General features: G+C 62.9%; 56 protein-coding genes and 2 pseudogenes (1 of these 58 running past the window's edge). 31 read left to right on the top strand and 27 right to left on the bottom strand.

Going from position 1 to position 56408, the window contains the following annotated elements:
- The 5 genes in view from kdsB to JHD59_RS09910 are tightly spaced (at most 13 nt apart) and all read right to left on the bottom strand, a layout consistent with a single transcriptional unit that may run on beyond the window.
- Nucleotides 1-203, bottom strand: partial view of a 3-deoxy-manno-octulosonate cytidylyltransferase gene (kdsB, locus tag JHD59_RS09930; protein ID WP_199154103.1) — the 5' end (the start) only. It extends 556 nt beyond the left edge of the window; 203 of the gene's 759 nt are visible here — the first part of the coding sequence; its start codon is at nucleotides 201-203; the stop codon falls past the left edge of the window.
- A complete protein-coding gene (locus tag JHD59_RS09925; protein ID WP_071109009.1) occupies nucleotides 200-382 on the bottom strand; it encodes a Trm112 family protein in 183 nt (60 codons plus the stop codon). The genes kdsB and JHD59_RS09925 overlap by 4 nt, the downstream gene beginning before the upstream one ends.
- Nucleotides 372-1391 (bottom strand): tetraacyldisaccharide 4'-kinase, encoded by a 1020-nt coding sequence (lpxK, locus tag JHD59_RS09920; protein ID WP_199154102.1) that lies wholly within the window; start codon nucleotides 1389-1391, stop codon nucleotides 372-374. Before lpxK ends, JHD59_RS09925 begins: the two co-directional genes overlap by 11 nt.
- A 13-nt stretch (nucleotides 1392-1404) precedes the next feature.
- A complete protein-coding gene (locus tag JHD59_RS09915) occupies nucleotides 1405-1821 on the bottom strand; it encodes a biopolymer transporter ExbD (RefSeq protein WP_103318650.1) in 417 nt (138 codons plus the stop codon).
- A gap of 2 nt (nucleotides 1822-1823) precedes the next feature.
- Nucleotides 1824-2438: a MotA/TolQ/ExbB proton channel family protein gene (locus JHD59_RS09910; protein WP_103318652.1), complete on the bottom strand. Its 615-nt coding sequence runs from the start codon at nucleotides 2436-2438 to the stop codon at nucleotides 1824-1826.
- Between the two features lie 277 nt (nucleotides 2439-2715).
- Between JHD59_RS09910 and JHD59_RS09905 the strand changes: the two genes are divergently transcribed.
- Nucleotides 2716-3174 (top strand): DUF4442 domain-containing protein, encoded by a 459-nt coding sequence (locus tag JHD59_RS09905; RefSeq protein WP_199154101.1) that lies wholly within the window; start codon nucleotides 2716-2718, stop codon nucleotides 3172-3174.
- 66 nt (nucleotides 3175-3240) lie between these two features.
- Here JHD59_RS09905 and JHD59_RS09900 read toward each other — a convergent pair whose 3' ends face one another.
- Nucleotides 3241-3537, bottom strand: coding sequence for a helix-turn-helix transcriptional regulator (locus tag JHD59_RS09900; protein WP_043620752.1), 297 nt, complete (start codon nucleotides 3535-3537; stop codon nucleotides 3241-3243).
- Nucleotides 3538-3649: 112 nt separating this feature from the next.
- Here JHD59_RS09900 and gpmI point away from each other — a divergent pair, with 112 nt between their 5' ends.
- The 10 genes and pseudogenes from gpmI to JHD59_RS09850 form a co-directional block, all read left to right on the top strand.
- Nucleotides 3650-5173, top strand: a complete 1524-nt coding sequence (gene gpmI, locus JHD59_RS09895; protein WP_199154100.1) for a 2,3-bisphosphoglycerate-independent phosphoglycerate mutase — start codon at nucleotides 3650-3652, stop codon at nucleotides 5171-5173.
- A 71-nt stretch (nucleotides 5174-5244) separates the two neighbouring features.
- Nucleotides 5245-6582 carry a murein hydrolase activator EnvC gene (locus JHD59_RS09890; RefSeq protein ID WP_103318657.1) on the top strand — a complete coding sequence of 446 codons (1338 nt, stop codon included), beginning with the start codon at nucleotides 5245-5247 and terminating at the stop codon, nucleotides 6580-6582.
- A 43-nt stretch (nucleotides 6583-6625) separates the two neighbouring features.
- Nucleotides 6626-8053, top strand: coding sequence for a S41 family peptidase (locus JHD59_RS09885; RefSeq protein WP_199154099.1), 1428 nt, complete (start codon nucleotides 6626-6628; stop codon nucleotides 8051-8053).
- 255 nt (nucleotides 8054-8308) lie between these two features.
- Nucleotides 8309-9616 (top strand): amino-acid N-acetyltransferase, encoded by a 1308-nt coding sequence (gene argA, locus JHD59_RS09880; RefSeq protein WP_199154098.1) that lies wholly within the window; start codon nucleotides 8309-8311, stop codon nucleotides 9614-9616.
- A 96-nt stretch (nucleotides 9617-9712) separates the two neighbouring features.
- On the top strand, nucleotides 9713-9985 hold the full coding sequence (locus tag JHD59_RS09875) for an oxidative damage protection protein (RefSeq protein ID WP_103318663.1): 273 nt from the start codon (nucleotides 9713-9715) through the stop codon (nucleotides 9983-9985).
- A gap of 71 nt (nucleotides 9986-10056) precedes the next feature.
- Nucleotides 10057-12132, top strand: a complete 2076-nt coding sequence (gene ppk1 / locus JHD59_RS09870; protein WP_199154097.1) for a polyphosphate kinase 1 — start codon at nucleotides 10057-10059, stop codon at nucleotides 12130-12132.
- 3 nt (nucleotides 12133-12135) lie between these two features.
- Nucleotides 12136-12615 (top strand): DUF456 domain-containing protein, encoded by a 480-nt coding sequence (locus JHD59_RS09865; RefSeq protein WP_199154096.1) that lies wholly within the window; start codon nucleotides 12136-12138, stop codon nucleotides 12613-12615.
- 118 nt (nucleotides 12616-12733) lie between these two features.
- Entirely contained in the window at nucleotides 12734-14401 is a 1668-nt protein-coding gene (gene ettA / locus JHD59_RS09860; RefSeq protein WP_199154095.1) for an energy-dependent translational throttle protein EttA, read from the top strand.
- A gap of 123 nt (nucleotides 14402-14524) precedes the next feature.
- Nucleotides 14525-15319, top strand: a pseudogene (locus tag JHD59_RS09855) (IS110 family transposase); the annotation flags it as partial.
- A gap of 256 nt (nucleotides 15320-15575) precedes the next feature.
- Nucleotides 15576-15821 (top strand): annotated as a pseudogene (locus JHD59_RS09850) (IS110 family transposase); the annotation flags it as partial.
- Between the two features lie 281 nt (nucleotides 15822-16102).
- On the opposite strand, the gene JHD59_RS09845 reads toward JHD59_RS09850, so the two are convergent.
- Nucleotides 16103-16834, bottom strand: a complete 732-nt coding sequence (locus JHD59_RS09845; RefSeq protein ID WP_199154094.1) for an ABC transporter substrate-binding protein — start codon at nucleotides 16832-16834, stop codon at nucleotides 16103-16105.
- 87 nt (nucleotides 16835-16921) lie between these two features.
- Between JHD59_RS09845 and JHD59_RS09840 the strand changes: the two genes are divergently transcribed.
- The 3 genes from JHD59_RS09840 to JHD59_RS09830 all read left to right on the top strand — a co-directional run bounded on the left by JHD59_RS09840 (nucleotide 16922) and on the right by JHD59_RS09830 (nucleotide 19955).
- Nucleotides 16922-17578, top strand: coding sequence for a peptidoglycan DD-metalloendopeptidase family protein (locus JHD59_RS09840; protein ID WP_368671566.1), 657 nt, complete (start codon nucleotides 16922-16924; stop codon nucleotides 17576-17578).
- 51 nt (nucleotides 17579-17629) lie between these two features.
- Nucleotides 17630-18820 carry a DUF1615 domain-containing protein gene (locus JHD59_RS09835; protein ID WP_199154092.1) on the top strand — a complete coding sequence of 397 codons (1191 nt, stop codon included), beginning with the start codon at nucleotides 17630-17632 and terminating at the stop codon, nucleotides 18818-18820.
- A 106-nt stretch (nucleotides 18821-18926) separates the two neighbouring features.
- Nucleotides 18927-19955: a DUF475 domain-containing protein gene (locus JHD59_RS09830; RefSeq protein ID WP_199154091.1), complete on the top strand. Its 1029-nt coding sequence runs from the start codon at nucleotides 18927-18929 to the stop codon at nucleotides 19953-19955.
- A 74-nt stretch (nucleotides 19956-20029) separates the two neighbouring features.
- On the opposite strand, the gene JHD59_RS09825 is transcribed toward JHD59_RS09830, so the two are convergent.
- From JHD59_RS09825 to JHD59_RS09795, 7 genes are all read right to left on the bottom strand, one after another.
- Complete coding sequence (locus JHD59_RS09825) at nucleotides 20030-20752, bottom strand: hypothetical protein (protein ID WP_199154090.1); 723 nt, start codon at nucleotides 20750-20752, stop codon at nucleotides 20030-20032.
- Between the two features lie 173 nt (nucleotides 20753-20925).
- Complete coding sequence (locus JHD59_RS09820) at nucleotides 20926-21564, bottom strand: hypothetical protein (protein WP_199154089.1); 639 nt, start codon at nucleotides 21562-21564, stop codon at nucleotides 20926-20928.
- Nucleotides 21565-21781: 217 nt separating this feature from the next.
- Nucleotides 21782-22147, bottom strand: coding sequence for a fumarate reductase subunit FrdD (gene frdD / locus JHD59_RS09815; RefSeq protein ID WP_103319548.1), 366 nt, complete (start codon nucleotides 22145-22147; stop codon nucleotides 21782-21784).
- Nucleotides 22144-22542, bottom strand: coding sequence for a fumarate reductase subunit C (locus JHD59_RS09810; protein WP_071108995.1), 399 nt, complete (start codon nucleotides 22540-22542; stop codon nucleotides 22144-22146). The genes frdD and JHD59_RS09810 overlap by 4 nt, the downstream gene beginning before the upstream one ends.
- Entirely contained in the window at nucleotides 22539-23285 is a 747-nt protein-coding gene (locus tag JHD59_RS09805) for a succinate dehydrogenase/fumarate reductase iron-sulfur subunit (protein ID WP_199154088.1), read from the bottom strand. Before JHD59_RS09805 ends, JHD59_RS09810 begins: the two co-directional genes overlap by 4 nt.
- Nucleotides 23282-25057: a fumarate reductase (quinol) flavoprotein subunit gene (frdA, locus tag JHD59_RS09800; protein ID WP_199154087.1), complete on the bottom strand. Its 1776-nt coding sequence runs from the start codon at nucleotides 25055-25057 to the stop codon at nucleotides 23282-23284. Before frdA ends, JHD59_RS09805 begins: the two co-directional genes overlap by 4 nt.
- A 12-nt stretch (nucleotides 25058-25069) precedes the next feature.
- On the bottom strand, nucleotides 25070-26398 hold the full coding sequence (locus JHD59_RS09795) for an anaerobic C4-dicarboxylate transporter (RefSeq protein ID WP_199154086.1): 1329 nt from the start codon (nucleotides 26396-26398) through the stop codon (nucleotides 25070-25072).
- Between the two features lie 322 nt (nucleotides 26399-26720).
- Between JHD59_RS09795 and JHD59_RS09790 the strand changes: the two genes are divergently transcribed.
- A complete protein-coding gene (locus JHD59_RS09790; RefSeq protein ID WP_199154085.1) occupies nucleotides 26721-28175 on the top strand; it encodes a hypothetical protein in 1455 nt (484 codons plus the stop codon).
- 61 nt (nucleotides 28176-28236) lie between these two features.
- Here the strand turns inward: JHD59_RS09790 and coq7 are convergent, their stop codons facing one another.
- Complete coding sequence (gene coq7, locus JHD59_RS09785) at nucleotides 28237-28857, bottom strand: 2-polyprenyl-3-methyl-6-methoxy-1,4-benzoquinone monooxygenase (protein ID WP_103319537.1); 621 nt, start codon at nucleotides 28855-28857, stop codon at nucleotides 28237-28239.
- A gap of 121 nt (nucleotides 28858-28978) precedes the next feature.
- Between coq7 and ppa the strand changes: the two genes are divergently transcribed.
- The gene (gene ppa, locus JHD59_RS09780) at nucleotides 28979-29506 is read left to right on the top strand and encodes an inorganic diphosphatase (protein WP_021478635.1); all 528 of its coding nucleotides are present in this window, start codon (nucleotides 28979-28981) and stop codon (nucleotides 29504-29506) included.
- Nucleotides 29507-29710: 204 nt separating this feature from the next.
- A complete protein-coding gene (locus JHD59_RS09775) occupies nucleotides 29711-30400 on the top strand; it encodes a hypothetical protein (RefSeq protein ID WP_233163979.1) in 690 nt (229 codons plus the stop codon).
- 166 nt (nucleotides 30401-30566) lie between these two features.
- Here JHD59_RS09775 and JHD59_RS09770 read toward each other — a convergent pair whose 3' ends face one another.
- Nucleotides 30567-31133, bottom strand: a complete 567-nt coding sequence (locus JHD59_RS09770; protein WP_103319533.1) for a phasin family protein — start codon at nucleotides 31131-31133, stop codon at nucleotides 30567-30569.
- 390 nt (nucleotides 31134-31523) lie between these two features.
- Here JHD59_RS09770 and minC point away from each other — a divergent pair, with 390 nt between their 5' ends.
- The 9 genes from minC (at nucleotide 31524) to JHD59_RS09725 (ending at nucleotide 38324) form a co-directional block, all read left to right on the top strand.
- Nucleotides 31524-32246, top strand: coding sequence for a septum site-determining protein MinC (gene minC / locus JHD59_RS09765; RefSeq protein ID WP_199154083.1), 723 nt, complete (start codon nucleotides 31524-31526; stop codon nucleotides 32244-32246).
- Between the two features lie 23 nt (nucleotides 32247-32269).
- The gene (minD, locus tag JHD59_RS09760) at nucleotides 32270-33082 is read left to right on the top strand and encodes a septum site-determining protein MinD (RefSeq protein WP_043620832.1); all 813 of its coding nucleotides are present in this window, start codon (nucleotides 32270-32272) and stop codon (nucleotides 33080-33082) included.
- Between the two features lie 3 nt (nucleotides 33083-33085).
- The gene (gene minE, locus JHD59_RS09755) at nucleotides 33086-33343 is read left to right on the top strand and encodes a cell division topological specificity factor MinE (protein WP_043620835.1); all 258 of its coding nucleotides are present in this window, start codon (nucleotides 33086-33088) and stop codon (nucleotides 33341-33343) included.
- Between the two features lie 3 nt (nucleotides 33344-33346).
- On the top strand, nucleotides 33347-34285 hold the full coding sequence (locus JHD59_RS09750) for a hydrogen peroxide-inducible genes activator (protein ID WP_103319529.1): 939 nt from the start codon (nucleotides 33347-33349) through the stop codon (nucleotides 34283-34285).
- Between the two features lie 71 nt (nucleotides 34286-34356).
- A complete protein-coding gene (locus tag JHD59_RS09745) occupies nucleotides 34357-34737 on the top strand; it encodes a VOC family protein (RefSeq protein WP_103319561.1) in 381 nt (126 codons plus the stop codon).
- A 102-nt stretch (nucleotides 34738-34839) separates the two neighbouring features.
- Nucleotides 34840-36762 (top strand): ATP-binding protein, encoded by a 1923-nt coding sequence (locus tag JHD59_RS09740; protein ID WP_199154082.1) that lies wholly within the window; start codon nucleotides 34840-34842, stop codon nucleotides 36760-36762.
- A 27-nt stretch (nucleotides 36763-36789) separates the two neighbouring features.
- A complete protein-coding gene (locus JHD59_RS09735) occupies nucleotides 36790-37227 on the top strand; it encodes a response regulator (RefSeq protein WP_199154081.1) in 438 nt (145 codons plus the stop codon).
- A gap of 90 nt (nucleotides 37228-37317) precedes the next feature.
- A complete protein-coding gene (locus JHD59_RS09730; protein WP_199154080.1) occupies nucleotides 37318-37947 on the top strand; it encodes a response regulator transcription factor in 630 nt (209 codons plus the stop codon).
- A 47-nt stretch (nucleotides 37948-37994) separates the two neighbouring features.
- Entirely contained in the window at nucleotides 37995-38324 is a 330-nt protein-coding gene (locus tag JHD59_RS09725) for an Hpt domain-containing protein (protein ID WP_199154079.1), read from the top strand.
- A 29-nt stretch (nucleotides 38325-38353) separates the two neighbouring features.
- On the opposite strand, the gene JHD59_RS09720 is transcribed toward JHD59_RS09725, so the two are convergent.
- The 6 genes from JHD59_RS09720 to JHD59_RS09695 all read right to left on the bottom strand — a co-directional run bounded on the left by JHD59_RS09720 (nucleotide 38354) and on the right by JHD59_RS09695 (nucleotide 45531).
- On the bottom strand, nucleotides 38354-40495 hold the full coding sequence (locus JHD59_RS09720) for a chemotaxis protein CheA (protein ID WP_199154078.1): 2142 nt from the start codon (nucleotides 40493-40495) through the stop codon (nucleotides 38354-38356).
- 43 nt (nucleotides 40496-40538) lie between these two features.
- Nucleotides 40539-40835 carry a lipid asymmetry maintenance protein MlaB gene (locus JHD59_RS09715; RefSeq protein ID WP_158248736.1) on the bottom strand — a complete coding sequence of 99 codons (297 nt, stop codon included), beginning with the start codon at nucleotides 40833-40835 and terminating at the stop codon, nucleotides 40539-40541.
- A 14-nt stretch (nucleotides 40836-40849) separates the two neighbouring features.
- Nucleotides 40850-41215 (bottom strand): response regulator, encoded by a 366-nt coding sequence (locus tag JHD59_RS09710; RefSeq protein ID WP_047237821.1) that lies wholly within the window; start codon nucleotides 41213-41215, stop codon nucleotides 40850-40852.
- Between the two features lie 27 nt (nucleotides 41216-41242).
- Nucleotides 41243-41797, bottom strand: a complete 555-nt coding sequence (locus tag JHD59_RS09705) for a chemotaxis protein CheW (RefSeq protein ID WP_199154077.1) — start codon at nucleotides 41795-41797, stop codon at nucleotides 41243-41245.
- Between the two features lie 89 nt (nucleotides 41798-41886).
- Nucleotides 41887-43887: a methyl-accepting chemotaxis protein gene (locus JHD59_RS09700; RefSeq protein ID WP_199154076.1), complete on the bottom strand. Its 2001-nt coding sequence runs from the start codon at nucleotides 43885-43887 to the stop codon at nucleotides 41887-41889.
- Nucleotides 43888-44352: 465 nt separating this feature from the next.
- Nucleotides 44353-45531: a methyl-accepting chemotaxis protein gene (locus JHD59_RS09695; protein WP_146042120.1), complete on the bottom strand. Its 1179-nt coding sequence runs from the start codon at nucleotides 45529-45531 to the stop codon at nucleotides 44353-44355.
- 214 nt (nucleotides 45532-45745) lie between these two features.
- Between JHD59_RS09695 and JHD59_RS09690 the strand changes: the two genes are divergently transcribed.
- The 4 genes from JHD59_RS09690 (at nucleotide 45746) to JHD59_RS09675 (ending at nucleotide 51455) form a co-directional block, all read left to right on the top strand.
- Nucleotides 45746-47770 (top strand): M3 family metallopeptidase, encoded by a 2025-nt coding sequence (locus tag JHD59_RS09690; protein ID WP_199154075.1) that lies wholly within the window; start codon nucleotides 45746-45748, stop codon nucleotides 47768-47770.
- Nucleotides 47771-47959: 189 nt separating this feature from the next.
- Nucleotides 47960-49975, top strand: a complete 2016-nt coding sequence (locus tag JHD59_RS09685; RefSeq protein WP_199154074.1) for a M3 family metallopeptidase — start codon at nucleotides 47960-47962, stop codon at nucleotides 49973-49975.
- Between the two features lie 333 nt (nucleotides 49976-50308).
- A complete protein-coding gene (locus JHD59_RS09680) occupies nucleotides 50309-50932 on the top strand; it encodes a hypothetical protein (RefSeq protein ID WP_103319504.1) in 624 nt (207 codons plus the stop codon).
- Nucleotides 50933-50996: 64 nt separating this feature from the next.
- A complete protein-coding gene (locus tag JHD59_RS09675) occupies nucleotides 50997-51455 on the top strand; it encodes a MarR family winged helix-turn-helix transcriptional regulator (protein ID WP_103319501.1) in 459 nt (152 codons plus the stop codon).
- A 119-nt stretch (nucleotides 51456-51574) separates the two neighbouring features.
- Here the strand turns inward: JHD59_RS09675 and greB are convergent, their stop codons facing one another.
- The 5 genes from greB to JHD59_RS09650 all read right to left on the bottom strand — a co-directional run bounded on the left by greB (nucleotide 51575) and on the right by JHD59_RS09650 (nucleotide 55428).
- Nucleotides 51575-52129, bottom strand: coding sequence for a transcription elongation factor GreB (gene greB / locus JHD59_RS09670; protein WP_043620841.1), 555 nt, complete (start codon nucleotides 52127-52129; stop codon nucleotides 51575-51577).
- A 47-nt stretch (nucleotides 52130-52176) separates the two neighbouring features.
- The gene (locus JHD59_RS09665; RefSeq protein WP_158248734.1) at nucleotides 52177-52647 is read right to left on the bottom strand and encodes an NUDIX domain-containing protein; all 471 of its coding nucleotides are present in this window, start codon (nucleotides 52645-52647) and stop codon (nucleotides 52177-52179) included.
- Nucleotides 52648-52734: 87 nt separating this feature from the next.
- Complete coding sequence (locus JHD59_RS09660) at nucleotides 52735-53808, bottom strand: pseudouridine synthase (RefSeq protein WP_103319559.1); 1074 nt, start codon at nucleotides 53806-53808, stop codon at nucleotides 52735-52737.
- 387 nt (nucleotides 53809-54195) lie between these two features.
- The gene (gene scpB / locus JHD59_RS09655; RefSeq protein ID WP_103320201.1) at nucleotides 54196-54828 is read right to left on the bottom strand and encodes an SMC-Scp complex subunit ScpB; all 633 of its coding nucleotides are present in this window, start codon (nucleotides 54826-54828) and stop codon (nucleotides 54196-54198) included.
- Between the two features lie 81 nt (nucleotides 54829-54909).
- The gene (locus tag JHD59_RS09650; protein ID WP_199154072.1) at nucleotides 54910-55428 is read right to left on the bottom strand and encodes a GNAT family N-acetyltransferase; all 519 of its coding nucleotides are present in this window, start codon (nucleotides 55426-55428) and stop codon (nucleotides 54910-54912) included.
- A 118-nt stretch (nucleotides 55429-55546) separates the two neighbouring features.
- Between JHD59_RS09650 and miaA the strand changes: the two genes are divergently transcribed.
- Nucleotides 55547-56408 (top strand): tRNA (adenosine(37)-N6)-dimethylallyltransferase MiaA (miaA, locus tag JHD59_RS09645; RefSeq protein ID WP_199154071.1); only part of this gene is annotated, 862 nt, incomplete at its 3' end.

Genomic DNA, 56408 nt, shown 5'->3' with positions numbered 1-56408 from the left:
AACACCGCCTCCACGCCGTGCGCGGCGCAGGCGGACAGGATATCCGCGTGGTCGGTGGCGACGATCACCCGAGCGGCGCGGCTCTTCGCCGCCTGCTCGGCCACGCGCACCACCATGGGTTTGCCGGCGATGTCGGCCAGCGGTTTGCCCGGCAGGCGGCTGGAAGCCAGCCGCGCCGGGATCACCACGATGAATCCGCTCATTTCACTTCTTCTTCCGGCGGCAGTTCGCGCGCTTCCGACTCCAGCATCATCGGGATGCCGTCCTTGATCGGGAAGGCCAGGCGGTCGCCCTTGCAAATCAGCTCGTCCTTGCTCTTGTCGAACACCAGCGGGCCCTTGCACAGCGGGCATACCAGAATTTCCAGAAATTTAGCGTCCATGTTCCATCTTCAAGCGGGCTAGTATCCAGTCGCACAGATCAGGCGCCAGCATGGCCTGAACCGGCAAAACCCATAGTCTAGCACGCTGCGCCGGCTCATGAACCACGCGCGCGAGCTTGACCGCGTCCTTGCTGGTGACGATCACCGCATCGGCATCGACGGGCAAATCGCCCGCCCCAAACGCGTGATGATCGGGAAAGGACAGAGCGCGGCTGACCGCGATGCCCTGCCCCGCCAGCGTGTCGAAAAAACGTTGCGGATGGCCAATGCCAGCCAGCGCCGCCACCTGCTGCCCGGCGAAATCGTCGGCCGCCCGGGTGCGCTCGGGGTCATCCAGCGCATGGCAGCGCCCCGCGCGCAGCGTCATCGCGAAGCGCGGCAAGCCATCCGGCAAGAGCAGGTCGCCGCCCTCGCCATTCACGACGACTGCGTCCACGCTGCGCAAGCGGGACGGCGGCTCGCGCAGCGGGCCGTTGGGCAGCAGCCGGCCGTTGCCCAGCCCGCGCCGCCCGTCCAGCACCACGATCTCCAGATCGCGCGCCAGGCGGTAGTGCTGCAGGCCGTCGTCGCTGAGGATCAGTTCGAGATCAGGGTGCAAGGCCAGCAGATGGCGGCCGGCGGCAACGCGGTCGCGCCCCACCACCACCGGCGCGCCGGCGGCCGCCAGCAGCAGCGGCTCGTCGCCCACTTGCGCCGGATCGCCGTCCGGCTTCACCTCGATCGGCGTCGCCGCGCTGCCGCCGTAGCCGCGGCTGATCACGCCGACCTTGACGCTGCGCGCGGCGAACGCGCGCAGCAGCGCCAGCGTCAGCGGCGTCTTGCCGACGCCGCCGACATTGATGTTGCCGATCACCACCAACGGCACCGGCAGCTTTTCGCTCGATTTCCAGCCGCGGCGGAACGCCTGGCGGCGGACTGCAGCCAGCAGCGCAAAAAGCCCTTCCAGCGGCGCCAGAAGGGCTGTCAACCAGCCGCGCGGCCGGTACCAGTGTTGTTCGATCAGACTCATGCCGCTTTCGGCTTCACTGCAGATTCTGGGTAGCGAAGGTCAGTTGCGACAAGCCCGCCTCACGCGCCGCCTCCATCACGGTGATCACCGATTGATGGGTGGACTTGGCGTCGGCGTTGACCACTACCACCACATCGCTCTTGCCGGCCGCGGCGGCCTTCAGCTTGTCCAGCAAGCCGGCCTTGTCGCCGCTGGCGAGCTTGGCGTCGCCGACCGCCATCGCGCCGTCGGCCGCCACCGCGACATTGATCTCGGTGGTCTTGTTCTTCTGCTGCTCGCCTTGGGCGGACGGCAGATTGATCTTCAGCTCGGAAAAATGGGAATAGGTGGTGGTGACCATCAGGAAAATCAGGATCACCAGCAGCACGTCGATCAAGGGAATGAAGTTGATCTCCGGCTCGTCCCGGCCGCGTCCGCGACGAAAGTTCATGCTCAGCTCCCGTTCTTGCGCTCGCCGTGCACCACTTCCACCAGCTTGATCGCCTGCGCTTCCATCTCAACCAGCAGGCCGTCCACCTTGGAGCGGAAGTAGCGGTAGAACATCATGCTGGGGATGGCGACGATCAGGCCGAAGGCCGTGTTGTACAAGGCGACGGAAATGCCGTGCGCCAGTTGCTGCGGATTGGCGCCGCTGGCGTTTTGCGAACCAAAGATTTCGATCATGCCGATCACGGTGCCCAACAGACCCAGCAGCGGGGCCATGGCGGCGATGGTGCCCAGCGAGGTCAGCAGACGCTCCAGCTGGTAAGCCACCTGGCGGCCTTCGTCTTCGATCGACTCCTTCATCACTTCGCGGCTGCCATGGACATTGCGCAGGCCGGCGGCGAACAAGCGTCCCAGCGGCGAATGGCCGTGCAGCTTCTGCAGCAGTTCGTCGCGATCGCCGACGCGGCGGTATTCCTGCAGCGTCTGGGCCAGCAGGCCAGACGGCACCACCGCGCCGCGCCGCAGCGTGTACAGGCGTTCCAGAATGATGGCCAGCGACACGACCGAGGCCGCGATAATGGTCCAGATCGGCCAGCCGGCCGCTTCAACGATAGCCCACACGAAGCTTTCTCCGTAATCGATACAAACGTGAGACTTTATTACCTCAATCGGACTGAGGCAACCTCAGACCCGGAAAAATTCCCTGGCATTGCCGCTTTTTTGGGCATGACCAGCCAAATGCCCCGCCCATCGGCCCATTCCACAACTTATCCACAAAGTTATTCCGCGATTATTGTGGATAAATTTCCCGACGCCTGCCGCAGTCTTGAAAGCCAGCATTGACAAGGCTCAAAGCTTTGCCGACGATGAGGCATCCAAACAATCGTTTGAATGAAATATGAACCTTCCCATCTGGCTGATCAAGCTGCTGTTCAATCTGTGGCCGCCCTTCCTCGGCGCCGGCATCCGCGTCCACGCGCTGTCGCCGGACTTCCGCCGGGCCGAGGTGCGGCTGAAGCTGGGTTTAGGCAACCGCAACTACGTCGGCACCCACTTCGGCGGCAGCTTGTACGCGATGACCGACCCATTCTACATGCTGATGCTGCTGCGCCAGCTGGGCAATGATTACTATGTATGGGACAAGTGCGGGCGCATCGACTACGTCAAGCCGGGCCGCGGCGTGGTGCGGGCGCTGTTCAATCTGCAAGACGAGCAGCTGGCGGAAATCCGCGCCCTGACCGCCGACGGCGAAAAACATCTGCCGGAAATGACGGTGGAAATCCGCGACGCCGACGACGAGCTGGTAGCTACGGTGCACAAGACCCTATACGTGCGCAAGAAGCCCCATCTGCGCTGAAGCCGCCGCCATCAACAAAAAAAGCCGCTTTTCAAGCGGCTTTTTTTTTGCGAGTCCGGCTGCGGATTACTCCCCGAAACCACAGAACACTTCGCGCATCATCTTCAGCACTTCCAGCGTGCGAATGTCGCCTACGCGGTAAAAGACACGGTTGGCATCCTTGCGCGTGCGCAAAACGCCCTTGTCCCGCATAATAGCGAGGTGCTGGGAAATATTGCTCTGGGAGGTGCCAACCTGCTCGACAATGTCTTGCACGCTCACTTCCCGGTCTTCCAGCACCGATATGATCTTCAGACGCAGCGGATGCGACATGGCTTTCATCGCCCGCGAGGTCTGCTCGATCTGGTCGTCGTTGAACAGCAAAGCGTTTCTCCTAACCTAATGTAGCTTGAATTTTATTGATTTGACTGCGTGACAATAGTATCGGCAAAATTCGATACTATCAAGGTTTTCTAATATTCTGAATGCGAATGCCATGAAATCGATCACCCCGGTGTTGCTATTAATCCTCGACGGCTTCGGCCACCGCACGGAAGGCGACGACAACGCCATCCTGCATGCCAACATGCCCAACTGGAACCGCCTGCGCCAGCAGTACGCGTACGGCACCATCAACGCGTCGGAAAACTTTGTCGGACTGCCCTCCGGCCAGTTTGGCAACTCCGAGGTGGGCCACCTCAACATCGGGGCCGGCCGCATCGTGCAGCAGGACATCAGCCGCATCGACTGCGACATCGAGGACGGCCGCTTCGCATCGAATGACACGCTGCAACAAGCCATGAGCAAAGCTCAAAACTCTGCCCTGCATGTGTTCGGCCTGTTATCCGACGGGGGTGTGCACAGCCATGAAAACCACATCCATGCGCTGATCCGCGCCGCCCAGGCCGCCGGCGTGCCCCAGATCTACGTCCACGCCTTCCTCGACGGCCGCGACACGCCGCCGCGCAGCGCCGAAACCTACCTCAAGCGCCTGGACGCCGTGCTGGCAGAATGCCCGAACGCGCGCCTGGTCTCCGTCACCGGCCGCTACTGGGCAATGGACCGCGACAAGCGCTGGGAGCGCGTCGAGCCGGCCTACCGCCTGCTGGTGGAAGGCGAGGGACTGTTCCATGCCGAAACCGGCCTCGCGGCGCTGCAAGCCGCCTACGCCCGCGACGAGAACGACGAATTCGTCAAGGCCACCGGCATCGGCGCGCCGGTGAAGATGCAGGACGGCGACGTCGTCATCTTCATGAACTTCCGCGCCGACCGCGCGCGCCAGCTGACCACTGCGCTGACCGACCCCGCCTTCGACGGCTTCCCGGCCCGCCAGCCCAAGTTCGGCTACTTCGCCACCCTCACCTCCTACGGCGAGGCTTACTCCGCGCTGCCGACGGCCTACGCGCCGCAAAAAATCAGCAACGGCATGGGCGAATACCTGTCGGCTCAGGGCATGAAGCAGCTGCGCATCGCCGAAACCGAGAAATACCCGCACGTGACCTACTTCTTCAACGGCGGCGAAGAGCAAGTGTATCCAGGCGAAGACCGCATCCTGGTGCCGTCGCCCAAGGTGGCCACCTATGACCTGCAACCGGAAATGAGCGCCGGCGAGGTAACCGACAAGATCGTCGCCGCCATTCAGTCCGGCCAATACCAGGCCATTTTCTGCAACTACGCCAATGGCGACATGGTGGGCCACAGCGGCGTGTTCGACGCTGCGGTCAAGGCCGTGGAGGCGCTGGACGGCTGCATCGAACGCTGCGTGGAAGCGATGCTGGCGGCCGGCGGCGAAGTGCTGATCACCGCCGACCACGGCAACTGCGAACAGATGTATGACGGCGAGCACCACCAGCCGCACACGCAGCACACCACCAACAAAGTGCCGTTCCTGTACATCGGCCGCCCGGCGAAAATCCGGGACGGCGGCTCGCTGCGCGACATCTCGCCGTCGCTGCTGGCCATGATGGGTCTGGAACAACCCGTGGAAATGACCGGTCAATCGCTGATCGACTTCCAATAATCGCCCCGACAAACGGCGGCCATGCCTGGCATGGCCGCCGTTGTTGCCTCAAGCGAAAGAACATCAAGGGAATGAAACGCTATCTCCTGCTGGCCCTGCTGGCCGGTGCCGCCCAGGCGGCCAACACCTCCTCCTCTTCCGCCCTGTCGGCCGCGCCGCATCAGCAGGATCTGAAAACCGTGCGCAAGGAAATCGACAGCCTGAAAAAGGATCTGGCGCAGAAGCAGTCCGTGCAGAAGGAGGCGCAATCCGCCATCAAGGAATCCGAGCAGGCGATCAACCAGACCCAACAAGCCCTGGCCACGCTGGAAGAAAAACACAACCGCTCCGAACAGCAACTGGCCGAGCTGCGCGCGAAGATCGACCAAACCCGCCGCACCCTGGCCGAAACCCGCCAGCGCGTGGGCCAGATGCTGGTCCGTCAATACAAGAACGGCCAGCATGATGCGATGAAGCTGATGATGAACGCCGACGATCCGAATCAGAACGCGCGCGACCTGACCTACTATCAGCACATCGCCCAAGCCGAGCAACAGCTGGTGCGGCAACTGGTAGCCCAACAGCAGCAGCTGGAAACCCTGTCCTCGCAGCTGGAGCAGGAACTGGCCCGCTTGAACAGCATGTCCAGCCGCAAGGCCCAGGAAAAGAACGAACTGGAAAAGGACAAGACCCAGCAGCAGCAGCAATTGAGCAAGGTATCCGGCGAAATCAAGCAAAGCCAGAGCAAGCTGACTCAGTTGCAGGAGGACGAGAAACGCCTGACCAACCTGATCGCCCAGATTAACCGCGAAATCCAGCGCCGCCGCGCGGAAGCGGTGCGCAAGGCGGCCGAGGCGCGCAAAGCCAAGCAGGCTGCGGCGCGCGAAGCCGCCCGCAAAGAAAACGAACGCCGCCGCCAGCTGGCGGAAAACGCCAAGAAACAGGGCAAGCCGGTGCCGGAAGAGGCGAAAAAACAGGTGGTGGTCAAGGAAGAGCCGGCCGAACAGGTCGACGACGTGGCGGACGGCAGCGCGGCCGGCCGCGCCTTCGCCAGCCTGCAGGGCAAGATGAAGCTGCCGGTGGCCGGCCAGATTGCCGGCGCCTTCGGCAAGCCGCGCCGCGAAGGCACCACCTGGAAAGGCATTTTCATTCGCACCGCGGTTGGTCAGCCAGTACACACCGTGGCCGATGGCACGGTAGTATATGCCGATCAGTTGCGAGGATTCGGCAAGGCGGTGGTCATCGACCACGGCGGCAACTACATGACGGTCTACACCGGTCTGTCGGCGATCGCGAAATCATCCGGCAGCAGCGTCAAGGCCGGTGAAACACTTGGCAACACTGGTACACTGGACAACGGGGATGCCGGATTGTACTTTGAGATACGGCACCTGGGTCGCCCCCTCAACCCGCAGGCCTGGACACGCTAAGGTGCCGGGTACGGAGAATTTGCACAGCATGAGCAGCCAAAGAATGAAAAAAATCGCCTGGTTGGTGGCCGGAGCCATGGCAGGCGGCGTCCTCACCCTCAGCATGCAGGCGCTGGCCGACAAGGAAGCGTCTCCGCTGCCGTTGAACGAGCTGCGCACCTTCGCCGAGGTGTTCAGCCTGATCAAGCAGAGCTATGTCGAGCCGGTGGACGACAAGAAGCTGATCGACGAAGCGATCAAGGGGATGCTGACCGGACTGGACCCGCACTCCGATTACATGACGCCGGATGAATTCAAGGAACTGCGCGAAGGCACGCAGGGCGAATTCGGCGGCCTCGGCATCGAAATCGGCGCCGAGGACGGCCTGGTCAAGGTGGTGTCCCCTATCGAGGACACCCCGGCGCAGAAGGCCGGCATCAAGAGCGGCGACCTGATCATCAAGATCGACGACACCCCGGTGCGCGGCCTGTCGCTGAACGACGCGGTGAAGAAGATGCGCGGCAAACCCGGCAGCAAGGTCACGCTGACCATCGCCCGCAAGAACGAAACCAAGCCCTTGGTCTTCACGCTGGCGCGCGCCATCATCAAGACCAAGAGCGTCAAGTACAAGATGCTGGAGCCGGACTTCGGCTACGTGCGCATCGCCCAATTCCAGGAGCACACGGCGGAAGACCTGGCGGCCGGCCTGCAAAAACTGTACAAGGACAACAAGCAGCCGCTGAAGGGCCTGGTGCTGGACCTGCGCGACGATCCGGGCGGCCTGCTCAACGGCGCCGTCGGCGTGGCCGCGGCCTTCCTGCCCAAGGACAAGCTGGTGGTCTACACCGAAGGCCGCACGCCGGACGCCAAGATGCGCCTGACGGCCACGCTGCAGAACTATGCCCGCCAGAACGGCACGGACCCGCTGGCCAAGCTGCCGGCCGAGGCGCGCAACGTGCCGATGGTGGTGCTGGTCAACGGCGGCTCCGCCTCGGCGTCGGAAATCGTCGCCGGCGCGCTGCAGGACCAGAAGCGCGCGCTGCTGGTAGGCACGCAAACCTTCGGCAAGGGCTCGGTGCAGTCCATTCTGCCGCTGGGCAGCCAGGGCGGCATCAAGCTGACCACCGCCCGCTACTTCACGCCTAGCGGCCGCTCCATCCAGGCCAAGGGCATCGTGCCGGACGTGGTGGTGGAAGACGCCACCCTGACCGCCGCGGACCAGGCGCTGCGCGTGCGCGAGGCCGATCTGGAGAACCACCTCGCCAATCCGAATGGCGACGACAAACCGGCCAAGACCGCCAAGCCGGAAGTCAAACCGGCGCCGAAGCCGGTCGCCGCGCCGGTTCAGCAGCAGGACAAGGGCAAACCGCAGGACAACCCGGACGATGCCGGTTTTGGCCCGCGCGAACCGAATGTGAAGAACGACTACCAGCTATCGCAGGCATTGAACGTGCTCAAGGTGCAGCAGATTCTGCAAAAGCGCGCAAACTAAGCCCGCATGCTCTGACAACGCTCCCCTTCGGGAGCGTTTTTGTTTTCCTTGCCCAAATACCGTAAGACCCGCTAACAAAACCCCTGATCCTGCGTTGCGCCTCCTTGCCGCACTCAAGTACTGTCTGCGTCGGCGCGCCTTGGCTCAGGCTCTCTCACGAGGTTTTGTTAGCGGCTCTAAATCCATCCTGCAAAACAGCGTCATTCCTGCTACGCTATCCGGTTGAATCACCGTTTCCGCCGGAGCCGTTTTACCATGCCAACCCGCGAGTTCGTTCTGACTTTCCGCGAAGCCGCTCCCTACATCAACGCCTATCGCGGCAAGACCTTTGTGCTGGCGCTGGGCGGCGAAAGCCTGGTTGACGGCGACTTCTCCAGCATGGCCCAGGACATCAACCTGTTGGTCAGCCTGGGCGTGCGCATCGTGCTGGTGCATGGCATCCGGCCGCAGATCGAAGCGCTGCTGAAGCGCCACGGCATCGCCCGCCTGTTCCACCGCGATCGACGCGTCACCGACGCCGCCACCATGGATGTGGTCAAACAGGCCGCCGGCGCCACCCGCCACGATGTGGAGGCCCGGCTGTCGATGGGCATGCCGCACTCGCCGATGCATGGCGCCCACTTGCGGGTGGCCGGCGGCAATTTCGTCACGGCGCAGCCATTGGGCGTGCTGGACGGCGTGGACATGCAGTACACCGGCCAGGTGCGCCGCGTCGATGCCGCCGCCATCCGCCAGCGGCTGGATTGCGGAGAGCTGGTGCTGCTGACGCCGGTAGGCTATTCGCTGACCGGCGAGAGCTTCAACCTGACCATGGAAGAGCTGGCCACCCACGTCGCCATCGCGCTGAAGGCGGAAAAATTGATCTACGTGGTGGAAGGCCGCGGCGTGGTGGAGCGCGACGGCCAGCTGATCAGCTCGCTGACCGCGCAGCAGGCCGAGGAAATGCTGCAATCGGGCAGCCTGCCCGAGGACGTGGCCGCCTACCTGCCCTACTGCATCCGCGCCACCCGCGACGGGATTCCGCGCGCCCACTTGATCAGCCGCCATCAGGATGGCGCGCTGCTGCTGGAACACTTCACCCGCGGCGGCAACGGCACCATGATCGCCCGCGATCAGCTGGTGCGGGTGCGCCATGCCAGCATTGAAGATGTCGGCGACATCCTGGCGCTAATCCAGCCGCTGGAAGAGCAAGGCATTCTGGTGCGGCGCAGCCGCGAGCGGCTGGAAGTGGAAATCGGCGAATACGCGGTGCTGGAGCACGACGGCAAAGTCTATGGCTGCGTGGCGATGCATCCGTTTCCGGAGGCCGACACCGCCGAGCTGGCCTGTCTGGCGGTGTCGCCGGAGAAACGCGACGGCGGCTTCGGCGAAATGCTGCTGCGGCACGTGGAGTACCAGGCGCGCGCCCGCGGCCTGCAGTCGCTGTTCGTGCTGACGACCCAGACCTCGCACTGGTTTGTCGAGCGCGGCTTCGCCGAGGCGGACAAGAGCTCGCTGCCGTTGGCGCGCCAACAGTTCTACAATTTTCAGCGCCGTTCCAAGGTGTTTGTAAAACAGCTGTAACCCCTTGCACCCATGATGCAGCCAAGGTTGGAAGCTCGCGCCCGCTGTGACACAATAGCCCGCTGTGCCAATCAGAATACAAGCAAGGATTAAGCCATGAGCAGAACCGTCAATTGCGTCAAGCTGGGCCGCGAAGCCGAAGGCCTCGACTTCCCGCCGCTGCCGGGCGAGCTGGGCAAGCGCGTTTTCGAAAACGTGTCCAAGGAAGCCTGGCAAGGCTGGCTGCGCTACCAGACCATGCTGATCAACGAAAACCGCCTCAGCCTGGCCGATGCCCGCGCCCGCCAATATCTGGCGTCGCAACTGGAGGCCTACTTCTTCGGCGCCGGCGCCGATGCCCCGGCCGGTTACACGCCGCCGCAGAACTAATCTTGTCATCCAGCCCTCCAAGCGAGGGCTTTATTGTCTCCATCTCTCGAAAATATTGGCTCTCACACCGTATGTCACAACCGCAAGACCTGCTGCTGAATCGTGAACTGGGATTGATAGAATTCAACCGCCGCGTGCTGGCCCAGGCGGAAGACCCGAATCTACCGCTCTTGGAGCGGCTGAAATTCCTGTGTATCGTCTCCTCCAACCTCGACGAATTCTTCGAGGTACGCATCGCCTGGCTGCAGGATGCGGCCCATGCCACGCCGGAGCGCATCCTGGCCGACGGTTCCACGCCGGAGCAGGCCCTGGCCAAGGTGGCCCGCGCCTGCCATCAGCTGGTGCGCGAGCAGTACGCGGTGATGAGCGAGGTGCTGTTCCCGGCCTTGCGCCAGGAGGGCATCATCTTCCTGCGCCGCAACGAATGGACCGAGCAGCAACGCGAGTGGGTGCAGAGCTATTTCTTCCGCGAGTTGATGCCCATCCTGACGCCGATCGGGCTGGATCCGTCCCACCCCTTCCCCAAGGTCTTGAACAAATCGCTGAACTTCGCGGTGGAGCTGGAAGGCCGCGACGCCTTCGGCCGCGCCTCCGGCACCGCCATCGTGCAGGCGCCGCGCATCCTGCCGCGGGTGATCAAGCTGCCGCCGGAAGTCTGCGACGGCCATGCGCACTGCTTCGTCTTCCTGTCCTCCATCCTGCACTCGCATGTGCATGAACTGTTCCCGGGCATGGCGGTCAAGGGCTGCTACCAGTTCCGCGTCACCCGCGACAGCGAACTGTCCGTCGAAGACGACGACTTCAAGAACCTGCGCACCGCGCTGCAAGGCGAATTGCGCCAGCGCCAGTTCGGCGACGCGGTCCGGCTGGAAATCGCCGACACCTGCCCACAGCACATGGAATCGTTCCTTCTGACCCAGTTCAACCTGCAGGCGCGCGATGTCTACCGCGTCAACGGCCCGGTGAACCTGGTGCGCCTGATGCAGGTGCCGGACCTGGTGGACCGCTCCGACCTGAAATTCGCGCCGTTTGCGCCGTCGCTGCCGGTCGCGCTGCAGAAAAAAGCCAAGCCGCCGCTGTTCGAAACCATCCGCAAGGGCGACATCCTGCTGCATCACCCGTACCAGAGCTTCCAACCGGTGATCGACTTCCTGACCCAGGCGGCGACCGACCCGCACGTGGTGGCGATCAAGATGACGGTGTATCGCACCGGCACCGACTCGGTGCTGATGGAATCGCTGATCGCCGCCGCCCGCGCCGGCAAGCAGGTGACGGTGGTGGTGGAGCTGATGGCCCGTTTCGACGAAGAAGCCAATATCGGCTGGGCCAGCCGGCTGGAAGACGCCGGCGCCCACGTGGTGTACGGCGTGATCGGCTACAAGGTGCACGCCAAGATGCTGATGGTGGTGCGCCGCGAAGCGCACGGCCTGCACCGCTACGTGCACCTGGGCACCGGCAACTACCACCCGCGCACCGCGCGGATGTATACCGACTTCGGCCTGTTGACCTGCAACGAGGAAATCGCCAGCGACGTCAACGATATCTTCGTCCAGCTCACCGGCCTGGGCCGCGCCAGCAGCCTGAAGCACCTGTTCCAAAGCCCTTTCACCCTGCACAGCATGATCATGCAGTCCATCGAGCGCGAGATCGAGCACGCCCAGGCCGGCAAGCCGGCGCAGATCATCGCCAAGATGAATTCGCTGCTGGAGCCGCAGGTCATCCACGCGCTGTACCGCGCCAGCCAGGCTGGCGTGAAGATCCAGTTGATCGTGCGCGGCGTGTGCGCGCTGCGCCCAGGCGTGCCGGGCCTGTCCGACAACATCACGGTGCGCTCCATCGTTGGCCGCTTCCTGGAACACCCGCGCGTGTTCTACTTCTACAACGACCACAAGGAAGACCTGCTGATGTCCAGCGCCGACTGGATGGGCCGCAACTTCTTCCGCCGTATCGAAACCTGCGTGCCGATTCTGGACAGCAAGCTGAAGCGCCGCATCATCAAGGAAGCGCTGCGCATGTATCTGGAAGACAACGTCAACAGCTGGGAAATGCAGCCCGATGGCGGCTACAAACGCCGCTCCGGCCGCGGCAAGCCGCATTGCGCGCAGCTGGAACTGCTGGCGCTGTACACCGGCCCGCAGGCGGAATAAGCCATGACCGCTCTTGGTTATCTGGCTGCCGCGCTGCTGATGGTCGCCGGCCTCGCCGGCACCATCATCCCGGCCATCCCCGGCCTGCCCTTGCTGTTTGGCGGCCTGCTGCTGGCGTCCTGGCTGGATAACTTCCAGCATCTGGGCGCGATCAGCCTGAGCATTCTGGCTGTGCTGGCGGCGCTGGGCCTGCTGGTCGATTTTGTAGCCGGCCTGCTGGGGGCCAAGGCCACCGGCGCCAGCCGGCAAGCCTTATGGGGCGCCTTCATCGGCGGCCTGGCCGGCATGTTTCTCGGCCTGGTCGGCGTCATTCTGGGGCCGATGATAGGCGCGGTGATCGGCGAATTCCTCGCCCGCAAGGACGCCTTCCAGGCGGGAAAAGTCGGCATCGGCACCTTGCTCGGCTTCATCGTCGGCGCCGTGGCCAAGGTGGCCTGCGCCTTCGCCATGCTGGCCACCGCCGCGCTGGCATTGGTGTTCTGACCCGCATTTTCTCGATTCAAGCGCGGCCGGCATCACGCCGGCCGCTTTGCCATCTGTGCTTGCCACGCCGTTTTGGTAGAATCAGCGCTTAGTCCATTCAAACAATGTGAATAAGTCCATGGCCCAATACGTGATGTCGATGCTCCGCGTGAGCAAGATCGTCCCCCCGAAGCGTCAGATCATCAAGGACATCTCCCTGTCCTTCTTCCCCGGCGCCAAGATCGGCCTGCTGGGTCTGAACGGCGCGGGCAAATCCACCGTGCTGAAGATCATGGCCGGCGTGGAAAAAGAATACGACGGCGAGGTGCAATGGCAGCCTAACCTCAACATCGGCTATCTGCCGCAGGAACCGCAACTCGACCCGGAAAAAACCGTGCGCGAGGAAGTGGAAAGCGGCATGGGCGATGTGATGGGCGCGCAAAAGCGCCTGGAAGAAGTGTATGCCGCCTACGCCGACCCGGACGCCGACTTCGACGCCCTGGCCGAAGAACAGGCCAAACTGGAAGCCATCATCTCCGCCGGCGCCGGCGACAATGTCGAGCACCAGCTGGAACTGGCCGCCGACGCGCTGCGCCTGCCGCCGTGGGACGCCAAGATCGGCCCGCTGTCCGGCGGCGAGAAACGCCGCGTGGCCCTGTGCAAGCTCTTGCTGTCCAAGCCCGACATGTTGCTGCTGGACGAGCCGACCAACCACCTGGACGCCGAATCCGTCGAGTGGCTGGAACAGTTCCTGGTCCGCTTCCCCGGCACCGTGGTGGCGGTGACCCACGACCGCTACTTCCTGGACAACGCCGCCGAATGGATTCTGGAACTGGACCGCGGCGAAGGCATCCCGTGGAAGGGCAACTACTCGTCCTGGCTGGAACAAAAGGAAGCCCGCCTGGAGCAGGAAGCCAAGAGCGAAGGCGCCCGCATGAAGGCGATGAAGCAGGAACTGGAATGGGTGCGCCAAAACCCCAAGGGCCGCCAGGCCAAGTCCAAGGCGCGTATCGCCCGCTTCGAGGAGCTGTCCAGCTATGAAACCCAGAAGCGCAACGAAACCCAGGAAATCTTCATTCCGGTGGCCGAGCGTCTGGGCAATGAAGTGATCGAGTTCGAAAACGTATCCAAGGGCTTCGGCGACCGCCTGCTGATCGACAATCTGAGCTTCAAGGCGCCGGCTGGCGCCATCGTCGGCATCATCGGCCCCAACGGTGCCGGCAAGTCCACGCTATTCAAGATGATAGCCGGCAAGGAACAACCGGACGCCGGCTCGGTGAAGATCGGCCAGACCGTGCAAATGGCCTTCGTTGAGCAAACCCGCGAGGGCCTGGACGGCGACAAGACCGTGTTCGAAGACGTGGCCGCCGGCGCCGACATCCTGACCGTCGGCAAGTTTGAAATGTCCAGCCGCGCTTATCTGGGCCGCTTCAACTTCAAGGGCGCCGACCAACAGAAAAAGGTGGGCATGCTGTCCGGCGGCGAGCGCGGCCGTCTGCACCTGGCCAAGACGCTGCTGAAAGGCGGCAATGTGCTGCTGCTGGACGAACCGTCCAACGACCTTGACGTGGAAACCCTGCGCGCGCTGGAAGACGCCTTGCTGGAATACGCCGGCACCGTGTTCGTGATCTCGCACGACCGCTGGTTCCTGGACCGTATCGCCACCCATATCCTGGCGGCGGAAGGCGAATCGCAATGGACCTTATTCGACGGCAACTATCAAGAATACGAAGCCGACAAGAAGAAACGCCTGGGCGAAGAAGGCGCCAAGCCCAAGCGCATCCGCTACAAGCCGATCACCCGCTGATCATTACGCTGTTTGCCATGCCAAGCCCCCGCCTGCGGGGGCTAATGTGATGGTCAGCCCGACTCAACCGCCCTGCTGGCGTAAGCTAGCAGGGCGGTTTCCCTTTCTGCGCAGGAGGTCCTCATGGCTACCATCACCCTCATCGGCATCGATATCGGCAAACACAGCTTTCACCTGGTGGCACACGATGTCCACGGCAACATCTTGCTCAAACGCCAGTTTGGCCGCCACACCCTGATTGACTTCCTCGCCCGCCACCCGCCCTGCCGCATCGTCATGGAGGCCTGCTGCGGCGCGCACTGGCTGGCCCGCAAGCTGGCCGGCTTCGGCCATACCGTGCAGTTGATCGCGCCGCAATACGTGCGTCCCTTCGTCCAAGGCAACAAGAACGATTTTCTCGATGCCCAGGCCATTTGCGAAGCCGCATCGCGTCCCACCATGCGCTACGTCGCCGTGAAATCGCCCGAACAGCAGGCTCAGTCGGCGCTGCACCGTTTGCGTGAAGCGCGCATCCGCGAGCGGGTACAGACCGGCAACCAGATTCACGCCTTGCTGCTGGCGTTCGGCCTGGCGCTGCCGCAGGGGGTACGCGGGCTGCAGCAAGCGCATGTGCTGCTGAGAGAACACGATGCCGCCTTGCCCGAAGGCGCCTGGCGCGTGTTGGAGAAACAGTTGCAGCACCACGATCTGCTGCTGCAGGAGATCGAGACGCTGGATCGCGAGATCGCCGCTCAGGCTAAACAGGATGATGTGGCGCGGCGCTTGATGACGGTGCCGGGCATCGGCCCGATCACCGCCAGCCAGTTGGCGGCCGATGCCGGCAATGCCAAGGGGTACGGCCATGCGCGCGACTTTGCCGCCTCGCTGGGTCTGGTGCCGCGGCAGCACTCGACAGGCGGCAAGGCCAAGCTGCTAGGGGCTGTTGACGTTTGGTGAGTGGATCGCGTTTGAGCCGATTTGGCCCGGAAGCAAGGCGCGCAGTCCGACGCATAGTCATTCTATGCAAGGACTGGGCAACGCGGCTTCCGGACCAAAGCGGCCAAACCCGCAGGGCCGGGCGCCTTTCGTGCCGACTCTTCGTTGTTCCGCGCTGGCAGAGAATGACTATGCGGCGCGCGAAACGCCTCGATTCGGCGCAAAATGCATCGCGGCGCGACCGCTCCCCAAACGTCAACAGCCCCTAGGCATCAGCAAGCGCGGAGACAAATCGCTGCGCCGGCTGCTGGTGCAATGCGCGCATGTGATCATGCAGCGAGCGGCGCACTGGGACAGCGCCCTGGCCCAGTGGACGGCCCAGCTGATGCTGCGTCGGCCGAGCCAAGTGGTGGCGTGCGCGGTGGCGAATAAATTGGCGCGGGTGGTGTGGGCGATTCTGGCCCAAGGCGGCGAGTATCGCCCGCATCCCCGCGCCGGGATGTAAAAACCGCCGGGCGATCCCCCGGCGGTTAGGAGCAGACCTGCTTTTGCGACGACAGACCCTGATGACGACAATCGGCCAAACGGCTTGGCGGCAAACCTGACATGCAAAATAGTCTGTGCAGACTGTGGGGCTTTTGAGGACCGTCAGGCGCGGCTCACATCATGGACCGGGCGGCATTGCCCACCGAGAGTCCAGATAGATTAGAGCAAGCCTACCTTGTCAGTATGAATCAGTGTTCTGGAGTTGCAAAACTCGGGCTGACCATAGATTTTGCTGCCCGCTCACTCCAGATAACGCGCGGTGATGCGCTCCATCTCGCCGCTTTCGCGCAGCCAGCGGAACGCATTATTCAGCCTCTGGGCCACATCTTCCGGCATGCGCTTGCCGCAGGCCAGGTAAATGCGAGTCTCCTGCAGCCTCAGCGCTTCCTGGATTTGCGCGGCGCTGCGTCCCTGCTTCTTCACCAGATAACGCGCAACCGGGCTATGCACGGCCCAGGCATCGGCCACGCCCATGCTCAGCTCGCGATACGCGTCTTCCGTGGTGGGCAGATCGGCAAAAGCCACATCGTGCTGATGCAGCCATTCGGCCATGGACGACCCCAGCAATGCCACTACGCGCTTGCCCTTCAAGTCGGCCAGCGTGCGGATATCAGCCTGCTTATCCGCCAATACATACAGCGATTGGCTGCTGCTATCCAGCAAACCGACCCAGCGGTATTGCTCCTCGCGCTTGGGCGAGCGGGTCAAGGGCGCCAAACAGCCATACGTTTCGCTCTGCGCCTGCATCTGCGCCCGCTTCCAAGGCAGATCCACCCATTGCCCGCGCAGGCCGACATGGGCCAACGCCTGCTGGATGGCCTCCAGCGCGATGCCCTGTCGCGGCGGCACATCCGCGCCGATGATGAATGGCGGGTAGTCGATCGAATAAAGATGGATGACGATGGATGACTCGGCCGCATGCAACGGCAGGGAACCCAGGCAGCCCAATATCAGCCCAAACAGTTTCTTCATTCCACCCTCTCCAGCGGCAGCGTCCCGTGACGGTGTAAAATGGCAACCATGTCATTGCGAACCCTTATTCTTTGTAGCAGCTTATGCTTGGCCGCTTGCGCCTCCTCGCCTCCGGCCAACGCGCCGGCTCCGGCGGGCTACTACCGTGTGCAGTCCGGCGACACGCTGTACCGCATTGCCCGTCAATACAAGCAGAGCGTGGGCAATCTGGCACGCTGGAACCAATTGGCCGACAGCTCCAGCATCCAGGCCGGGCAATTGCTGCGAGTCCAGCCGCCGGCCGGCGCCGGCAAATCCGCGTCGGCGGCGAACAAGCCATCGGCCAAAGCCGCGCCGGCCAAGCCGGCGGAAAAACCAGCCGCGCCGCCGCCCAAACTGACCATCAAGCTGCAATGGCCGGCCGATGGCGCGGTCATTGCCAATTACGACGGCAATCGCAATAAGGGGCTGGATATCGCGGGCCAGGCCGGCGATCCGGTGCGCGCCGCCGCCGCCGGCAAGGTGGTGTATGCCGGTAAAGGCATACGCGCCTACGGCAATCTGCTGATCGTCAAGCACAACGCCGACACGCTGACCGTCTACGCCCATAATCAGCGTCTGCTGGTCAAAGAGGACGATCAAGTCAGCGCGGGTCAGCAGATCGCCACCATGGGCGACTCCGGCGCCAACCGCGTCAAGCTACACTTCGAATTGCGGCTGGGCACCCAGGTGGTCAATCCGGCCGCCTATCTGCCGCATCGTTGACGAGCCGGCCAGCCCGCCAACGCTCCGCCGCCTGTACAACAAGATAACGACATGAACCGCACCTTGCTCCCGCTCCTGCTAGCCGCCGCGCTGGCAGGCTGCGCCGCCCAGCCGCCCAAGCAACCCGCCCATGCATCCGCGCCGTTGCCCGCCGCCGCCTCGGCGCCGGCAGTCGAATCCGCCCCGCCTGCGCCCGTTCAGCCGCCGCAGCCCCCCGCGCCCAAGCCTGCGGCCGCGCCGCGCAACTTCATCCCGACATCCGTTCCCCCAGGCGTGCGCGACCGCCAAGGCTGGATCGCCGATATCGACAGCGCCTTCCGCCATCTGCAGATCCCGCCCACCGCCGAAAACGCCTGCGCGCTGGCGGCGGTGATCGAGCAGGAATCGAGCTGGCAGGCCGACCCTACGGTGCCGGGCCTGCCGAAAATCGTCTGGAGCAAGATAGAGGAACGCGCCCACCGCTATCTGGTGCCGCTGTCGGTGGTGAAAACCGCGCTGCTGAAAACTTCGCCCAATGGCCAGAGCTACAAGGCGCGGATAGATGGCCTGCGCACCGAGCGCGAGATGAACCAGCTGTACGAGGACATGGCGCGGGAAGCCAAGCAAATGGGGCTGCCGATGGAGATGAAGAACCCCATCCGCACCGGCGGGCCGATGCAGGTCAGCGTGGAGTTCGCCGAATCCCACGTCAAGGCCTGGCCCTACCCGTATGCGCACCGCGACAGCATCCGCCACCAGGTCTTCACCCGCCGCGGCGGGGTCTACTTCGGCGCGGCCATCCTGCTGCAATACCCCGCGCCGTACCAGGACATGCGCTACCGCTTCGCCGACTTCAACGCCGGCCGCTACAGCAGCCGCAACGCGGCGTTCCAGGCCGCGCTGTCCCGCATCGGCGCGCGCAAGCTGGCGCTGGATGGCGATCTGTTGAATTACCAAGACAGCAAGCCCTCCGGCAGCCAGCAGGCTGCGCTGACGCTCGCCGGCAAGCTAGGCATGAGCCGAGACGCCATCCTGCGCGATTTGAAACAGGAAAAATATTCGGCCTTTGGCCAGAGCGAGCTGTACCGCCGGGTGTTCGCGCTGGCGGACCGCCAGCATGGCAAGCCGCTGCCGCGCGCCATCATGCCGCAGATCGACCTCAAAAGCCCCAAGATCACCCGCAAGCTGACTACGCAGTGGTTCGCCGAGCGAGTGGATGGCCGCTATCAACGATGCCTGGCGCGCGTGAGCGCCGCCGACTGATGCCAAGCCGCTGACGACGTCATATAATCCCATGCAACGGCCGGTTTCCCGGCCGTTCTACATTTAAAAAAATAGCGGCAACGCCGCACTTGCTCAGGTTATTCCCATGCGTTCCACTTTTTCGTATTTCCGCGGCTCGCTGGCCTTCAGCGTCGCCGTGCTGGCCGCAGTCGCCTGGTACGGCTTTGACTCAGGCGGCGCCGAGCGCGCCAGCGCCTTTTTGCTCACCACCCTGGTGCTGGCCGTGCTGGAAACCAGCGTCTCTTTCGACAATGCGGTGGTCAACGCCGGCATTCTCAAGGTGATGAGCCATCGCTGGCGCCAGATTTTCATGACCGTCGGCATCGCGGTGGCGGTGTTCGGCATGCGCATCCTGTTTCCGCTGCTGATCGTCGCCACCGCCGGCGGCGTCTCAATGACCGAAGCCTTCATCGTCGCCACCAAGCAGCCGCAGCGCTATCAGCAGATCATGCACGACAGCCATCTGATGATCATGGGCTTTGGCGCGACCTTCCTGTTGATGGTGGTGATCGAATACTTTGTCCAGCACGAGAAGGACGAACACTGGCTGCCCGGCATCGAACCGCTGCTGGCCAAACTGGGCAGCGTGGAAAATGCCCAGTCTCTGGTCACCATCCTGCTGGTGGCGATGGTGGCGGCCTGGGTGCCGGCCGGCCAGAAACTGGCCTTCATCAGCAGCTGTTTCTGGGGCTATGTGGTGTTCATGGTGCTGCACATGTTCAAGCAGCTGTTCGGCGGGATGGATATCAAGACCGCCGCGGCCAGGAATGGCCTGATCGGCTTTGTCTATCTGGAAGTGCTGGACGCCAGCTTCTCGATGGATGGCGTGATCGCCGCCTTCGCCATCACCAGCGACTTCTGGCTGATCGCCGGCGGCCTTGGCATTGGCGCGATGTTTGTGCGCTCGCTGACCATCTACCTGGTGGAACGCGACGTCATCGGACAGTTCAAGTACCTGGAAGTCTCGGCTTTCTGGGCGATTGCCGCGCTGGTCGGCATCATGTTCGCCGCCGCGCTGCATGTGGAGCTGGGCGAAGTGGTCACCGGGCTGATCAGCGTCGCCATCATCGGATTGGGCGTGCTGACCAGCCTGCCCTCGCGCCAGCGGCGCTGAAACGCCAAAGGCCGGGAAACAAGCCCGGCCCTTGGCGTCAAACAGCCGGCGCCCCGCACGGGGCAACCGGACCATCAGGCTGACGTGCTCAGCAAGGCGCCGACGCCGGAGCTGGTGCCCAGCTGGTTTTGCTGCAGATTATTGCTCAGATTCTGCAGGAAGGACTGCAGCGACGCCTGTGACGATTGGCCGCTACTGCTGCTGACGCCCAAGGCCTGCTGCAGATTCTGGAAGGCGGTTTGCAGCGTGGAGGTAGCGTCATTCTGCGTACCGTTGGCGATGTCCTGCAACAGCTGTTGCAGATTGTTCTGCAAGCCGCCGTAGCCGCCGCTCCCTCCAACCGAGCCCGAAGCACCGTCTTGGTCTGCGCCGCCGCTATCGACATCGCCGTCATTGTCCTGACTGCCCGTGCTGGCACTGCCATTGGCACCTGCGGCCCCCTCCTGCTGCAATGCCTGGAACAAGGAGTGAATAAAGGCGTGAACCGCCTGTTGCTGATTGCCGCCAGCCGCGCCGATAGCACCACTGTCCGTGCTGTCGGTACCATCACTACTGCCAGAAGCAGAGGATGTGGAAGAGTTGCCAGACGACGACTGCAACAAACCAGACTGCTGCAATGCCTGCAGCACATCCTGCCCGAACTGACCGCCGCCATGATGATGATGGTGTCCGCCTCCCTGGCCCTGGACCGCACCGCTGCTACCTTGCTGCGATGGATCAGACGATAATGTTTCTTGAATATCCACCTGCGTGTACTGCAATGAGATTGAGCTGCTGCCCAGAGACCCGACTGACATGATGCTCTCCTTGACTAGACCCGATGACCCGCCCAGCTCGCGCTGATATCGGTATATCGGCGCCATGCCAGCCAGACTAAGCGACAGAGTATAAATTTCTGTTAATTAAGGGAAATTTCCAGCCAATTTTCCGCCGGCGCTGCTCCAGTATAGTCATTGCCATCCCGCGCCGCTCAGGCGCTGGTGTCGATCAAGGAACCGACCCCTCCGGCATTCTGCAACTGGGTGCTCTGCAAGGTCACCAGATTCTGCAAAAAGGTATGCAGCGTGGCATGCGTGGCCGCTCCGGCAACGGCATTGCCGCCCAGCGACTGCTGCAGGTCTTTGAACGCCTGCGTGATGCCGGACGTGGCATTGTTCTGCACGCCATGGTCCACGTCCTGCAGCAGCCTCTGCAAATTGCCTTGAAAATCGCCATAGCCGCTGGCGGACTGCCCCTGCTCGGAACCGCCGCCGCTGGAAAGTCCTTCCGATTGCACCGCCTGATACACCGCGTGCACAAAAGTATGCAGCGCCTGCTGCACATTGCCGGCGCCGGACGCGGCGCCTACGGCATCCGATCCCTGCAGCGCGGCGGCCCCCGCCGATTGTCCTTGCGATTGCGCGGCCGCTGCGCCGGACAGATTGATGCCGGACTGCTGCAAAGCCAGCGCGACCTCCTGGCCAAAGCCGCCGTCTTGTCCATCATTCTGACTGCGACGCGCCGGCGCCGCAGCCTGCGCGCCGCCTTGACCAGGCGGCGTCAGCACGCCAGGCGCCGACACCGCAAGGTACTGCATTGAAATGGAACCGCCCACCGCGCCAACAGCCATCGCCCCCTCCTCGCCGCGGACCGCCTTGGCGCCGCATGCCAGTCAGCAACAACATGTCAAATAGCAGACTCAATGCCAAATCGGATGCCAATCATCGATTACAAATAGCATCAACATCACTATAGAAGGGGAAAAAAGATGCGCAAAGGCGGAGGAAGACGGAAAAACGCGGGACAACCGGCGCGGCGAAGAAAACGCCGCGCCTAAATGCAGATCGCTAGCCGATCCGGCACAGCAGCAGCAAGGCCAGCACCGTGCCCGCCGCCGCCAGGCCATAGGTCAAGGCCTTGGCCAGCGCGCCGCCATGGATGCCGACATCGTGCAGGCTGTGATAGATGCGGTGAGCGGCGTGCCACAGCAGCAGGCTGATCAGCCCCCACAGCGCGGCCTTGCCGATCAGGCTATGCGCCAGCGCCAGCGCGCCTTGGTAACTCGCGGCTTTGGCCGGCAGCCAACCCAGCGGCGCGGCGAAGCCCGTGATAGCCACCAGCATCGGCCCGAACAGCGCGGCCAGCATGCCGCCTGCGCCGAACAGCCCCCAGAAGATGGGCGCATGAGAACGCTTCAGTTGCCTGTTTTTCATTGCGATATCCCCCAGACGATGCCCAGCAGCGCCAGGCTGGCCAGCAAGGTGGCGGCGAAACCGCCGGCGGTGATGGCGGCGGCGGACACGCGCTTGCCGCCGACGATGAGCGGCGGCAAGGTGCGCGGCATGATCTTGAACCAGGTGTAGCTGTGGTAGCCGATCATGGCGAGCAGGATCAGGTGGAACAACAGCGCCAGCGGGCTTTGCAGCGCGGCGATGAAGCCGTTCCACGCCGCCTCGCCCTGGGACAAATGCCACAGGCCGCACAGCAGCACAAAGCCGTAGGCGGCGACGAACAGCGCCGTGCCCTCGTGGATCATGTACTCGATGAAATACGGGTTCTTCTGCCACCAGCCGTCCATCGGCCGGACATAAGGCTTGCGCTTGCTCATTTGCATGCTCCCTTAGGTCTGACGAATCGCAGGAAATAGTCCTTGGCCACTTCGGTCTTGTTCAGGTTGACCGCATTGGCCGGGTCCACCGCCTTGGGGCAGACTTCCGAGCAGTAACCGACCGCCGTGCAGTTGAACACGCCCTCCTGCGCGGCCAGCAGCGCCATGCGCTGCTCGGACGCGCCATCGCGGCTGTCCTGGTTGTAGCGGTGCAAGAGCGCGATGGCGCCGGGGCCGAGGAAATCCGAGTTCAGGCCGTATTGCGGACAGGCGGCGTAGCACAGCAGGCAGTTGATGCAGCCGCTGAACTGGGCGTACCAGTCCATCTGCGCCGGCGTCTGCTTGTACTCGCCCTCGGACAAGGGCTTGTCTTCCTTGGGCACGATATAGGGCGTGATGCTTTCGAGTTTCTCGATAAAGTCGTCCAGCACCACCACCAGATCGCGCTCGATCGGGAAGTGGTTCAAGGGCTCGATGCGCACCGTGCCCGGATAGTCGCGCAGGAAGGTCTTGCAGGCGAGCTTGGGCACGCCGTCCACCATCATGCCGCAGCTGCCGCAAATGGCCTGGCGACAGGACCAACGGAAGGCCAGCGTGCCGTCGAGATAATCGCGGATGTATTGCAGGCCCTGCAGCACCGACATGTCGTCGCTGTACGGCACGTCGAAGCCTTGCAGCCACGGCTCCTGGTCCAGCTCGGGGCGGTAGCGCAGCACCTCGATATGGATGGTTTTGTCCGTCATGCCTGTTCTCCTTTTTCTGCGGCCACCCCCGCCGCGCCATAGGCGCGCACGCCGGGTTGGGACGTGGTGATCTTCACTTCGCCGTACTCGATGCGCGGCCCGGCACCCGGCTGATAAATGGCGTGGCTGTGCTTGAGGAAGTTGACATCGTCGCGCTGCTCGAAGCCGTCCAGCCGCTGGTGGGCGCCGCGCGACTCCTTGCGGTTCAACGCCGAATGCGCCATCGCCTCGGCCACGTCCAGCTGGTAGCCCAGCTCGATGGCCAGCAGCCAGTCGCTGTTCCACACGCAGGACTTGTCTTCCACATTGACGTTCTGGAAGCGTTGCTTGAGTTCGGCCAGCTTGTCGCAGGTGGCGCGCATGCTGTCTTCCATGCGGTAGATGCCGCAGCCGGCTTCCATGGTTTCCGCCATTTCGCGGCGCAAATCGGCGATGCGCTCGGTGCCGTCTTTGGCCCGCAGCGCGTGCAGACGGGCCTCAGCCGCTTGCGCCTGCTTCAACAGCCCCTCGCGCTTGGCCGGCTTGCTGTCGCGGGCGAAGCGCGCGGCCTCGATGCCGGCCACCTTGCCGAACACCGACAGCTCGGCCAGCGAGTTGGACCCCAGGCGGTTGGCGCCGTGGATGCCGACGCTGGAGCATTCGCCTGCCGCGTACAGGCCCGGCATCGGCGCGGCGCAATGTCCGTCCACCAGAATGCCGCCCATGGTGTAGTGCACGGCCGGCCGCACCGGGATCGGTTCCTTGGCTGGATCGATGCCGAGGAACTCCTCGGCCAGCTCGCAGATTTGCGGCAGCCGCTCGCGCAGCTTGGCGTGGCCTAGGTGGCGCAGGTCCAGATACACGGCGGAACCCCACGGTCCCTGCACGGTGCGGCCCTTTTGCTGCTCGTACCAGAAGGCCTGGCTCAGCCGGTCGCGCGGCCCCAGCTCCATGAACTTGTTGCGCGGCTTGTCCTCGGCCGGCCCCAGGCCGTAGTCCTGCAGATAACGGTAGCCGTCCTTGTTGATCAACAGGCCGCCCTCGCCGCGGCAGGCCTCGGTGAACAACAGGCCGGTGCGCGGCATGCAGGTGGGGTGGTATTGGACAAACTCCATATCGCGCAGCGGCACCCCGTGGCGATAAGCCAGCGCCATGCCGTCACCGGTGACGATGCCGCCGTTGGTGTTCTCGCGGAACACGCGCCCGGCGCCGCCGGTGGCCATCACCACCGCGCCGGCCTCGATCAGCACGCTCTCGCCGCTGGCGATCTCGATGGCCAGCACGCCGCGCGCCTGGCCGTCCTCGACGATCAGGTCGGCGCAGAAGTATTCGTCAAAGCGCTGAATCTGCGGAAACTGGATGGAGGTCTGGAACAGCGTGTGCAGCATGTGGAAGCCGGTCTTGTCGGCGGCGAACCAGGTGCGCTCTATCTTCATGCCGCCAAAGGCGCGCACGTTGACGCTGCCGTCCTCCTTGCGGCTCCACGGACAGCCCCAGTGCTCCAGCTGCACCATTTCTTCCGGGCACTGGCGGACGAAATACTCCACCACGTCCTGTTCGCACAGCCAGTCGCCGCCGGCCACGGTATCGTCGAAGTGGGCGTCGAAGCTGTCATGATCCTGCTTGACCGCCGCCGATCCGCCCTCCGCCGCCACCGTGTGGCTGCGCATCGGGTAGACCTTGGACACCAGCGCGATCTTCAGCTTGGGATCGAACTGGGCGGCGGCGATGGCCGCCCTCAGGCCGGCGCCCCCGGCGCCGACAATCACTACGTCTGCTTGGCAGGTCTTCACGCGATTCCCCTGTCAGAAGTAAAAATGCGTCAATGCGTAGGCTGCCACCGTGGACACGCCCACCCCGATCAGGCCCGGCATCATGAAACTGTGGTTAAGCAAATATTTGCCGATGCGCGTGGTGCCGCTGCGGTCCATATTGATGGCGGCCAGGTCGCTCGGATAAAAAGCGAAGAAGAAATAGGCGTAACAGGACGGCATGATGGCCAGCAGCTGGTGCGGACTCAGGCCCAGCGCCAGTCCGAACGGCACCATGATGGTCAAGGTGGCGGCCTGGCTCTTGACGAAGGCCGACACGGCGAACATGGCCAGCGCGAAGGTCCACGGCGCGTACTCCACCATCACCTTGATGTTGTCCACCAGGAAACCCTGGTTGGCCTTGACGAAGGTGTCGCTCATCCAGGCGATACCGAAAATGGACACTACGGCGATCATGCCGGCGGTAAAGACTTCGGAACGGGCGATGGTGGCGGCCTTGGCGTTGGACAGAAACAGGATGAAGGCGCCGAAGGCCAGCATCACGAACTGCACCGCCGTCGTCATCGGCACCGTCTTGCCCTTCTCATCCATCGGCAGCCAGTGCGGGAACAGCGCCAGCAACACCACCACCAGAATGCCGGTGAAGAACAGGATGACGGAAGGCTTGGCATGCGCCGGCAGCACCTTGTCCAGGGTGGTCACGGATTTTTCTATCGAGGCGCGAAATTCCGGGTCCTGCAGCCGCTCCTGGTACTCCGGGTCCTGATCCAGCTCGGCGCCGCGTTTCAGGCTCCAGAAGGCGGCGGCCGCCACGCCGATCAAACCGGCGGGAATCGTGACCATCAGGATCTGCCACAGCGTCAGCGGCTGGCTGCTGTGCGCGGTCATCGCCAGCAAGGACGTCACGGCCGCGGCGGCCGGGCTGGCGGTGATCCCCATCTGCGAGGCCACGCTGGCCATCGCCATCGGCCGCTCCGGACGGATCTTGGTCTTCAGCGACACGTCGGCGATCACCGGCAGCAGCGAATACACCGCGTGGCCGGTGCCGACGCACATGGTCAGCAAAAACGTGGACATGGGCGCAAGAAAGGTGATCTGCTGTGGGTGCTTGCGCATGACCTTTTCCGCCTGCTGCACCAGGAAGTCCAGCCCGCCGGCCACCTGCAGCGTGGCCGAGGCCGTCACCACCGCCAGGATGATCAGCATCACCGTGATCGGCGGCTCGGCCGGCGCCACCCGGAACACGAAGGCCAGCACGGCGACGCCCAGGCCGCCTATCATGCCCAGCGCCACCCCGCCGCGCCGGATGCCGATCAGAATCGCCGTCAGCAACAGCGCGAATTCAATCCAGAAAGTCCACATGTCTGCTCTCCTTGGCCTGCTTGTCGCGCTGTCGCCAAACCGGAAACATCGGACCCACCGGCCGCTTGCCCATTACCTGTTTATATGGCCTGCGGCGAAACCGGGGCTAGACCTTGATCAAGCGAAGAGGACTTAGTGGGTGAAATACCCGGAGCGCATGGGAAACATGAAAGCACAAGGGGCAGACTCTCGGTACGACCTGTCCTTTAGTATGAAAATCGGCGAATCAAGGGAACCTATAACAGGCATTATGCGCACATCCTTAAATTGCGCATCGCTCGCCGATTGGCGTTCACGCTCATTCCCGCATGGAGAAAGCGCAATGCATAATTACCGTCTGCTCCTTCCCGCCGCCCTGCTGCTGAGTGATCTGGCAAGCGCACACCCCGTGCCGCTGCCCAACCCACACATTCCAGGCTATTCGTTTCCGGAGTCCGAGTCGCAACTGATGGACTGGATCAACCAGCCGACGCCGGCCAACACGCGGCAGATCTATCGTCACGGCTGGGGGCTTTGGGCCTCGTTGACCGCGCCCAGCGGGCAGTCGGAATTCGACATTCCCAATGTCCCGGTTTACCTTACCTGGCTGACCCCGGCGGAGGTGGCCGCGCTGCCTTCCAACCCCGAGCAGTTGAAGGCGCAGGCGTCCACGCCGCGGCAGCTGCAATTGCGCGTGCCGCGCCAGTTCCAGCGTGTTCCAGGTTTCCAGGAAAAATTACAGGCGAAAAAGGCCGAACTGAGCGCCAAGGCCAATCCGTCAACCAGCGACATGCGAGACACATCTGTTTTTGAAATGGTGGCCTACGATCCCGCTGCCGCAGAGTTTGCCCGTAAGAACCAATTGTTTTCCAAGGCCGAGCTGACCAAGATATACGACGCCGGCAACGCCTCGATCCCCGCGTTCCCATCCAACGCCGTCACCATCAAGCCCGTGTACAAGCTGGTGAGCAAGGCGAACATGGTCAAGGGCAGCTCTTTGTACGTGATGCCGGCCTGGCCCGGCACCCCCAAAGTGACGCCGGCCATCGAGAAAAACGGCTTTTCCGAAGACAAATGGCCCGGCTGTGTTTACATCGACGCCAAGAACCCCGGCAAATCCAAGGCAGACCGCACCGACCCCTCCTGTAGCCATCCCAATGCCAGCAACACCTTCGCTCTGGGAGACTTCATCGCCTACCCCGTCACCGCGGACAACGTGAAGCAATTTCAGCAATTGGTCCAAGACCAGCTGAAACAGTCGGTGGAGGTCGGCGATGCGCTGATCCTGATGGCCATGCATGTCACCACGCGCGAAATCACCGAATGGACGTGGCAAACCTTCTTCTGGACGCCGAACCCGGCCAAGCCTCCCCTGCCCGGCAATCGCGCGGCCGCCGCGGCGCGGCCGGCTCAAGTGGCATGGCCCGCCGCCCACTACGCCATGTCCATCGGCTACCAGATGGTGGCGCCGAATCAGCCGATCAACGACGGCAAGAGCGTGGGCCAGCCGGTGACGGTATACAACCCGTATCTGGAATCTGACTTCAACGCCGCCACCTTCACCGCTCCGCCGGTCAATGTCGGCATCTACAGCCCCGTCAGCAAGCGGACCTTCCACGCCACCGTCGGCGTGCAGACCAACTGCATGACCTGCCACTCCGGCGCCTCGGTACAGATGGACAGCAAGGCCAGTGCGATAGGCTACTCCACCAACTTCTACATTCCGCGCAACGCGCCGATGTTCAAGGGCAATCTGCAGACCGACTTCCTGTGGTCGATCGCGGACGACGCCAAATAGTCGGAAACAGCCCTGCCCATGCGACAAGACCGGCTTACGCCGGTCTTGTTATTTGCCTGTGTTACAGATGATAGCTGCTGCCGGTCATCAGCCTGGCCGACAGCTTCATCGCCGCCTTCAAGGGCGCGGGCAGCTCGGCGGCGCCCAGCTCGTGCGCCATCTCGGCGTGCTGCAGTTCGTCGTCGCGCATCTGGCTGACGATGGCGCGGCTGCGCGCGTCGCCTTCCGGCAACTCGCTTAGATGGCTGTCCAGATGCGCGCCCACCTGGCGCTCGGTTTCCTGCAGAAAGCCCAGGTTCCACTTGTCGCCAAGCACGCCGGCCGCCACCCCCATCGCCAGCGAGCCGGTGTACCACAGCGGATTGAGCAGGCTGGGGCGGCCGCCCAGCTCGCGGATGCGGCGTTCCGTCCAGGCCAGATGCTCGATCTCTTCCTGCGCCGCCTGACGCAGCGCCTCGCGCGCCGCCGCGTCGCGCGCCGTCAACGCCTGGCCCTGATACAAGGCTTGGGCGCACACCTCGCCGCAATGGTTAACCCGCATCAGGCCCAATGCATGCCGTTTTTCCGCCGCGCTCAGTTCGGTCTCGGCGATATCCTGATCCGGATGCGCGCGGCCGCTATGCGCCGGCGCGCACAAGGTGCGCAGGCCCTTGTCCAGTTCGGTGATCAGCTTGTCCAGCATCGGCACGGCTCCAGCAATTCGTCAAACCGCTGATTATACCTGGCCGGCACAGCGACGGCAGCTGCTGATATAATCAGCCGGTTAAACCTGTTTATCTACTCAACACGAAGGATTGCGCGCAATGAACCTCGCAAGCATCGGCCCGGGCAAAGACATGCCGGGCGACTTCAACGTCGTCATCGAAATCTCCGCCAACGCCGCTCCGATCAAATACGAATTCGACAAGGAATGGAACACGCTGGTGGTGGACCGCTTCATGGGCACCTCCATGATGTACCCGGCCAACTACGGCTTCGTGCCGCAAACCCTGGCCGGCGACGGCGATCCGGTCGACGTGCTGGTGGTCACCCCGTTCCCGCTACCGCCGGGCGTGGTGGTGCGCTGTCGCGCCCTGGGCCTGATCAAGATGGAAGACGACGGCGGCGTGGACGCCAAGCTGGTGGCCGTGCCGGTGGAAAAGCTGTGCCCGATGTACAAGTCCATCCAGAAGCTGGAAGACCTGCCGGAACTGCTGCGCGCGCAGATGGTGCACTTCTTCGAGCACTACAAGGATCTGGAAAAGGGCAAGTGGGTCAAGATCCAGGGCTGGGGCACGCTGGAAGACGCCAAAACCGAACTGGTGGAAGGCATTGAGCGCTTCGGCAAGTAAGCGCCTCAAAATGCAACCGGCCGGCAGGCCGGTTTTTTAACGCCCTAAAATGCTGCATTGCACAATTCAGCCATTCAGCCTGATAATGGATTGCTGTGGCGTACGCTTTCTGCCACGCTTTAAATCAGAATGAGCCGCCTGACGGCGGTCCCATGGTGCCCAAACATGGCTGTTTCCTTCCGCATGCGGGGACAAGCGCCCCATTTGTCCTGGTTCTTGCGCCGGCTAGAAGCGCAAGGGCTGGCGGCTGCGCCGGAACACGACACGCCATCGCGCCTGCCTGCAGGGTGGGTCGGCATCGAGCTGGATGATTGTTGGCTAGACCTTGCCGTGGATAGCGATCATGCGCTGGAAGCGCGGCACGCCTATTGCCGCCAGGCAGGCATGGATCTGTTGGAGCTCGCCGGGGACTGGCTGCCGCCCGGCGCCGAGCATGGCTTCATGCTGCTAGTCGGCAACGCGCCGGCGCCGGACAGCGCCGCCTGGCAGCTGCTGGATGCCTTGGCGCCGCAACCCGGCTGCTGGCTGCATAGCGGGCCGCTCCACAGCGCCCGCTTCTGCCAACGGGTATTCGCCGCGCTGTTGCATGCCTGCCACTCCTCCCTACTGCCTCCCGATGCTCAGCCGCGCAATCTGCAATGGGAGCAGATGCTAGGGGAACAATGGCTGCTGGCCGACAAATTGCGCCAATTGGCGGCCAGCTACCTGACAGACCGCATCGGACTCACCCCGCCCTACCCGTCCCCATTGCCGGAAAGCGCGCGCCATTACGCGGCCAACCTAGCCCGGAGCATTGTTTTGACGCTGCCGCAGCAACAGGATTGGGACAAACTGCTGCAGGAATTGTCCGCGCTTCTACAAACGCGAGATCAGCAGCAAGCCGGGCACACTTAGACTGGAAATGAACGGCAATCAGCAGGCCGGCTGCAAATCATGAACGCCTGGTTTCCACAGGATTTGTAGAACTCAAGAACTGATAATTTTCCGCTCCGCTTGGCCCAAAACAAACCGCCCCGGCATCAGCCGGGGCGGTTTGCGTCTTCCGGGGCAGCGAGCCAGATCAGGCGGCGGCGGTAGTGGACTTTTTGCGAGCTACGGCAGCGCTGGCGGCTTTGGCCGAATTGGTAGCGGCTTCAACACCGGCTTCAGCAATCTCGGCGCTCACCTTCTTGGCGGTCTTGGACACGCTTTCGAAAGCGGCGGTGGAGGTGTTCAGCAGGGTCTTCATCGCGGACACGGCGATGTCGGAGCCGGCCGGGGCGTTCTTCGACAGACGCTCCAGGCTGGTTTGCAGCGCCTTGTTGTTTTCGGCGATCTGCTCTTCAACAAAAGCGGTCAGCTCATTTTGCGTAGCCAAGGCAGCGTCGTACACGTGGCGGGCGGCGGAGAAAGCTTGATCCAGAGCCGGCTGAGCCAGGCCGCTTTGCACGTCGCCCAGGGCCTTGACGTCCTTCACTTCGCTCAAAGTCTTGAAAGCCTGGGCGTTGTCGTTCAGCAGCTTGCGCGACAGGTCCAGTTGCAGGCTGGCGAAACGCTCGGCGCCGGCCAGTACGATGGAGGAAAGACGAACAGCCTTGTCGAACTGCGATTGACCAAGGGCGGAGAGTTCTTGCGTGGTGGTAAACATGTAATCAGCTCCTAGAATGTCGGGGACACAGCGATACAGCAGCAAAACTGTCGTTCCGCGCAATGATGTTGCAGCGCAACAATCACACTTTACCGTCAACAGATCGCGCAGGTCAAGGATTTGTTGCATTGCACAATGAACTAAACGGCTATTTCTGCAGAGTTTTTACTACACAATCATTCCATAAAGATGACAATTACGCGCCTGTCCCTCAGGACATGCCGAACTGAGGTTTTTTTGCAATGCAACGCAGATGGCCTCCGCTCACAGACACGCCGCCGCCCGCCGGCCTCACGCCATCCGGCCCGCCAAGCAAAGCAGCCATTGAAACCCCGACGCCAAGCCAGTACACTCGCCCATAGAAGAAATCTATCCAGTTAAAGCCATCTCATGAGCCCTGTGGCCAACGCCTTTGATATCAAATCCGCCAGTCTGGACCTGCTGGCCATCTTGCTGCGCACCGATAATCTGGACGAACTGAGCCAGGCTCTGGACGCGCGGTTCGGCAACACCAGCGACGCGCCTGCAGAGGCCTTCGTGCTGGATGTGGAGGCCCTGCCCAATCCGGCCGACCTCGACTTCGGCCGCTTGCTGCCCTTGCTGAGCCGCCGCGGCATCCGCGCCGTGGCGCTTCGCCATCCGGACAACGCGCTGGCCGCCGTGGCCGGCCGCTTCGGCCTGGCCTTCGCCAACAGCGCCGCCCAGCCCCGCTCGGTGCAAACGGTGCAGGAGCCGGCGGCCAAGCCCGCCGCCGAAGCGCCTGCGCCGGCCCCCGCATCGTCATGCATGATCATCGACCGGCCGGTCCGCGCCGGCCAGCAGATCTATGCCAAAGGTTGCGATCTGGTTGTGCTGGCCATGGTCAACACCGGCGCCGAAGTCATCGCCGACGGCAACATCCACGTTTATGCTCCATTGCGGGGGCGCGCGCTGGCCGGCGCGCGCGGCAACCCGCAAGCCCGCATTTTCACCCGCAGCATGGAAGCCGAACTGGTATCCATCGCCGGGGTGTACCGCACCATTGAACAGGCTTTGCCCGAAAGCATTCTGGGCAAACCCACCCAAATCTATCTTGAAAACGAGCGCCTGGTGATGAGCGCGCTCGGCGAGTAAAACATTTTCCAAAGGAAAGCCCCGTGGCAAAAATCATCGTTGTGACATCCGGCAAGGGTGGCGTAGGCAAAACCACCACCAGCGCAAGCTTCGCTTCCGGCCTGGCACTGCGCGGCCACAAGACTGTCGTGATCGACTTCGACGTCGGCTTGCGCAACTTGGACCTGATCATGGGCTGCGAACGCCGCGTGGTGTACGACCTGATCAATGTGGTCAATGGCGAAGCCAGCCTGAACCAGGCGCTGATCAAGGACAAGAACTGCGACAATCTGTTCATCATCCCGGCCTCGCAAACCCGCGACAAGGACGCGCTGACGCTGGAAGGCGTGGAAAAGGTGTTGAAGGATCTGAACGACGCCGGCTTCGAATACATCGTCTGCGATTCCCCCGCCGGCATCGAGAAGGGCGCTCTGATGGCGCTGTACTTCGCCGATGAGGCGCTGATCGTCACCAACCCGGAAGTTTCGTCGGTACGCGACTCCGATCGCATCCTGGGCATCCTGGCCTCCAAGTCCAAGCGCGCCGAGGAAGGACGCGAGGCGGTGAAGGAGCATCTGCTGATCACCCGCTACGCGCCGGGACGCGTGGACAAGGGTGAAATGCTGTCGGTCGAGGACGTCAAGGAAATCCTGCGCGTGCCGCTGATCGGCGTCATTCCGGAATCGCAGAGCGTGCTGCAGGCATCCAACTCCGGCACTCCGGCCATCCACCTGAAAGGGACGGATGTGGCCGACGCGTACACCGACGTGGTGGCGCGATTCCTGGGCGAACAACGCCCGATGCGCTTCCTGGAAGCCCCCAAGGTGGGCATCCTCAAGCGCCTGTTCGGAGGTTAATTCATGTCATTGATCGATATGATTTTTGGCAAGCGCCAAAAATCCGCCGCCATCGCCAGAGAACGCCTGCAGATCATCCTGGCCCACGAGCGCAACGGCCGCCACGCGCCGGACTATCTGCCGGCCTTGCAACGCGAACTGATGGAAGTGATATCCAAATACGTGTCGGTCAATCTCGACGACATCAAGGTGCAAGTGGAGCGCCAGGACGACTACGAAGTCCTGGAGGTCAACATCGTATTGCCGGAGCAACAGCGCTAAGCCATGACGCTGACCGAACTGCGCTATATCGTGGCGGTGGCGCGCGAGCGCCACTTTGGCCGCGCGGCCCAAAGCTGCTTTGTCAGCCAGCCGACGCTGTCCATCGCCATCAAGAAGCTGGAGGACGAACTGGGCGTGACCCTGTTCGAACGCGGCGGCCAGGAAGTGGCGGTCACCGAGATCGGCGAACGCATCATCGAGCAATCGCAGCGCGTGCTGGAAGAGGCCGACGCGGTCAAACGCCTGGCCGGCGAGCATCAGAACGAGCTGGCCGGCCCGCTGAAGCTGGGGGTGATCTTCACCATCAGCCCTTATCTGTTGCCCAAGCTGATCCCGGCGCTGCGCATCCTGGCGCCGGACATGCCGCTGATCCTGGAAGAGAACTACACTTCCCGGCTGGCGGAAATGCTCAAGCGCGGCGAGGTGGACGCCATCATCGTCGCCGATCCGTTCGAGGAAACCGGCATCGAAGCCTGGCCCCTGTACGACGAACCCTTCGTCGTCGCCACTCCCAAAGGCCATCCCTGGGAAAAGCAGCAGGCCATCCAGCCCTGTCAGCTGTCCGAGGAAAGCGTCCTGCTGCTCAGCCCCGGCAACTGCTTCCGCGACCAGGTGCTGCAAGCCTGCAGCGAACTTTCCAGCCGGCCGGCGCAAGGCCATAATCTGGCCAGCACGCTGCAGGGCAGCTCGCTGAACACCATACGCCACATGGTGGCCAGCGGCATGGGCGTCACCGTGATGCCGGCCACCTCGGTCGGCCCCGGCGACGAATCGCTGCTGTCCATCGTGCCGTTCAGCCAGCCGGCGCCGCAGCGCCGCGTGCTCTTGGTGACGCGCAAACAGTTCTTCCGCAAGAAGGCGATAGAAACCCTGCAACAGGCCGTGTTCTGTTCCGGACTCTCCGACGTCGTCATGCTGGAAGGCGAACCCAAGCTCGCCTGAGCTCATGCTGGATGACCCGCCCGCCGATCGGCATCGGCGGGTTTTCATTACCCCACCGCAAGGACACTGGCATGGAAAATCTGGCATCCATTGAAATCAAGGCCTTCATTCCCAGCAAGGATTTCCAGCTTTCCCAGGCCTTCTATCAAGACATGGGCTTCGAGCGCAAATCGGCTGGCCACGGCGTCGCCTATTTCGCCCACGGCAACTGCAGCTTCCTGCTGCAGGACTACTACCACCCGGAATTCGCCGCCAATTGCATGATGCATCTGCTGGTGGCGGATGCGGCCGCCTGGCATGCGCAGCTTCAGCGCCGCGGCATCGCCGAAAAATACCAAGTCATGCTTGGCGATCTGAAACATCAGCCATGGGGCATGCTGGACTTTCCCTTGCTCGACCCGTCCGGCGTACTGTGGCACATCGCGCAGAATCTGCCACGCAACGCGGACTGACATCTGCGGCGCGCCCTCCGCCCCCCAAGGAATTTGTGAGCCTAAGCTCGGGAAACTATCCTTCAGGCAGGACAAAGCCTAGGCGCAAGGACTCTCCCTCCCATGCAGAAACCGGACAACCCGAGCAATGAAACCGAGCGCATCGCGGCGCTGCATGCGCTGAACATCCTCGATACACCGCCCGAAGAGCGCTTTGACCGCATCGCGCGGCTCGCCCAGCACATCATGCAGGTTCCCATCGCCCTGGTCAGTTTCGTCGACGCGGGCCGTCAGTGGTTCAAATCCCATCAGGGACTGGATGCCAAGCAAACCGGCCGCGACATTTCCTTCTGCGGCCACGCCATTTTGGGCGACGACGTTCTTTGCGTGGCCGACACCCATCTGGACCCGCGCTTCTCCGACAACCCGCTCGTCACCGGCAATCCTCATATCCGCTTCTATGCCGGCGCTCCGCTGGATATCGGCGGCGGCGTGCGCCTTGGCACGCTGTGCGCGATCGATCGCATGCCGCATACGCCCAGTCCGGAGCAATTGGCGGCTCTGCGGGATTTGGCCGCCAGCACCGTCGACATGATGCTGATGCAACCGGCTGCCGACCTCATCAAACAGCTGCATGATTCCGACACGCGCCTGCGCGCCGTGCTGGACACCGTGATAGACGGCATCATCACGCTGGATGCCCATGGCGTCATGGAAAGCGCCAACCCGGCGGCATGCCGCATTTTTGGCTATGCCGCCAGCGAGCTGGCCGGCCGAAGTCTAGACATGCTGATAGCGGAACCCTGTCAAAGCATGGCCGGCGGCTTGCCGCTCCTTGGCCATGGAAAAGAAGTCACCGGCCTGCACCGCAACGGCGCCACTTTCCCGCTGGAACTCTCCATCAGCGAAATGCACCTGCAAGGAAGCTGCATGTTCGTCGCGGTGGCCAGAGACATTTCCGAACGCAAGAAAGTGGAACGCATCAAGAACGAATTCATTTCCACCATCAGCCATGAGCTGCGCACCCCGCTGACCTCGATTCATGGCGGCTTGGCCCTGGCCCTGCACGATGGCGACGAAGCGCTCTCTCCCAGGATCAGGCAGCTGCTGGAAATCGCCAGCAGCAACTGCGCCCGGCTGACCGCGCTGGCCAATGACATACTGGACCTGAAAAAAATAGAGGCCGGCCACCTGGAATTCACCTTTGAAAAGGTCGATCTGTCCGCCTTGATCAAGCAGTCCATCAAGGCCAACGAGGCGTATGCCCATCAAAGCGGCGTCAGCCTCCAGGCTTTAAATGCCTTGAGCCAGGCCTACGTCATAGGCGACCCGAACCGGCTGATGCAAGCCATTTCCAATCTGCTGTCCAATGCCGTCAAATTCTCTCCAGCCGATGGCATCGTGGAAATCTCCGTCCATAAAATCCAGGACAGATACCGGGTGGCGATACACGACGAGGGAAGGGGCATTCCGGAAAGTTTCCGCAGTGAAATCTTCAATCGTTTCGCCCAGGCGGATAAATCCGACACCAGAGAAAAAGGCGGCGCCGGGCTGGGCCTGAACATTACCAAAGCCATCATAGAGCGCCACCATGGCCTATTGGATTACGAGAGCACCATGGGCACAGGCACCACATTCTATTTCGATCTTCCCGCCGCCACCGCGCTGGTTGCCGCCAAGCCATACCGTCTGCTGATATGCAAGCGCGAGGAAAGCGAAGCCGACGCCTTGCGCGGCTCGCTTGATGAGCAAGGCATCGAGAGCGACGGCGCCTACCGGGGACACATCGCGCTCGATTTGCTGCGGCACACCGCCTACCAGGCCGTCTTGATCGACCTGCCCCACCATGAAAGCCTGGCCATGATTGAGGCTATCCTCAGCATGAGGGGACTGAATGCGCCATCGCTGGTTCTGCTATCCGATGAAAGAAAAACGGACTATCTGGAATCGATCCAGAAGGAAGGCCTCGCCATTCACTGGCTTCCCCGGCATGCGACTTTGGCCGCATTGGAAAAAACCATATTATCCGCAATAAACCATGCATAAAGCCCTCTTCCGCCCGCAGCCTTTCAGATGAGCGCGGCGGATGCGCCGCCGGGCCGATTGCCTGTTACAGGAGCCGCCATGTCATCCAGAAAAATACAGCTGATGTTCATCGACGACGACCAGGATATTCGAAGCATCTTCGCTTTCGCGTTCGAACAGGAACAGGACATGGAAATCAAGCTGTGCGCATCGAGCATCGACGCCGTCTCCTTGGCCGAAGCCTCGCCGCCCGACATCATTGTGCTGGACGTGATGATGCCGGAAATGGATGGCCCCAACACGTTCAGCCGTTTGAAAGCCATCCCGGCGCTCGCGCTGACGCCCATCATTTTTATGACGGCGAAAGTGCAGAAACAAGAAATCGAAAGACTCAAAGCGCTGGGCGCAACGGCCGTGATAGAAAAACCGTTCAATCCGCTGGAGCTGCCCGGCCTGATCCGCTCGCTCGCGCCGGAAATCGGCTAGAACAAGCTTTGATCGGCGGCTGCGACGCCAGGCGCGCCGGGCCGGCAGCCGGCGAAACAGCCAGAAAATCCGCTCCCACGCAGAGGGAAAATGATGAATGACGATTTTGTCGCCGTAATCGACGACGACGACGCGCTGCGGGAAATGCTATGCCTGATGCTGGGCAGCATAAAAATTCCGGTGATCGGCTATCCCGATGGGCGATCGTTCATGGAGGACGCCAGGCGGCATCAATGCGCCTGCGTCGTGCTGGACATGCGCATGCCGGGCATGAGCGGGCTGGACCTGCAGCGGCAGATCCGCAGTGAAACGCTGGACATGCCGGTGATCTTCATGACGGCGCATGCGGATATCCGGGTGGTGGTGGACGCCATGCGGGATGGCGCGGTGGAGTTCCTGCAAAAACCCATCCAGGAGCAGGAGTTGCTGGACTGCGTTCAACAATGCTTGCAAACGCTGCCGCAGCGGAAACAGAAAGTCCGCGAAAAAGAAGTCTTCCAGGCCAGATTGGCGAATCTCACGCCGCGCGAAAAGCAAGTCCTCGATGAAATCGCCTCCGGCATGAGCAGCAAGCAAATCGCCGACAAGCTGGGCGTGACGCTCAATACCGCAGAGCAGTATCGCAGCAGCGTCTTGAAGAAAATGCGCGCTTCCTCCACGGCCAAATTGCTGAGCAGCATGGAGCTGTGGCAGCACAAGACCGCCGGCAAGCGAGAGTAAGCGTATGCCCCGCGCCGAATCAGGCGATGCGCGGCGAAAGGAAGAATATGGATACCGCCGAAACGCAAAAACGGATGCAGGCATTGCTCGCGCAATATCAGGACCGCTTGCTCCGGCAACTGGACGAGATGCAAGCTCTGGCAGCCCAACTGAACGGCGAGGCCGCCGATCAGGCTGTTTATGCCGTCTTGCGGGAACGTCTGCACAAGCTCGCCGGCTCCGGCGGCACCTTTGGCCAGCCGGAGCTGGGGCGGCGCTGCCTGAGCCTGGAATGCCTGCTCGATGGCTGGCTGGCCGCGGACGCCCCGCCCATTGACGCGGGCATGCGGCGGCAGTTTCTGGCCGATCTGGTGGCCCTGGCCGGCGCGCTAGCATAAGCCGCGCCCCGCGGCGGACGAAGACGCGCTCATGCCGGCAACGCCGCAGGCGCGTTTCTTTGCCTTTGCTGCACGTCCCGCGCCACCACGCCCTGAATCAACTGGACGACGTCTATGATCAGGGCTACCTCGCCGTCGCCGAGTATCGTCGAGCCAGTCACGCAGGGCACATGCTGGAACAGGGCGCCCAGCGGCTTGATGACGGTCTGGCACTTGCCGTAAATCCTGTCCACCACCAGGCCGATGCGTTTGCCGGCAAAGCTGACGGTCACCACGCGCGGCCGCGGATGCGCCGGGCCGCGCTCGCCAAACAGCTCCCGCAAGCGCACGAAGGGCAAGGCGGCGCCGTCTTTGTCCATATAATCCACATCCCCCTGGCACTGCGGCAGCTCCAGGCACTCCACCACCATGTCCAGCGGCACGATGAACTGCGCGCCGCCCACTCCCACATGGAAACCGTCGATGATGGCCAGCGTCAGCGGCAGGCACAGCCGCATCGTGGTGCCGCGGCCCGGTTCGGACTCGATCACCAGCGAGCCGCGCAGCGCTTCGATATGGCTCTTCACCACGTCCATGCCCACGCCGCGGCCCGACAGATTGGTGACGCGCTCCGCCGTGGAGAAGCCGGGCGCCAGGATCAACTGATGGATGTCGTGGCGCGACAGATTCGCGCCCTCCGCCACGATGCCCTTCTCTATCGCCTTGCGCAGAATCTTCTCGTGATCCAGGCCGCCGCCGTCATCCGCCACCTCGATCATGATGGCGCCGGACTCGTGGTAGGCCTTCAGCGTGACCGTGCCTTGCACGGGCTTGCCGCGGGCGATGCGCGTCTCCGCCGGTTCGATGCCGTGATCCATGGCATTGCGCAGCAGGTGCATCAACGGATCTGCGATTTTCTCCACCATGGACTTGTCCAGCTCCGCCTCCGCGCCGGAGATGCGCAGCTCTATCTCCTTGCCCAGCTCTTTCGCCACGTCGCGCACCACGCGCGGAAAGCGGTAAAAGACCTCTCCTATGGCCACCATGCGCAGCTGCAGCGCCATGTCGCGCACGGCCTCCACCAGCGTCAACAATTGGGAAGCCGCCTCCAGCATGGCCGGATGGGCGGCTTTGGCGGCCTGCGCCTGATTGCCCGCGCCGGCGATGACCAGTTCGCCCACTCGGTCGATCAAGGCATCCAGCCGGCAGGCCGGCACTTTGACGCTGCCGCCTTCTGCCGGCCGCCGCTCCTCCTCGCGCTTGGGCCTCGGCTGCGCCTCCTCGCCCATGCCTCCTGGCTCGACCGGCAAAGCTTCGCCGCCCCCATGCGGCAGAACCAGCAAGCGGTACAACTCGTCGGACGTCAAGCTCCCGCAAGCCACCAGGATTTCGCCCACGCGGCCGGACGCTTCCGGCAAGGCTTCGATCAAGCGCTGAAAGGCGGCCAGCGGGCTGTGCGGCGGCAAGATGACGATGCTCGCGTTTTCGGCGCAGAAGGCGAATACGCTGGCGATCTCCTCCGCGCTGGCGGCGCTGTCCAAAACCACCTCGAAGCCCAGATAGCACTGCTGCGGATCTGCCGCCTCCAGCGGCGGCAGGTGGTCGCAAACCGTTTCCACATGCTGGATGCGGCCGTAGCGGTTCAGATAATTGATGAATTTGAGCGGATCCATGCCATCGCAGAGGATGGACGGAGAAAAGCGCAGAGACAGATGCCAGAACGGCGACGCCACCCCTTGCTCATCCCCGGCCGCCTCCTGCTGCGGAAGCGCTTCGCTCGCGGACGCGGCGGGCGATGCCTCCTGCCCCAGCCAGCGCGACAGTTGCGGAATCAGCGCGTCGCTGCGCGCGCGGTCCGCCTCGCCGCCGTCCGTTACGGCGGCGATCAGGCCGGAGATGTGATCCTGGCAATCCAGCAGCACGCTGGCCAGGTCAGAATCAAACGCAAAAGCCCCATTACGCAACTCGTCCAGCACGCTTTCCACCACGTGGGTGAAGCGCACCACCTCCTCCAGACCGAACATGCCGGCCGAGCCCTTGATGGTATGCGCGCAACGGAACAGCGCGGGCAGATCGTCGCCATCCGCGCTGCCGGCCTCCAAGCGCAGCAATATGTCTTCCATCTGGCCGATCAGATCGCGCGCCTCGTCTATGAAAACGGCGAACGCGGCGGACAGGGTATCGTTTTCCATATCGAACTCACCTTGTGTAGTGACGCCCAGCGGCGCGGCCAAGCTAGCCCTCGCCCACAGCGTCGGGCTGCTCGAGCAAAGCTTCCTGATTCACCAGCCTGGCCATTTCCCGCACCGGCTCAGACGCGTTGCAGAAGCTCACGCTCTTGGCGGCGTGGCGCTTCATCTGCAACAGCAACTGCAACCCGGCGGTATCGATTTCCGTGACACCGGCCAAATCCATGCAGATGCCGTCGGCGGCCTGCAACAGATTCAGCCAAACCGCCTGCACCGCATGGGCGGTATAGACGCCCAATTCGCCCCGAAACAGATGCCGGCCGGTTGCTTCGTCGAAGTCCAAGGTGAAGTCCATGCTCAGCTCGCCAGCAACTCAACCGCAGCCAGCATTTGCTTGGGCTGAAACGGCTTGACCATCCAGGCCTTGGCGCCGGCGGACTGGCCCGCCTGTTTCTTGTCCTCCGCCACCTCGGTCGTCAGCATGATCACCGGCGCGCACTTGTATGCCGGATTTTTTTTGAGCTCCTGGACAAAAGTGAGGCCGTCCATATTGGGCATGTTCACATCCGAAATCACCAGGCTGATGCGCTGCCCCTTCAATTTGGACAGAGCGTCGGCGCCGTCGCAGGCCTCCATCACTTCGTAGCCGGCATCGGTCAGCGTCATCGCCACCAAGGACCGCAAAGACGCGGAGTCATCCACCACCAGTATCAGTTTTGCCATGGCATTGCCCTCCCAGGCCTGTCAGCCTCAAGCCGGATCGGCTTGCTGCAGTTTCTCCTCGCCCATCCTCGTCACCGCGGACATTTCCGCTATCGACAAGGCGCGCGCCATATTCAGAATGATCAGGAAACGATTGTCATGGCGCGCCAGGCCGGCGATGAAATCGACGTCGATTTGCGCGCCAAAAGCCGGCGGCGGCTCAATGTCCGCATCGTCGATTTCCACCACCGCCGTCACGCGATCCACCAGCAAGCCGATCACATGCAATGCGCCCTCATGCTCCACCTCCACGATCACATAGCAGCTGCGACGGCTCACTACGATAGGGTGGTGGCCGAAGCGCACAGCCAGATCGAGGACCGGCACCACCGCGCCGCGCAGATTGATGACGCCGCACACGGCGAGCGGCATCATGGGCACCGCAGTTGGCACGTCGTATTCGATGATTTCCCGGATCCGCTCGATCTCGATGGAGTAGGCATTCCCCCCCAGGCTGAAGGCAAGGTAGAGCTTGCCGCCGCTGGATTCGTGCTGAGCGGCGCCGGCTGCCGGATTCGGGTTGCTCACTTGATTGTCCGCCATGCATTTCTCCCCGGCAGGCAGGGACCGCGCTCGGCAAGCGCGCCCTGCCCGCCTGATCCATTACGCCGCGGCGGATGCCGCGTGCTCTTTCATGCGTAGGAGCGCCCGCCGCTTCTCATCAGGGCCATGGTGTCGCGCATGGCATTGCCGTGCGATTCGCGCAGCTCGAACTGACTCATCAGATTGCGCAGCAGCTCGGCCTGTTCGGCCACCGTCTGCGCGGTCGCCGCCAGCTCTTCCGATGCTGACGCGGTTTGCTGCGTGGTCAAGTTCAGCTGATTCATCGCCTCGTTGATCTGGTTCGTGCCTATGCTCTGCTCGTTGGACGCCGCCGTGATCTCGCGCACCAGGTCCGCCGTCCTGTTGATAGACGGCAGCATTTCGGACAACAGCTGGCCCGCCTGCTCGGCCGTCTGCACGCTGCTGGCGGCCAGGCCGCTGATCTCCTGCGCCGCGATCTGGCTGCGTTCGGCCAGTTTTCGGACTTCGGCCGCCACCACGGCGAAGCCCTTGCCGTGCTCGCCCGCCCGCGCGGCTTCGATGGCCGCGTTCAGCGCCAGCAGGTCCGTCCGGTAGGCGATGTCGTCGATAATGCCTATCTTGTCGGCGATGGCGCGCATCGCTTTCACGGTCTCGTCCACCGCGTCTCCGCCTCGCATCGCATCCTTGGCGGACTGGGTGGCGATGCCATCTGTCACCACTGCGTTATCGGTGTTCTGGGCGATGGAGACCGACATTTCCTCCATGGAGGACGTGGTCTGCTCCAGGCTGGCGGCTTGCTCGGTCGCGTTCTGCGACAGCGTCTGCGACGCGCTGTTCACCTGGCTCAGCGCGCTGGAGATCTCCTCTATCGCCTCGCTCACCTGGCGTATGGTCTGGGCCAGTTGGTCCACGCTGGTATTGACGGAGCGCTTGAGCTGATCGAAATCTCCCGCATACTGCCCTTCAACCAGGCTGGTCAGATTGCCGACCGCAAGCGACTCCATCACGCGCATCACCTCTTTCACCGGCCCGGCCATGCCATCCAGCGTCTTGTTGATGCCTTCGACGATTTTGCGGAAGTCGCCGCGGTGCGCATTCGCGTTGGCGCGGGCGTCCAAACGCCCCTCCACCGACGCCTGGGCCAGCATGTCGGTATCTACGATCAAGGCTTTGATATTGGCGCGCATTTGCTCAATCGTGTCATTGATGAAACGCTTCTTGCCCGGAAAGAGCTCCAGCGGCGCTTCCATATTGCCCTCGCCAAACTCCTTGATGCAGGCCATCGCCTTTTTCTTCACGGCAATATGGCCCGCCACCATGCTATTGACGCCGGCCGCCATGGAGCGATACGCGCCCTGGAATTTCGCCTCATCCATGCGCACATCGATATCGCCCGTATCGTGCTCGGCCGACATATGGTTCATTTCGCCGATAAAGGCCTTGATATTGGCGCGCACCTGCTCAATGGTATCGTTGATGAAGCGCTTCTTGCCGGGGAACACTTCCAGCTGGGCATCGAAATTGCCTTCGCCAAACTCCTTCACGCAGGCCATGGCTTTTTTCTTCACGGCGATATGGCCCGCCACCATGTTATTGACCCCGGCCGCCATGGAGCGATACGCGCCCTGGAATTTCGCCTCATCCATGCGCACATCGATATCGCCCGCATCGTGCTCGGCCGACATATGGTTCATTTCGCCGATGAAGGCCTTGATATTGGCGCGCACCTGCTCAACGGTGTCGTTGATGAAGCGCTTCTTGCCGGGGAACACTTCCAGCTGGGCATCGAAATTGCCTTCGCCAAACTCCTTCACGCAGGCCATAGCTTTTTTCTTCACGGCGATATGGCCCGCCACCATCTGATTGATGCCGCTGACCATCTCCCGGTAAGCCCCCTCAAACTTGGTTTCGTCCATGCGCACGTCGATATCGCCCGCCTCATGTTCGGCCGACATGCGTTTCATATCGGCCAGCAACGTTTGCAAACCGGACTGGATTTGCGTGGCCAACCGCGCGATGCGGCCGGCCTCGTCATGGGAGGAGATTTCCAGACGCGTATTCAGATTGCCGTTTGCCATCTGTTCGAGCATGGCGACAAGCGCCGGCATGCCATTTTCCTGGCTGCGGGAAAGCCATGCGGCCATCAATAACAGAGGCAAAGACAAGGTGCTGACCCATATGGCGGCATTCACCCAAATCTTTTCGCCCTCATAAACGCCGCCATGCGCGATTAACAGGGCGACATCGGAAAAAACCGTCAACACAATCAGAAGCGTCAACGATGCGATTACAGCGCGCTGTCGGTTATCAAACAAAGCCATGATGTACTCCCTGGTAAATAACACTTCAGATTGCGACCGAACCGATACTCAAGATCGAGCGCCATTTTTCCCTTATCCGAAAATCCATTCGCCTGATGGCTTGTTTTTCTTGACTCATCCGATACCTCGCACTGCTCAACATCGGGGCCGGCCCCCTGGAGTCGCTAACCATCTCGCAAGACCCCTGAGCCGAGACGCGCCGACACAGACAGTGGGAGGCGCAACTCAGGATCAGGGCTTGCCGAGCGACTCTTAAAACAAAATCATGCTGGATTGCGCATCGGCCTGATGCCGATGAGGCGCTTGCTCCAAGGTGGTGTACTGGCTTTCCGCCTTTTCCACCCAGCTATCGACACTGATGGGTTGCGGCACCTCGCCCTGCCGGGCCTGCTCCTCGTCCTGCGTCAACCGGTCATCCAGCCGCCCCATATCGGACAGCACCCAGCCCATGATCTGGGCGGTGCGATCCTGAAATTGCAGATTCACCAGCACTTCCTCGATGCGTTGGCTGACCTGGAGGTTTTCCGCCCGCAGGCTGGCGCTGGCCGAGGCCAGCCCATCGGCCGCTTGATTGATGCGGGCGAGCGTCGCCGCGATGGCGCTTTCCGAACTGACAAGCAGGCGCTTGTCCTCGCTAGACAGCCGCTCGGCTGCGGCCAGGGCGCCGCCGACCAATTGATTGGCAGTTGAAACCTTGTCCCGGATGCTGGCGCCCGTAGTCGCGGACAAATTGGACAGCTTCCTCACCTCGTCGGCGACGACGGCAAAGCCGCGGCCGCTCTCTCCCGCGCGCGCCGCCTCGATGGCGGCGTTCAGCGCCAGAAGATTGGTGCGCGCGGCGATGTCGCCAACCTCGATGGCCATCTTTTGAAGGTCCTCGGTCAACTGCACCAGTGAGGCGATATCGCCCATCATCTGCTGCTTGGCCGCAGTCGCGGCTTTCAGCTCGGACAGGATGGCTTCCAGCTCGTCGCGCGCTCCGCCTATGGTCGATGCCAGATCCTCCTGCCCCTGGCTGGCAAAAGCGCCCAAAGCCCTCTTAAGCCGGCTGCGGATGTCTCGGAACTCCGCCACCAGCCCATCGACTGCCGACTCCGATTGCGCGCGCACCAGCTCCACGTTTTTGCGCCAGCGCGGCAGCATGGCCCGGCAAGTGACGCGCAAGGAGTCCAGATAAGCCGCCTGATCGCGGTGCACGGCCGTCTCCGCGTCGGATATCGTACGGCTCCGCTGCACAGACGCGTCGATAAAACGCCCCACATCCCGGCCCATCCATGTCCGGCCAGCCCACCCCAGGGCCAGCAGCGCCCCGCCCGCCGACAGCGCGATCGGATGGGCGCCCAGCATGCCAAGCAGGAGCGACGCGCATGCCAGCGCCGAAACCAGCGGGAAAACAGTGAGGCTGAAAGGCAGGCGGATGGAAGATTTCATTGCCGTGCTCCGGGTGAGGACAGGATGGCCAGCAGCGCAGAAGGTCATGCACTGACATGCCTGAATTCTGGCCAGCCCCGCCTGGGGCCGCCATCCCAGCTTACCGGTAGCCCGCACTCAGGAAACTGAGTATCCCGGCGACGCATTCCTTCATCACGCGCAAACATGCTAAAGTCATGGCGAGACTATCCCTCAACCGACAGAGAAGAGCGCCATGAACGCCAATCCATTGCTGCAAGACTGGAACACCCCCCACCAGCTCCCGCCGTTCGACATGATTCGCCCCGAACACTTCGAACCGGCTTTTGACAGCCTGTTCGCCGAACATCTTGCCCAGATCGATGCCCTGGCTGCGCTGAGCGAACCTGCCACTTTTGAAAACACCGCCGCCGCCTTCGATCGCAGCGGGCTGCGTCTGGAGCGCGCCCAACTGCTGCTGGACAACCTGACATCCTCGGAAACTTCGCCCGCTCTGCAAGAAGTGGAACGCGTCATGGCGTCCAAGCTGGCCGAGCACCGCAGCCGCATTTACATGCATGCGGGCTTCTTCGCGCGGCTGGACGCCATCCACGCCCAGCGAGACAGCCTGAACCTGAACGAAGAGCAAGGCCGCTTGCTGGACCTGATCCACCGCGACTTCGTCCGCGCCGGCGCCAAGCTGCAGGGCGCGGCCCGCCAGCGCTACGCTGAGGTCGTTTCCAAACTGGCGGAGCTGACCACTGCCTTCGGTCAAAACGTGCTGGCCGACGAGAGCGAATACACGCTGCCATTGACGGAAAACGATCTGGCCGGCCTGCCGCCCTTCCTGCTGGACGCGGCCCGCGCCGCCGCCGAGGCGCGCCAGCAGCCGGGCTGGGCCATCACCCTGTCGCGCTCGTCCATCGTGCCCTTCCTGACCTTCTCCTCGCGCCGCGATCTGCGCGAACAGGCCTGGCGCGCTTGGACCGGGCGCGGCGAGCACCCGGAGCGCGACAACCGACCGCTGGCGAAACAGATCCTGGCCTTGCGCGCCGAGCAGGCCAAACTGCTGGGCTATGCCAGCTTCGCCGACTATGCCATCGCCAACCGCATGGCCGGCGTGCCGGCCGCTGTTCACGCGCTGATGGACCAGGTATGGGAACCGGCCAAGGCCCGCTTCGAGTCGGAAAAGGCCATGCTGCGCGAGGAAGCCGCCAAACTGGGCGAACCGGCTGACATCCAGCCGTGGGACTGGTTCTATCTGGCGGAAAAAGTGCGCATCGCCCGCTATGCGCTGGACGACGCCGAGATCAAGCCCTACTTTGGTCTGGAGAATATGATCGCGGCGATGTTCGACGTGGTGGGCCGGCTATTCGGCCTCAGCTTCAGCGAACGCCACGACCTCAAGCTGTATCACCCGGACGTGCGCGCTTGGGATGTCAGCCGCGAGGGCAAGGTGATCGCCCTGTTCCTGGGCGACAACTACGCGCGGCAGAGCAAGCGCGGCGGCGCCTGGATGCATGTCTACCGCTGGCAGGGCCGCAACGGCGGCGAGACGCTGCCCATCGTCGTCAACAACAATAACTTCGCCAAGGCCGGCCACGGCCAGACGCTGCTGAGTTTCGACGACGTGCGCACGCTGTTCCACGAGTTCGGACACGGCCTGCACGGCATGCTGTCCAATGTGGAATACCGCTTGCTGGCCAGCCCCAACAGCCCGTGGGATTACGTGGAACTGCCGTCGCAGCTGATGGAAAACTGGGCGCTGGTGCCGGAAGTGCTGGAGAAACACGCGCGCCACGCCGAAACCGGCGCGGCCATTCCCGCCGAGCTGGTGGCCAAGATCAAGGCCGCTCGCCACTTCAACCAGGGTTTCGAAACCGTGCGCTACGCCGCCTCCACGCTGATCGACCTGGCGTTGCACGAACGCGACGACGCCGACGGCATCGACATCGCCGCCTTCGAGACCGCAGAACGCGAACGGCTGGGCGTCCCGCCGGCGGCCGGCATGAACCATCGTCCGCCGCACTTCGGCCACATCTTCTCCGGCGACGCCTACGCCGCCGGCTACTACGTCTATATGTGGGCGGAAGTGCTGGAGGCCGAGGCGTTTGGCGCCTTCGAAGAAGCAGGCGATCCCTTCGATCCGGAACTGGCCGACAAGCTGTATCGCTACATCTACAGCGCCGGCGACGCCCGCGAACAACGCGCCGCCTTCCGCGCCTTCCGCGGCCGCGATCCGCAAGCGGAAGCGATGCTGAAGAGCCGCGGCCTGCGGTAAACACGTCCGAAAGGCCGGCCTGCACGGCAGGCTGGCCTTTTCCATTCCAAGCGGTCTTGACGGCCATTCTGGATGCCACCACCCGAGAATGGACCTCACTGTTACGCCGCCTTCGTGATTGATCCAGACGGCCATCATCTAGAAGCGGTCTGCAAGGCAGACTGATAAGAAAATCACTTAGGAAACCTCATGCCCAATCCGCTGCTGCAAGCCTGGGGCACGCCCCACCAATTGCCGCCATTCGATCTCATCCGGCCCGAGCACTTCGCGCCGGCGCTGGAGCAATTGATGGCCGAACATCTCCAGGCGGTCGAGGCCATCGCCAAACAGCCCAGCCCAGCCAGCTTCGCCAATACGGTGGAAGCGCTGGAGGCTGCCGCCTTGCCGCTCCAGCGCGTCTCGCTGGTCTTCCATAACCTCTGCTCGTCCCACTCCACGCCCGAGCTGCAGGCAGTGGAGCGCTCGCTGGCGCCTAAGCTGGCCGCCCACCACGGCGCCATCTATCTGAACCAGAAACTGTTCGCCCGACTCGATGTCCTCATGCGTCAGGCATTGGAGCTGGAGTTGAACGAGGAGCAACGCCGGCTGCTGCAGCGGCTGCACCTGGACTTCCTGATGGCCGGCGCCTGTCTGCAAGGCGAGGCGCGGCGCGAATTCGCCGCGTGTGTCGAAGAACTGGCGATGCTGAGCGCGCGCTTCGGCCAGAACGTGCTGGCCGACGAATCTGAGTACGCGCTGCAACTGCGCGATGAGGCGGAATTGGCCGGCCTGCCGCCATCGCTGCGCAATGCCATGGCCGAGACCGCCCGCCAACGCGGACTGGAAGGCTATGCGGCAACGCTGGCACGCTCGTCGGCCATCGCCTTCCTCACCCACTCCAGCCGCGCCGACCTGCGCGAGGCCATCTGGCGCTCCTGGACCACGCGCGGCGCCCGGCCGGCGCGCGACAACCGTCCGCTGCTGCAACGCATCCTGCAGCTGCGCCAACAGCAGGCCAGGCTGCTCGGCTATGCCAACTACGCTGACTACGCGCTGTCCGACCGCATGGCAGGCACGCCGCAGGCGGTTTATCAATTGCTGGAACAAGCGTGGGAGCCGGCCAAGGCGCTGTTCGCGCGCGAAAAGCAGCAGCTGCAGGCGATGGCGCGCAAGCTTGGCCTCGATGAAGACATCGCGCCCTGGGACTGGCGCTATCTGGCCGAGAAAGTGCGCTTGGAACACTATGCGCTGGACGACGCCGAGGTGAAGCCGTATTTCAGCCTGGCCAATATGCAGGCGGCGATGTTCGATGTCGCCGGACGCCTGTTTGGCCTGCGCTTTGACGAACGCAGCGACCTGCCGCGCTACCATCCGGACGTGCGCGGTTGGGAAGTGCGCCGCCACGGCCAGCTCATCGGCGTGTTTCTCAGCGACAATTTCGCCCGTCCCGGCAAGAAGGGCGGCGCCTGGATGAGCGTCTACCGCGCGCAAGGCCTGCATGGCGGCGTCTCGCTGCCCATCGTGGTCAACAACACCAACTTCGCCAAGGGCGAGCCGACGCTGCTGAGCTTCGACGACGTGCGCACCCTGTTCCACGAGTTCGGCCACGGCCTGCATGGCCTGCTGTCCCATGTGCACTACCCGCGCCTGTCCGGCACCCGAGTGCCGCGCGACTATGTCGAGCTGCCGTCGCAACTGATGGAAAACTGGGCGCTGGTGCCGGAGGTGCTGGAAAAGCACGCCCGCCACGTTGAAAGCGGCGCCGCCATCCCGCCGGCGCTGGTGGCCAAGATTCTGGCGGCGCAAAACTTCCAGCAAGGCTATGCCACGGTGCGCTATGTCATTTCCGCCTTGCTCGATCTGGAACTGCATCAGCAGACCGATGGAATAGACGATGCGGACGCGTTCCAGGACGAGGTGTGTCGCCGCTACGGCCTGCCGCCGGAAGCCGGCCTTGCCCACTCGCTGCCGCACTTCAACCATCTGTTCAATGGCGGCTATGCTGCCGGCTACTACGTCTATCTATGGGCGGAAGTGCTGGAAGCGGAAGCGTTCTCGGTGTTCGAGCGGCACGGCGACGCCTTCAGCCCCGAACTGGCGGACAGCCTGTATCGCCACATCTACAGCGCGGGTAATGCGCGCGACCCGCAGCGCAGCTTCCAGGCCTTCTGCGGCCATGCGCCCAGCGCCAGCCCTATGCTGCGCAAGCGCGGATTGAAAGACTAAGTGCGGCGGACGTTTGCTGAGCGGCAACGCCAGCCAGCATGGCGGGACGAATCGATACGTTTTGCGCGCCGCATTTCATGCTCTGCCAGCGCGAAACAACAAAGCGTAGGGCAGGATTGCCTACAGGAGCCGGGGCAGTCCACGTCGTCGCGCAAGGCGTCCGGCCAAAACGGCGCCAGCGCCTTTCATGCAGCAGGCGTCAACCGCCACTGGGCCACCTCCGCAACACACCATTGCCATACCACTCGGCCAGCACGGGGATGCCGTTGAAATATTGTCTTGCAAAAAGGATACTAGGGCACTGAATAAGCATACAAATTACATGGAGCCTTCATGCGCATTGCCATAGCAAGCTGTTTCGCCATCCTGGCATTGTCATCGAACCAAGTCCTGGCTTTCGATATCGGATCGGTGCTGAGCACGGTGACTCAAGCCGTAGACACCGTAAAAAGTGTGAGCGGGGTGGTCTCCAATCCCACCGGCGACCAAACCAATACGCCGCGCCTGCGGCTGACCCAACCCTCCCCTGTCGGCTCGCCTCTGCCAGCCAAGCTGGAGGAAAGCGATCACGTCTATAAGGAACTAGACGAAATGACTGTTTTCCTGTCGCGCCCCAACCTGAACCAGGACGGTTCCATCCGAGTCGAAAAGTCGGAACTCATGCGCGGCCAGGTGTACAAAGACGCCTATGAACACCCTGCCACGCAAAGCACCATGCAAGTCTGGGCCGCGTACAAGAACCAACTGGGGCAGCAGGGCTATCAGCTGGACTTCGTCTGCGACAAGCCTTGCAGCAACAATACCGACGTATGGGAGAAGGCCCTGGGCCTCATCATCTATCAGAAAACCGACCGCTACCTGGTGGCGCACAAGGCCAATACCTGGGTCTCCGTAGCCGTGGGAGAAATCAGCGATCATCCGCGCTCCAGCGTGAATGTCGTGATCCGCAACAACTAAACGCCGCGCCCGCTATCCGCGCAGATTATGCGAAACTGAAGCCGTCCAAACCACAGGAAACATCATGACCACTACCATTGCGCGCAAGGAGGAGGAAACCAGCCTGGACACTCGGGCCGCCGTGGAGATTTTCTTCTATGCCTACAAAGCCCTGACCAACAAGCCGGACGAAATGCTGGCCAAGCGTGGCCTGGCGCGCGTGCACCATCGCATTCTGTTTTTCGTTGCGCGCTATCCCAAGCTATCGGTCAAGGACTTGCTGTCGTTTCTGGGCGTCACCAAGCAGGCCATTAACATCCCGCTGCGCCAACTGATGGAAATGGGCCTGATCTGCAGCCAAGCGGCGCCGCACGACAAGCGCGTCAAACAGCTGACGCTGAGCGAGGAAGGCGTGCGGCTGGAGGAAAGCCTGCATCGGGAGCAGCAGCGGCTGCTGCAAACCGCATTCGGCGACTGTGGCGACAAAGCCACCCGCGACTGGTTTCTGATCAATGGCAGGCTATCCGAACATATGCTGCCTTGAGCCCAGCCCCAAATGACAAACGGCCCGGAATATCCGGGCCGTTGCTTTTAGGAGCTGTTGACGTTTTCTGTGTGGATCGCGTTTGAGCTTCGCCAAACCCGGTAGGGCCGGGCGCCTGTTCAATCGATGCGCTGGTAACTGACTTCCAGAATCTCGATGTCCTCATCGCCGTCCGGACCGCGGAACAGCACGCTATCGCCCTCGCGCGCCTTCAGCAAGGCGCGCGCGATGGGCGAGATCCAGCTGATACGGCCGCGCGGCAGGTCTATCTCGTCCACGCCGACAATGCTCAGCCGCTGCTCGCTGCCGTCGCCGCGCTGGATCAGCACGGTGGCGGAGAAGAAGATCTGGTCGGTTTCCTCGCGCGTTTCCGGGTCCACCACTTCGGCGATTTCCAGACGCTTGGTCAGAAAGCGGATGCGGCGGTCAATCTCGCGCAGCCGGCGCTTGCCATATAGGTAATCGCCATTTTCCGAGCGATCGCCATTGCTGGCCGCCCAATTGACCACCTGCACGATTTCCGGCCGCTCCCGGTTGACCAAGTGGTACAGCTCATCCTTCAGCCGCTGCCAACCGCCGGGCGTGATGTAGTTCTTGGTCGAGGCCGGCAGGCGGCGCTCCGCCGGCAGATCGTCTTCCTGCTGCTCGTCTTCTCGAGTAAATGCCTTGCTCATAGCCTTGTCGATTCCATGCGGCCGCCATCGATGCGGCGTCAGTCCAATTATGCCTCAGTTGCCGGCAGCGCCCTGCCCTCCAGCAATGCCAGGCAATACGGCATCAGCGCCTTGGGTCGCAGCTTGACCCTGCGCAATTGCGCCGCGTCCAGCCACACCAGCTCGTAGTGATTGTCCGGCGCCAGCTTGGCCAGCTCCGGCCCGCCCAGGCGCAACAGGCCGCGATGCTCCCGCGCGACGAAAACATGCTCGGTGCGGCTGTTGCCTTCCAGCACGCAGATCTGGCCGCCCAGCCAGACATTGAGCCCGGTTTCCTCGCGCGTTTCGCGCACGCAGGCCATCGCCGGCGTTTCGTTCTTCTTGATGTTGCCGCCGGGCAGCACGAAGAACTCTTTTTCCGGCTTGACCCGGCGCATCAGCAACAGGCGGCCATGCTCGATGATGACGATGGAGGCGCGCCACCTGCGCGGCTCAGCTTGCGTCCACTCGTCAGCCCCGGCCTCGTTCCATTGTTCCATTTTCTCTCCCGCAACGAAAAGCGGGCGCCGCCTGATGGCGCGCGCCCGCATTCGCCGCCGGCCGGCCAAAGCCGACCGATCTCTCGCTTACTCGGCGCGCGCAGTCTTGGGCTTGCGCGCCGAAGGACGACGCTGGCCGCCGGTCTTCTTGCCGCCGGTCACGGTCAGATTGGACCACTTCATCACGGCGGCCACTTCGGCAGCGTTCAGTTCGTAGAACTGTCCGCGCTTGAGCCGCGGCGGCAGGCCGATATTGCCGAAACGCACGCGCATCAGGCGGCTGACGGTCAGGCCGAAATGCTCGAACATGCGGCGCACTTCGCGGTTGCGGCCTTCCTTGATCACCACATTGAACCACTGGTTGGCCGACTCTTCCTGGCCGCCGGTCTGGAAAATGCGGTCGAAGCGCGCCTCGCCGTCTTCCAGCTGCACGCCCTTGGTCATTTCCTTCATGATTTCCGGCGTCAGCTCGCCCAGCACGCGCACCGAGTACTCGCGCTCCACTTCGAAGCTGGGGTGCATCATGCGGTTGGCCAGTTCGCCGCTGGTGGTGATCAGCAACAGGCCCGAGGTGTTCACGTCCAGGCGACCGATGGCCACCCAGCGGCTGGATTTGGCTTGCGGCAGACGGTCGAATACGGTGACGCGGCCTTCCGGATCGTCGCGGGTGACGATCTCGCCTTCTTCCTTGTGATACATGATCACGCGCGGCAGGCGGTCGGGCCACTTCAGCTTGATCGGATCGCCCTTGACCGTGACTTTGTCGTGCGGGCCGACCTTGTCGCCCAGATTGGCCTTCTTGCCGTTGACCAGCACCAGGCCGGCCTCGATCCATTCTTCCATTTCGCGGCGGGAGCCGACGCCGGACGAGGACAAGGCCTTCTGCAGGCGCACCGGTTCGATCTCGTTCAGATCGACACGCACTTCCTTCAGTTTCTGCGCCTTGTTCTTGATGTCCTGGCTGGGGCTGCGCAGGCGCAGCTTCTTGGCGCGCTGCACTTGCTGCTTGGGCTTGGCGTCGCCACGGCCCTTGGCCTCGGCCCTCGGGTTCTGCTCGGCCGACTTGTCGCCATCGGTCCTGTTGCGTCCTCGAGCGGCCTGATCACCGGCCGGGCGCGCGGCGTTCTTGTTGCCGAAACGCTTTTCATGATCCAGCGCCACATTGCCGTTGATATCGCCGTTGCTGTCACGCGTGTAGGTCGGCTTGCGGTTGGCGGCGGCCAGCATCTGCTGCTCCTGCTCGCGACGCGATAGTTTGAACAGCGGCACGCCATTCTGTACCGGCGCGATCGGGTTGCCGTAGGCGTCGCGCGCCTGACGCGGGCCGCCGCGGCGGGCCTGCTGGCCCGGCTGCTGTTGCGGGAAGCGCGGCTGGGCGCCGGCGGCGGGGTGCTTGCCCTGGCGCGACTGGCCCTGGCTGCGGCCGGCGTTATCGCGCGGCTGGGAGGTTTCACGGCCCTTTACACGCGAAACCGGCTGGCGCGCGTGGGTACGTTGTCCTTTTGTAGACATGTGTTTGCTCTTTCCATGTGAGCAACTGGCGGAAACTTATTCCGCGACTGGCTCTAAATTGTCCGCCTCATCGTCGAGGGGGAGATCGTCTGCGCCCGCATCGGGGCGGTGGTCCTGCGTTTGAACGTCCGGCACCACCAAGCTGCCCAACTCCGCCAGCGGCGGCAGGTCGTTCAGCGAGACAAAGCTCAGATCGTCCAGAAATTTGCGTGTCGTAGCGTACAGGCCGGGACGGCCCGGTACGTCTTTGTGCCCGATGACTTCGATCCAGCCGCGCTCCAGCAGGGTCTGCATCACGTTGGTTGAGACCGATACGCCTCGTATCGCCTCGATATCGCCACGGGTCACAGGTTGTTTGTAGGCGATGATCGCCAAGGTTTCCATCACCGCGCGCGAATAGCGCGGCGGCTTTTCCGGATTCAGCCGGTTCAAATACGGCGTGAATTCGGCTCGGGCTCTGAAGCGCCAGCCGGATGCCAGCTTGACCAGCTCAATGCCGCGCCCGCGCCAGTCTCCCTGGATATCTTCCAGAATATCGTTGATCAGCGCAGCCTTGACGTCTTCGGTGAACAGCTTTTTCAACTGGGAAACCGACAAGGGCTCCTGGGCCGTCAGCAAAGCCGTTTCCAGCACGATCTTCAGATATTTTAAATCGGTAATGGTGGACATTAAACCGGGGTGCCGGGGAAGTCAGGGGTTTTCAAAGCGCGGGAAGCCGTGGATTCTACACGAGTTTCGCGACAAGCGAAACTACGCAAACAAACCGCCTATCGGCGTCAGGCTGTAGCGCTTCAGCACCGTGCCATCGGTTTGCCGCACATCCTCCAGCAATTGCCCGCCGCAGGTTTCCACGGTGCGCACCGCGGCGGGATTGGCGGCGTCGCACACCACCACCCAGTTGCCGCATTCCGGCTGCTCGGCGATGGCCTGCACATATTGCAGCAGCACGCGGCCGTAACCGTTGCCGCGCCACTTTGGCAAGACCTCAAACCCGATATGGCCGATCTTTTCCTGGATCATGTGGGTTTCGCCATGCCGCAGCCGAGCCGCGCCGGCGATCTCGCCTTCGGGCGTCAGCAGAAACCAGGTCTGGCAAGGCACCCACCCCGCCGGCATCTCCTCGCCATCGGCATGCCGCACCAACTTGCGCAGCCAGACATCCGCATCATCCGCCAGATCGCGGTAGTAATCGAAATCGAGCTCGCGGCAAGCCTGGAAGTATTGGCGATACGCGGAAAGATGTTTTTCGCTGGCGGCTTCGATTCTCATTGCATGCTCCCGGCTCCGATACTCCCATCGTAAACGTCCAGCAGGCGAGGTCAAGGCTTTTGCGCATGACTGCGCCGGCTATGCGACAATTCCACCCTGTATCGCAGCGAGTCACATCATGAGTCACACCCCGCAAGCCATTCTGCTGATGGGCCCCACCGCCTCCGGCAAAACCGGCCTGGCGCTGGAGCTGGCGCGTCGTTTTCCCGCCGAGATCATCAGCGTCGATTCCGCGCTGGTCTACCGCGACATGGACATCGGCAGCGCCAAGCCGACGGCCGCAGAAATGGCGGCCTGTCCGCACCACCTGATCGACATCATCAGCCCTTTGCAAAGCTATTCGGCAGCGCAGTTCCATGCCGACGCCAACCGGCTGATCGCCGATATCCAGTCCCGCGGCAAGCTGCCGCTGCTGGTCGGCGGCACCATGCTGTATTACAAGGCGCTGCTGGAAGGCCTGTCCGACCTGCCGCAAGCCGATGCCGCGCTGCGCGCCGAGCTGGATGCCGAAGCCGCCCGGGTGGGCTGGCCCGCCATGCATGCGCGGCTGGCGGCGCTGGACCCAGCCACCGCTGCCCGCCTCAACCCCAACGACTCGCAGCGCATCCATCGCGCGCTGGAGGTTTGCCTGCTCAGCGGCCAGCCCATGTCCGAGTTGATTGCCCAGGGCAAGGAGGCGGCCGCCAGCTTCCGCTTCCTGCCGCTGGCGCTGGTGCCGCGCGAACGCAGCTGGCTGCACGCGCGTATCGCCCAGCGCTTCCATCTCATGCTGGAGCAGGGCTTTCTGGATGAAGTCAGCCGGCTGCGCGCCAGCTACCCGGAACTGACGCTGGACCTGCCGTCCATGCGCTGCGTCGGCTATCGCCAGGCCTGGGAGCATCAGGATGGCTTATATGGCTACGACGACTTCATCGAACGCGGCATCGCCGCCACCCGCCAGCTGGCCAAACGCCAGCTGACCTGGACGCGCAGCCTGGAGG

Source organism: Chromobacterium sp. ASV23, from assembly GCF_016428945.1.
Lineage (GTDB): Bacteria > Pseudomonadota > Gammaproteobacteria > Burkholderiales > Chromobacteriaceae > Chromobacterium > Chromobacterium sinusclupearum.
This window is presented reverse-complemented; position numbering and strand designations above follow the sequence as displayed.

Bases quoted from the DNA above. Each gene is read 5' to 3' on its own strand.
- JHD59_RS09925 (WP_071109009.1), bottom strand. From the start codon at position 382: ATGGACGCTAAATTTCTGGAAATTCTGGTATGCCCGCTGTGCAAGGGC.
- lpxK (WP_199154102.1), bottom strand. From the start codon at position 1,391: ATGAGTCTGATCGAACAACACTGGTACCGGCCGCGCGGCTGGTTGACA.
- JHD59_RS09915 (WP_103318650.1), bottom strand. From the start codon at position 1,821: ATGAACTTTCGTCGCGGACGCGGCCGGGACGAGCCGGAGATCAACTTC.
- JHD59_RS09905 (WP_199154101.1), top strand. From the start codon at position 2,716: ATGAACCTTCCCATCTGGCTGATCAAGCTGCTGTTCAATCTGTGGCCG.
- gpmI (WP_199154100.1), top strand. From the start codon at position 3,650: ATGAAATCGATCACCCCGGTGTTGCTATTAATCCTCGACGGCTTCGGC.
- JHD59_RS09890 (WP_103318657.1), top strand. From the start codon at position 5,245: ATGAAACGCTATCTCCTGCTGGCCCTGCTGGCCGGTGCCGCCCAGGCG.
- JHD59_RS09885 (WP_199154099.1), top strand. From the start codon at position 6,626: ATGAAAAAAATCGCCTGGTTGGTGGCCGGAGCCATGGCAGGCGGCGTC.
- argA (WP_199154098.1), top strand. From the start codon at position 8,309: ATGCCAACCCGCGAGTTCGTTCTGACTTTCCGCGAAGCCGCTCCCTAC.
- JHD59_RS09875 (WP_103318663.1), top strand. From the start codon at position 9,713: ATGAGCAGAACCGTCAATTGCGTCAAGCTGGGCCGCGAAGCCGAAGGC.
- ppk1 (WP_199154097.1), top strand. From the start codon at position 10,057: ATGTCACAACCGCAAGACCTGCTGCTGAATCGTGAACTGGGATTGATA.
- JHD59_RS09865 (WP_199154096.1), top strand. From the start codon at position 12,136: ATGACCGCTCTTGGTTATCTGGCTGCCGCGCTGCTGATGGTCGCCGGC.
- ettA (WP_199154095.1), top strand. From the start codon at position 12,734: ATGGCCCAATACGTGATGTCGATGCTCCGCGTGAGCAAGATCGTCCCC.
- JHD59_RS09845 (WP_199154094.1), bottom strand. From the start codon at position 16,834: ATGAAGAAACTGTTTGGGCTGATATTGGGCTGCCTGGGTTCCCTGCCG.
- JHD59_RS09835 (WP_199154092.1), top strand. From the start codon at position 17,630: ATGAACCGCACCTTGCTCCCGCTCCTGCTAGCCGCCGCGCTGGCAGGC.
- JHD59_RS09830 (WP_199154091.1), top strand. From the start codon at position 18,927: ATGCGTTCCACTTTTTCGTATTTCCGCGGCTCGCTGGCCTTCAGCGTC.
- JHD59_RS09825 (WP_199154090.1), bottom strand. From the start codon at position 20,752: ATGTCAGTCGGGTCTCTGGGCAGCAGCTCAATCTCATTGCAGTACACG.
- JHD59_RS09820 (WP_199154089.1), bottom strand. From the start codon at position 21,564: ATGGCTGTTGGCGCGGTGGGCGGTTCCATTTCAATGCAGTACCTTGCG.
- frdD (WP_103319548.1), bottom strand. From the start codon at position 22,147: ATGAAAAACAGGCAACTGAAGCGTTCTCATGCGCCCATCTTCTGGGGG.
- JHD59_RS09810 (WP_071108995.1), bottom strand. From the start codon at position 22,542: ATGAGCAAGCGCAAGCCTTATGTCCGGCCGATGGACGGCTGGTGGCAG.
- JHD59_RS09805 (WP_199154088.1), bottom strand. From the start codon at position 23,285: ATGACGGACAAAACCATCCATATCGAGGTGCTGCGCTACCGCCCCGAG.
- JHD59_RS09795 (WP_199154086.1), bottom strand. From the start codon at position 26,398: ATGTGGACTTTCTGGATTGAATTCGCGCTGTTGCTGACGGCGATTCTG.
- JHD59_RS09790 (WP_199154085.1), top strand. From the start codon at position 26,721: ATGCATAATTACCGTCTGCTCCTTCCCGCCGCCCTGCTGCTGAGTGAT.
- coq7 (WP_103319537.1), bottom strand. From the start codon at position 28,857: ATGCTGGACAAGCTGATCACCGAACTGGACAAGGGCCTGCGCACCTTG.
- ppa (WP_021478635.1), top strand. From the start codon at position 28,979: ATGAACCTCGCAAGCATCGGCCCGGGCAAAGACATGCCGGGCGACTTC.
- JHD59_RS09770 (WP_103319533.1), bottom strand. From the start codon at position 31,133: ATGTTTACCACCACGCAAGAACTCTCCGCCCTTGGTCAATCGCAGTTC.
- minC (WP_199154083.1), top strand. From the start codon at position 31,524: ATGAGCCCTGTGGCCAACGCCTTTGATATCAAATCCGCCAGTCTGGAC.
- minE (WP_043620835.1), top strand. From the start codon at position 33,086: ATGTCATTGATCGATATGATTTTTGGCAAGCGCCAAAAATCCGCCGCC.
- JHD59_RS09750 (WP_103319529.1), top strand. From the start codon at position 33,347: ATGACGCTGACCGAACTGCGCTATATCGTGGCGGTGGCGCGCGAGCGC.
- JHD59_RS09745 (WP_103319561.1), top strand. From the start codon at position 34,357: ATGGAAAATCTGGCATCCATTGAAATCAAGGCCTTCATTCCCAGCAAG.
- JHD59_RS09740 (WP_199154082.1), top strand. From the start codon at position 34,840: ATGCAGAAACCGGACAACCCGAGCAATGAAACCGAGCGCATCGCGGCG.
- JHD59_RS09735 (WP_199154081.1), top strand. From the start codon at position 36,790: ATGAGCGCGGCGGATGCGCCGCCGGGCCGATTGCCTGTTACAGGAGCC.
- JHD59_RS09730 (WP_199154080.1), top strand. From the start codon at position 37,318: ATGATGAATGACGATTTTGTCGCCGTAATCGACGACGACGACGCGCTG.
- JHD59_RS09725 (WP_199154079.1), top strand. From the start codon at position 37,995: ATGGATACCGCCGAAACGCAAAAACGGATGCAGGCATTGCTCGCGCAA.
- JHD59_RS09720 (WP_199154078.1), bottom strand. From the start codon at position 40,495: ATGGAAAACGATACCCTGTCCGCCGCGTTCGCCGTTTTCATAGACGAG.
- JHD59_RS09710 (WP_047237821.1), bottom strand. From the start codon at position 41,215: ATGGCAAAACTGATACTGGTGGTGGATGACTCCGCGTCTTTGCGGTCC.
- JHD59_RS09705 (WP_199154077.1), bottom strand. From the start codon at position 41,797: ATGGCGGACAATCAAGTGAGCAACCCGAATCCGGCAGCCGGCGCCGCT.
- JHD59_RS09700 (WP_199154076.1), bottom strand. From the start codon at position 43,887: ATGCCGGCGCTTGTCGCCATGCTCGAACAGATGGCAAACGGCAATCTG.
- JHD59_RS09695 (WP_146042120.1), bottom strand. From the start codon at position 45,531: ATGAAATCTTCCATCCGCCTGCCTTTCAGCCTCACTGTTTTCCCGCTG.
- JHD59_RS09690 (WP_199154075.1), top strand. From the start codon at position 45,746: ATGAACGCCAATCCATTGCTGCAAGACTGGAACACCCCCCACCAGCTC.
- JHD59_RS09685 (WP_199154074.1), top strand. From the start codon at position 47,960: ATGCCCAATCCGCTGCTGCAAGCCTGGGGCACGCCCCACCAATTGCCG.
- JHD59_RS09680 (WP_103319504.1), top strand. From the start codon at position 50,309: ATGCGCATTGCCATAGCAAGCTGTTTCGCCATCCTGGCATTGTCATCG.
- JHD59_RS09675 (WP_103319501.1), top strand. From the start codon at position 50,997: ATGACCACTACCATTGCGCGCAAGGAGGAGGAAACCAGCCTGGACACT.
- greB (WP_043620841.1), bottom strand. From the start codon at position 52,129: ATGAGCAAGGCATTTACTCGAGAAGACGAGCAGCAGGAAGACGATCTG.
- JHD59_RS09665 (WP_158248734.1), bottom strand. From the start codon at position 52,647: ATGGAACAATGGAACGAGGCCGGGGCTGACGAGTGGACGCAAGCTGAG.
- scpB (WP_103320201.1), bottom strand. From the start codon at position 54,828: ATGTCCACCATTACCGATTTAAAATATCTGAAGATCGTGCTGGAAACG.
- JHD59_RS09650 (WP_199154072.1), bottom strand. From the start codon at position 55,428: ATGAGAATCGAAGCCGCCAGCGAAAAACATCTTTCCGCGTATCGCCAA.